Origin of the sequence: Actinoplanes sp. GCM10030250, from assembly GCF_042666575.1 — a bacterium.
Taxonomy (GTDB): Bacteria; Actinomycetota; Actinomycetes; order Mycobacteriales; family Micromonosporaceae; genus Actinoplanes.
In genome coordinates, this window is sequence record NZ_JBHTDO010000018.1 from 115,344 (window position 1) to 171,246 (window position 55,903).

55 protein-coding genes and 1 pseudogene (2 of these 56 only partly in view) are annotated in these 55,903 nt (G+C 71.5%); 18 read left to right on the top strand and 38 right to left on the bottom strand.

Annotated elements, in window-relative coordinates; all coding sequences use genetic code 11:
• From ACFQV6_RS23090 to ACFQV6_RS23100, 3 genes are all read right to left on the bottom strand, one after another.
• Positions 1–844 carry the 5' portion of a serine protease gene (locus tag ACFQV6_RS23090; RefSeq protein WP_378029628.1) on the bottom strand. The gene continues 422 nt to the left of window position 1, outside the view, so 844 of the gene's 1,266 nt are visible here — the first part of the coding sequence; it begins with the start codon at positions 842–844; its stop codon lies off the left edge, out of view.
• Between the two features lie 255 nt (positions 845–1,099).
• On the bottom strand, positions 1,100–1,528 hold the full coding sequence (locus ACFQV6_RS23095) for a hypothetical protein (protein WP_378029629.1): 429 nt from the start codon (positions 1,526–1,528) through the stop codon (positions 1,100–1,102).
• Positions 1,529–1,604: 76 nt separating this feature from the next.
• Complete coding sequence (locus ACFQV6_RS23100) at positions 1,605–2,183, bottom strand: AAA family ATPase (RefSeq protein ID WP_378029630.1); 579 nt, start codon at positions 2,181–2,183, stop codon at positions 1,605–1,607.
• A gap of 176 nt (positions 2,184–2,359) precedes the next feature.
• Between ACFQV6_RS23100 and ACFQV6_RS23105 the strand changes: the two genes are divergently transcribed.
• Entirely contained in the window at positions 2,360–4,003 is a 1,644-nt protein-coding gene (locus ACFQV6_RS23105; RefSeq protein ID WP_378029631.1) for a serine/threonine-protein kinase, read from the top strand.
• Between the two features lie 86 nt (positions 4,004–4,089).
• On the opposite strand, the gene ACFQV6_RS23110 is transcribed toward ACFQV6_RS23105, so the two are convergent.
• Both ACFQV6_RS23110 and ACFQV6_RS23115 read right to left on the bottom strand, forming a co-directional pair.
• The gene (locus tag ACFQV6_RS23110; protein ID WP_378029632.1) at positions 4,090–4,368 is read right to left on the bottom strand and encodes a hypothetical protein; all 279 of its coding nucleotides are present in this window, start codon (positions 4,366–4,368) and stop codon (positions 4,090–4,092) included.
• Between the two features lie 209 nt (positions 4,369–4,577).
• The gene (locus tag ACFQV6_RS23115; protein ID WP_378029633.1) at positions 4,578–5,954 is read right to left on the bottom strand and encodes a PLP-dependent aminotransferase family protein; all 1,377 of its coding nucleotides are present in this window, start codon (positions 5,952–5,954) and stop codon (positions 4,578–4,580) included.
• Between the two features lie 66 nt (positions 5,955–6,020).
• On the opposite strand from ACFQV6_RS23115, the gene ACFQV6_RS23120 reads away from it, so the two are divergent.
• The 4 genes from ACFQV6_RS23120 to ACFQV6_RS23135 all read left to right on the top strand — a co-directional run bounded on the left by ACFQV6_RS23120 (position 6,021) and on the right by ACFQV6_RS23135 (position 9,582).
• Positions 6,021–7,343 (top strand): MFS transporter, encoded by a 1,323-nt coding sequence (locus ACFQV6_RS23120; protein ID WP_378029634.1) that lies wholly within the window; start codon positions 6,021–6,023, stop codon positions 7,341–7,343.
• Between the two features lie 72 nt (positions 7,344–7,415).
• Positions 7,416–7,961, top strand: a complete 546-nt coding sequence (locus ACFQV6_RS23125; RefSeq protein ID WP_378029635.1) for an RNA polymerase sigma factor — start codon at positions 7,416–7,418, stop codon at positions 7,959–7,961.
• A complete protein-coding gene (locus ACFQV6_RS23130) occupies positions 7,949–8,713 on the top strand; it encodes a hypothetical protein (protein ID WP_378029636.1) in 765 nt (254 codons plus the stop codon). Before ACFQV6_RS23125 ends, ACFQV6_RS23130 begins: the two co-directional genes overlap by 13 nt.
• A 236-nt stretch (positions 8,714–8,949) precedes the next feature.
• Positions 8,950–9,582, top strand: a complete 633-nt coding sequence (locus ACFQV6_RS23135; protein WP_378029637.1) for a LamG-like jellyroll fold domain-containing protein — start codon at positions 8,950–8,952, stop codon at positions 9,580–9,582.
• Here ACFQV6_RS23135 and ACFQV6_RS23140 read toward each other — a convergent pair.
• Positions 9,575–10,792 (bottom strand): MFS transporter, encoded by a 1,218-nt coding sequence (locus ACFQV6_RS23140; protein WP_378029638.1) that lies wholly within the window; start codon positions 10,790–10,792, stop codon positions 9,575–9,577. The genes ACFQV6_RS23135 and ACFQV6_RS23140 overlap by 8 nt on opposite strands.
• A 90-nt stretch (positions 10,793–10,882) precedes the next feature.
• Here ACFQV6_RS23140 and ACFQV6_RS23145 point away from each other — a divergent pair, with 90 nt between their 5' ends.
• On the top strand, positions 10,883–11,455 hold the full coding sequence (locus ACFQV6_RS23145) for a TetR/AcrR family transcriptional regulator (RefSeq protein WP_378029639.1): 573 nt from the start codon (positions 10,883–10,885) through the stop codon (positions 11,453–11,455).
• A gap of 9 nt (positions 11,456–11,464) precedes the next feature.
• Here the strand turns inward: ACFQV6_RS23145 and ACFQV6_RS23150 are convergent, their stop codons facing one another.
• Positions 11,465–12,907: a diguanylate cyclase domain-containing protein gene (locus tag ACFQV6_RS23150; protein ID WP_378029640.1), complete on the bottom strand. Its 1,443-nt coding sequence runs from the start codon at positions 12,905–12,907 to the stop codon at positions 11,465–11,467.
• A 118-nt stretch (positions 12,908–13,025) separates the two neighbouring features.
• Positions 13,026–14,297 (bottom strand): MFS transporter, encoded by a 1,272-nt coding sequence (locus ACFQV6_RS23155; RefSeq protein ID WP_378029641.1) that lies wholly within the window; start codon positions 14,295–14,297, stop codon positions 13,026–13,028.
• 214 nt (positions 14,298–14,511) lie between these two features.
• Here ACFQV6_RS23155 and ACFQV6_RS23160 point away from each other — a divergent pair, with 214 nt between their 5' ends.
• A complete protein-coding gene (locus tag ACFQV6_RS23160; RefSeq protein WP_378029642.1) occupies positions 14,512–15,129 on the top strand; it encodes a class I SAM-dependent DNA methyltransferase in 618 nt (205 codons plus the stop codon).
• Positions 15,130–15,407: 278 nt separating this feature from the next.
• Here ACFQV6_RS23160 and ACFQV6_RS23165 read toward each other — a convergent pair whose 3' ends face one another.
• From ACFQV6_RS23165 to ACFQV6_RS23185, 5 genes are all read right to left on the bottom strand, one after another.
• Positions 15,408–17,015: a sodium:solute symporter gene (locus ACFQV6_RS23165; RefSeq protein WP_378029643.1), complete on the bottom strand. Its 1,608-nt coding sequence runs from the start codon at positions 17,013–17,015 to the stop codon at positions 15,408–15,410.
• Entirely contained in the window at positions 17,008–17,205 is a 198-nt protein-coding gene (locus ACFQV6_RS23170; RefSeq protein ID WP_378029644.1) for a DUF3311 domain-containing protein, read from the bottom strand. The genes ACFQV6_RS23165 and ACFQV6_RS23170 overlap by 8 nt, the downstream gene beginning before the upstream one ends.
• Positions 17,202–18,542, bottom strand: a complete 1,341-nt coding sequence (locus ACFQV6_RS23175) for an alpha/beta hydrolase domain-containing protein (protein ID WP_378029645.1) — start codon at positions 18,540–18,542, stop codon at positions 17,202–17,204. The genes ACFQV6_RS23170 and ACFQV6_RS23175 overlap by 4 nt, the downstream gene beginning before the upstream one ends.
• 64 nt (positions 18,543–18,606) lie before the next feature.
• Positions 18,607–19,155 (bottom strand): QsdR family transcriptional regulator, encoded by a 549-nt coding sequence (locus ACFQV6_RS23180; protein ID WP_378029646.1) that lies wholly within the window; start codon positions 19,153–19,155, stop codon positions 18,607–18,609.
• 262 nt (positions 19,156–19,417) lie between these two features.
• Entirely contained in the window at positions 19,418–20,059 is a 642-nt protein-coding gene (locus ACFQV6_RS23185) for a TetR/AcrR family transcriptional regulator (RefSeq protein WP_378029647.1), read from the bottom strand.
• Between the two features lie 95 nt (positions 20,060–20,154).
• On the opposite strand from ACFQV6_RS23185, the gene ACFQV6_RS23190 reads away from it, so the two are divergent.
• The 4 genes from ACFQV6_RS23190 to ACFQV6_RS23205 all read left to right on the top strand — a co-directional run bounded on the left by ACFQV6_RS23190 (position 20,155) and on the right by ACFQV6_RS23205 (position 23,307).
• Positions 20,155–20,553, top strand: a complete 399-nt coding sequence (locus tag ACFQV6_RS23190; protein WP_378029648.1) for a nuclear transport factor 2 family protein — start codon at positions 20,155–20,157, stop codon at positions 20,551–20,553.
• Between the two features lie 124 nt (positions 20,554–20,677).
• Positions 20,678–21,688, top strand: a complete 1,011-nt coding sequence (locus ACFQV6_RS23195) for a LacI family DNA-binding transcriptional regulator (protein WP_378029649.1) — start codon at positions 20,678–20,680, stop codon at positions 21,686–21,688.
• A 69-nt stretch (positions 21,689–21,757) separates the two neighbouring features.
• Positions 21,758–22,327: an RNA polymerase sigma factor gene (locus tag ACFQV6_RS23200; RefSeq protein WP_378029650.1), complete on the top strand. Its 570-nt coding sequence runs from the start codon at positions 21,758–21,760 to the stop codon at positions 22,325–22,327.
• Positions 22,324–23,307 (top strand): CU044_5270 family protein, encoded by a 984-nt coding sequence (locus ACFQV6_RS23205; protein ID WP_378029651.1) that lies wholly within the window; start codon positions 22,324–22,326, stop codon positions 23,305–23,307. The genes ACFQV6_RS23200 and ACFQV6_RS23205 overlap by 4 nt, the downstream gene beginning before the upstream one ends.
• Positions 23,308–23,370: 63 nt before the next feature.
• Here ACFQV6_RS23205 and ACFQV6_RS23210 read toward each other — a convergent pair whose 3' ends face one another.
• Genes ACFQV6_RS23210 through ACFQV6_RS23230 form a run of 5 tightly spaced genes read right to left on the bottom strand, consistent with a single transcriptional unit; the run spans position 23,371 to position 27,661 of the window.
• Positions 23,371–24,030: a nucleoside/nucleotide kinase family protein gene (locus tag ACFQV6_RS23210; RefSeq protein ID WP_378029652.1), complete on the bottom strand. Its 660-nt coding sequence runs from the start codon at positions 24,028–24,030 to the stop codon at positions 23,371–23,373.
• Positions 24,027–24,896, bottom strand: a complete 870-nt coding sequence (locus tag ACFQV6_RS23215) for a sugar phosphate isomerase/epimerase family protein (RefSeq protein WP_378029653.1) — start codon at positions 24,894–24,896, stop codon at positions 24,027–24,029. The genes ACFQV6_RS23210 and ACFQV6_RS23215 overlap by 4 nt, the downstream gene beginning before the upstream one ends.
• 19 nt (positions 24,897–24,915) lie before the next feature.
• Positions 24,916–25,662, bottom strand: coding sequence for an ATP-binding cassette domain-containing protein (locus ACFQV6_RS23220; RefSeq protein ID WP_378029654.1), 747 nt, complete (start codon positions 25,660–25,662; stop codon positions 24,916–24,918).
• Entirely contained in the window at positions 25,659–26,633 is a 975-nt protein-coding gene (locus ACFQV6_RS23225) for an ABC transporter permease (RefSeq protein ID WP_378029655.1), read from the bottom strand. Before ACFQV6_RS23225 ends, ACFQV6_RS23220 begins: the two co-directional genes overlap by 4 nt.
• A 2-nt stretch (positions 26,634–26,635) precedes the next feature.
• Entirely contained in the window at positions 26,636–27,661 is a 1,026-nt protein-coding gene (locus ACFQV6_RS23230; protein ID WP_378029656.1) for a substrate-binding domain-containing protein, read from the bottom strand.
• A gap of 129 nt (positions 27,662–27,790) precedes the next feature.
• Here ACFQV6_RS23230 and ACFQV6_RS23235 point away from each other — a divergent pair, with 129 nt between their 5' ends.
• On the top strand, positions 27,791–28,987 hold the full coding sequence (locus ACFQV6_RS23235) for an ROK family protein (protein ID WP_378029657.1): 1,197 nt from the start codon (positions 27,791–27,793) through the stop codon (positions 28,985–28,987).
• 38 nt (positions 28,988–29,025) lie between these two features.
• Here ACFQV6_RS23235 and ACFQV6_RS23240 read toward each other — a convergent pair whose 3' ends face one another.
• Entirely contained in the window at positions 29,026–29,379 is a 354-nt protein-coding gene (locus ACFQV6_RS23240) for a hypothetical protein (protein ID WP_378029658.1), read from the bottom strand.
• A gap of 275 nt (positions 29,380–29,654) precedes the next feature.
• Positions 29,655–30,404, bottom strand: a complete 750-nt coding sequence (locus ACFQV6_RS23245) for a GNAT family N-acetyltransferase (protein WP_378029659.1) — start codon at positions 30,402–30,404, stop codon at positions 29,655–29,657.
• 498 nt (positions 30,405–30,902) lie between these two features.
• Here ACFQV6_RS23245 and ACFQV6_RS23250 point away from each other — a divergent pair, with 498 nt between their 5' ends.
• Positions 30,903–31,094: a hypothetical protein gene (locus ACFQV6_RS23250; RefSeq protein WP_378029660.1), complete on the top strand. Its 192-nt coding sequence runs from the start codon at positions 30,903–30,905 to the stop codon at positions 31,092–31,094.
• A 17-nt stretch (positions 31,095–31,111) separates the two neighbouring features.
• Here ACFQV6_RS23250 and ACFQV6_RS23255 read toward each other — a convergent pair whose 3' ends face one another.
• The 6 genes and pseudogenes from ACFQV6_RS23255 to ACFQV6_RS23280 all read right to left on the bottom strand — a co-directional run.
• Positions 31,112–31,450 carry a hypothetical protein gene (locus ACFQV6_RS23255; RefSeq protein WP_378029661.1) on the bottom strand — a complete coding sequence of 113 codons (339 nt, stop codon included), beginning with the start codon at positions 31,448–31,450 and terminating at the stop codon, positions 31,112–31,114.
• An 80-nt stretch (positions 31,451–31,530) separates the two neighbouring features.
• Positions 31,531–32,226: an HAD family hydrolase gene (locus ACFQV6_RS23260; RefSeq protein ID WP_378029662.1), complete on the bottom strand. Its 696-nt coding sequence runs from the start codon at positions 32,224–32,226 to the stop codon at positions 31,531–31,533.
• The gene (locus ACFQV6_RS23265) at positions 32,226–33,506 is read right to left on the bottom strand and encodes a multidrug effflux MFS transporter (protein ID WP_378029693.1); all 1,281 of its coding nucleotides are present in this window, start codon (positions 33,504–33,506) and stop codon (positions 32,226–32,228) included. Before ACFQV6_RS23265 ends, ACFQV6_RS23260 begins: the two co-directional genes overlap by 1 nt.
• 101 nt (positions 33,507–33,607) lie before the next feature.
• The gene (locus ACFQV6_RS23270) at positions 33,608–34,552 is read right to left on the bottom strand and encodes an SDR family NAD(P)-dependent oxidoreductase (RefSeq protein WP_378029663.1); all 945 of its coding nucleotides are present in this window, start codon (positions 34,550–34,552) and stop codon (positions 33,608–33,610) included.
• A 30-nt stretch (positions 34,553–34,582) separates the two neighbouring features.
• Positions 34,583–35,308, bottom strand: a complete 726-nt coding sequence (locus ACFQV6_RS23275) for an ABC transporter permease (protein WP_378029694.1) — start codon at positions 35,306–35,308, stop codon at positions 34,583–34,585.
• A gap of 62 nt (positions 35,309–35,370) precedes the next feature.
• Positions 35,371–36,024: pseudogene (locus ACFQV6_RS23280) on the bottom strand (ABC transporter ATP-binding protein); the annotation flags it as partial.
• Between the two features lie 130 nt (positions 36,025–36,154).
• On the opposite strand from ACFQV6_RS23280, the gene ACFQV6_RS23285 reads away from it, so the two are divergent.
• A complete protein-coding gene (locus tag ACFQV6_RS23285; protein ID WP_378029664.1) occupies positions 36,155–38,008 on the top strand; it encodes a sensor histidine kinase in 1,854 nt (617 codons plus the stop codon).
• Entirely contained in the window at positions 37,972–38,619 is a 648-nt protein-coding gene (locus ACFQV6_RS23290) for a LuxR C-terminal-related transcriptional regulator (protein ID WP_378029665.1), read from the top strand. Before ACFQV6_RS23285 ends, ACFQV6_RS23290 begins: the two co-directional genes overlap by 37 nt.
• 46 nt (positions 38,620–38,665) lie before the next feature.
• Here the strand turns inward: ACFQV6_RS23290 and ACFQV6_RS23295 are convergent, their stop codons facing one another.
• A complete protein-coding gene (locus ACFQV6_RS23295) occupies positions 38,666–41,164 on the bottom strand; it encodes an RICIN domain-containing protein (RefSeq protein ID WP_378029666.1) in 2,499 nt (832 codons plus the stop codon).
• A gap of 127 nt (positions 41,165–41,291) precedes the next feature.
• Positions 41,292–42,029: a hypothetical protein gene (locus tag ACFQV6_RS23300; protein ID WP_378029667.1), complete on the bottom strand. Its 738-nt coding sequence runs from the start codon at positions 42,027–42,029 to the stop codon at positions 41,292–41,294.
• Between the two features lie 171 nt (positions 42,030–42,200).
• On the opposite strand from ACFQV6_RS23300, the gene ACFQV6_RS23305 reads away from it, so the two are divergent.
• The gene (locus ACFQV6_RS23305) at positions 42,201–42,896 is read left to right on the top strand and encodes a VOC family protein (protein ID WP_378029668.1); all 696 of its coding nucleotides are present in this window, start codon (positions 42,201–42,203) and stop codon (positions 42,894–42,896) included.
• 100 nt (positions 42,897–42,996) lie between these two features.
• Here ACFQV6_RS23305 and ACFQV6_RS23310 read toward each other — a convergent pair whose 3' ends face one another.
• Positions 42,997–43,452: a DoxX family protein gene (locus tag ACFQV6_RS23310; RefSeq protein WP_378029669.1), complete on the bottom strand. Its 456-nt coding sequence runs from the start codon at positions 43,450–43,452 to the stop codon at positions 42,997–42,999.
• A 253-nt stretch (positions 43,453–43,705) separates the two neighbouring features.
• On the opposite strand from ACFQV6_RS23310, the gene ACFQV6_RS23315 reads away from it, so the two are divergent.
• Complete coding sequence (locus ACFQV6_RS23315; protein WP_378029695.1) at positions 43,706–44,542, top strand: metallophosphoesterase family protein; 837 nt, start codon at positions 43,706–43,708, stop codon at positions 44,540–44,542.
• A complete protein-coding gene (locus tag ACFQV6_RS23320) occupies positions 44,539–45,246 on the top strand; it encodes a 4'-phosphopantetheinyl transferase (protein WP_378029670.1) in 708 nt (235 codons plus the stop codon). Before ACFQV6_RS23315 ends, ACFQV6_RS23320 begins: the two co-directional genes overlap by 4 nt.
• Here the strand turns inward: ACFQV6_RS23320 and ACFQV6_RS23325 are convergent.
• The 9 genes from ACFQV6_RS23325 to ACFQV6_RS23365 all read right to left on the bottom strand — a co-directional run.
• On the bottom strand, positions 45,210–45,434 hold the full coding sequence (locus ACFQV6_RS23325) for a DUF5988 family protein (protein WP_378029671.1): 225 nt from the start codon (positions 45,432–45,434) through the stop codon (positions 45,210–45,212). The genes ACFQV6_RS23320 and ACFQV6_RS23325 overlap by 37 nt on opposite strands.
• Before the next feature lie 105 nt (positions 45,435–45,539).
• Positions 45,540–46,322 (bottom strand): ABC transporter permease, encoded by a 783-nt coding sequence (locus ACFQV6_RS23330; RefSeq protein WP_378029672.1) that lies wholly within the window; start codon positions 46,320–46,322, stop codon positions 45,540–45,542.
• Positions 46,319–47,224: an ABC transporter ATP-binding protein gene (locus ACFQV6_RS23335; protein ID WP_378029673.1), complete on the bottom strand. Its 906-nt coding sequence runs from the start codon at positions 47,222–47,224 to the stop codon at positions 46,319–46,321. Before ACFQV6_RS23335 ends, ACFQV6_RS23330 begins: the two co-directional genes overlap by 4 nt.
• Positions 47,225–47,258: 34 nt before the next feature.
• Positions 47,259–48,728 (bottom strand): ATP-binding protein, encoded by a 1,470-nt coding sequence (locus ACFQV6_RS23340; protein WP_378029674.1) that lies wholly within the window; start codon positions 48,726–48,728, stop codon positions 47,259–47,261.
• The gene (locus ACFQV6_RS23345) at positions 48,725–49,441 is read right to left on the bottom strand and encodes a response regulator transcription factor (protein WP_378029675.1); all 717 of its coding nucleotides are present in this window, start codon (positions 49,439–49,441) and stop codon (positions 48,725–48,727) included. Before ACFQV6_RS23345 ends, ACFQV6_RS23340 begins: the two co-directional genes overlap by 4 nt.
• Before the next feature lie 4 nt (positions 49,442–49,445).
• On the bottom strand, positions 49,446–50,645 hold the full coding sequence (locus ACFQV6_RS23350; RefSeq protein WP_378029676.1) for a hypothetical protein: 1,200 nt from the start codon (positions 50,643–50,645) through the stop codon (positions 49,446–49,448).
• Positions 50,646–50,726: 81 nt separating this feature from the next.
• On the bottom strand, positions 50,727–53,549 hold the full coding sequence (locus ACFQV6_RS23355) for an AAA family ATPase (RefSeq protein ID WP_378029677.1): 2,823 nt from the start codon (positions 53,547–53,549) through the stop codon (positions 50,727–50,729).
• Positions 53,550–53,626: 77 nt separating this feature from the next.
• A complete protein-coding gene (locus tag ACFQV6_RS23360; protein WP_378029678.1) occupies positions 53,627–54,763 on the bottom strand; it encodes an acyl-CoA dehydrogenase family protein in 1,137 nt (378 codons plus the stop codon).
• A gap of 69 nt (positions 54,764–54,832) precedes the next feature.
• A protein-coding gene (locus tag ACFQV6_RS23365) for a type I polyketide synthase (protein WP_378029679.1) crosses the window boundary here: on the bottom strand, positions 54,833–55,903 show its end. Its footprint extends 3,756 nt past the window's final position; 1,071 of the gene's 4,827 nt are visible here — the last part of the coding sequence; the start codon falls outside the window, past its right edge — the gene reads right to left on this strand; the stop codon is at positions 54,833–54,835.

The window sequence follows — 55,903 nt, forward strand, 5'->3', positions numbered from 1 at the left end:
GTTCGGCCAGGTAGCGGGTCACATACCGCTCCAGGGTCGGCAGCGCCGCGATCTCGGGGCGCAGGCCGAGCTGGCTCTTCTGCGCCACCTCGCCGATGTAGGTCGGAAGCCACGCGCAGAGGTTCATCACGACCTTCATGTCAACGCCGGCCAGGCCGAACGCGAAGGACCGGTCGTCGCCGCCGAAGAGCGTGGCGAGGATCGCCGTCTTGAGCGGGTCCATGTCGAAGTGCGCGGTGTGCATCAGGTGCTGAGCTGTCGATTCCTGCCGCTGCCCCACCTTTATCCGGAGCTTGAAACGACCGACGACCTTGGTTATCGGTACGGCGTACAGAACGTTCGTGGCCCGCGGCCGCTGGTCGCGCGGGGCAGCCCGTTCATGGAGCTGTTCGACAAGGATCCCGACAACGAGCGAGTTCGCTATCACCGCACTGCCGGAGTAGCCCCCGAAGTCCTTCAGCCCTTCCTCGACCTTCAACTGCAGGACGGTCATCTCATGGCCGTCGGCGTTGGTCATCAGGTGCTCGACGGCCGACACCGTGCCGGTGAGCTGGGCCGCGTTCGGGTCGGGACGTGATGTCACCCGCCACTCGGCCTGCTGGCAGGCGATGCCGAGCGGAGCTTCGAACGCCAGGGATCGCCGCACCCACAGCAACGCCGTGTCGATCTCCTCATCGACCTCGACCCTGTCCACCTCGACGAGGGTTCCGGAGGACGTGACGAAGGAGAGTTCCGGTGCCTCGCGCTTCTCGAGGACATGTGCCGCGGTGGCCACGATCCGATCCGTGAGGCAGAAGCCACTGCCCAGATCGTGATCACCCGCCATGACGCGCCCGTCGATCATCCGCGGCTCGGTCCAGGCACGAGCGGTTCGGACACCGAGGCTGCTCCTTCAAGGACCCGCAATGCAACGATCCGCGGATGCAGGACCCGCGAATGCAACGATCCGCGGATCCACCGATCCGCGGACGGAGCCACACCCTATCGCCGGAACCACAGTCGACGGCAGGGTGAAAACGGGCGGGAAGACGACACACGCGGGCAGCCCGCGCCCACCGGTCAGCACCGATGAGCGCGGGCGCGTCTCTGTCGCAGTGTTTCAGCGGACCATCAGGTCGTTGCCGGCGACGCCGATCCGGCAGGTGAAGCTCAGCCACACCTTCCCCGCGACGCCCCGATTGCCCACATCGGTGCATTCGTTGCCGGGCGGGGCGGTGTAGACCAGGATCGGGGCCGGCCGGAGGGTGGTGCGCTGCTGGTGTGTGACGAGCAGGTCGTAGCCGGCGAACCCGCCGCGTAACCGGAAGCTGGTCCACAGGCCGCTGGTCACGCCGCTGGAACCGATCTGGTTGAGTGCGGCCGTCCCCCCGGACGGGCGGGTCAGCAGGTAGGTCTCGGCGACGGCGGCCGCACCGGCTCCGGTCGAGCCCGGTGCGGCGGGCGCGGCCTGCGCCGGGGCGGCCGCGATGAGCCCCGCGACAGCCAGGCCGCCGACGGTGAGCCAGCGGGCGGCGGTGGTGGTAGCCATGTGATTCTCCTCTGCGGAGGCGCCGGCCCGGCGTGTTGACGCGGAGGAACCGGCTCCGGAAACGATGGGGTTTGCCTCACTGGTTCGCGGCGGCGCCGGGTTCTGGATGACTGGAGTCGCCGACGGACTTCAGTTCCCCCGCGAGGGAGGGCCAGCGGTCCGCGGCCCACGCCGCCCAGCCGGGCCACGCCGGTGGTGGGTCGCCGCTGAGTTCGGCCTCGTCAGGCACCTCGAACTGCCCGCGCCAGGCGTCGAGGTCGGCTTCGGTCATCGGGAACGTGGTGTGCGGTGCGGTGGCCTGCCGGTGTGCGATCCGGGCGCGCTGGACGTCGCTGTCGACGGGCAGGTAGATCACCTGGCAGGAGGCTCCGGCCGTGGTCGCCAGCCGGCGCAGAGCCGACCGTTCGTCACGGCTCCATAGCCCGAAGTCGAGGACGACGTTCGTCCCCAGCCGAAGGGCCTGCAGGGCGACGAGGATGAGCCGGCCCTCCAGGATGTCGCGTTTGCGACCGGCCGTCGACTCGCCGAACAGCGGGATCATCCACTCGTCCGGTGTCAGCCGCAGCGCGCGGTGCGCGGCGGCGAGTTTCGCGGCGTGAGTGGTCTTTCCGGCTCCGGGGAGCCCGACCATCAGGAACAAGAACGCATGGGACATCTGCTCTCCGGATCACGCGGGACGATCCGGCAGCGCGCAGACTCGGGCTGCCGGCATGACACTGATCCGGCGGTGGTGAACCGCCGCTATGCGGCGGCGCGAATGTTCATCGCGGCAAAACAGCCCATGGCGAAGCAACCCATATCGTGACCATAGCCGATCACCAGAATTGACCGTTGTGGGTTTCCGGCCGCGGATCGGTGGGCATCGGTGGCGTGGTGAACACCGGTGACCTCCTCGATGACCGTTTCCGGCTGCGTGAACGGCTGGGCGTGGGCGGCATGTCGGTGGTGTGGCGCGCCCAGGACGAGGTGCTCGGCCGGGATGTCGCCGTCAAGGTGCTCTCGCCGCACCTGGCGCAGGATCAGGACCTTCTGGCGCGCATCCGGGCCGAGGCGCGGGCGGTCGCCCGCCTGCGTCATCCCAACATCGTTGACGTGTACGACTACGGCGAGGCGCCGGGCCCGCTGCCGTACGTCGTGATGGAGGTCGTCGAGGGCCGCTCGCTGTCGCAGTTGCTCTCCGGCGGGGCGCTCACCTGGCGGCTGGCCGTCCTCGTCGGTGCTCAGGTGGCGGCGGCGCTGGCCGCGGCCCACGAGCGCAGCGTGGTCCACCGGGACGTGAAGCCGGGCAACGTGGTGGTCTCGGGTGCCCGGGTGAAGCTTGTCGACTTCGGCATCTCGGCGCTCTCCGGTGATGAGGACCGGGCGGCCGGCCAACTGCTGGGCACGCCGGCGTACCTGGCCCCGGAGCGCCTGGAGAACGGGGTGGTCCGCCCCGCGACCGACGTGTACGCGCTGGGCCTGCTGCTGCACCGGGCACTGGCCGGTCAGCTGCCGTGGCAGGCGTCGACGGCCACCCAGATGCTCATCGCACACCGCTATCAGGAGCCGACCGCCCTCCCCCGCATCGCCGGGCTGCCCGCCGAGGTGGCGGCCCTGTGCCGGCGGTGCCTGGCGAAGGACCCCGGAGCCCGCCCGACCGCTGCCGAGGCGGCGAAGGTGCTGGCCATCGCCGCCGGTCTCAACCCGGCCGTTCTCGAGCTCCCCGGCGCCACCACCGGCACGAACTTCCCGGGGATGCCGGCCGGCAGTGGTGACCCGACGGTACGCGTCCGGGCTCTCGGCACGCGGCTGACCGCCGGGCTGCGCCACCGCAGGCGGGCGGTCGCCGTGACGGGGGCCGCGGGACTCCTGCTGGCCGGGGTGGTCGCCGCGGTGACCCTGCCGGGCGATCCGACCGCCCCAGCGGCGACGGCGCAGGCCGCACCGGTGTCCGTACCCACGACCGAGGCGGTGCCGCAGTGCACCGTCGGATACGTCGTATCGGCGGGTGCGGGCCGGTTCACCGCCCGGTTCAGCGTCGCCAACACCGGCGCGGTGGCGATTCCCGCCGCGCCGCTGACCTTCACGCTGCCGGGCCGGCAGACGCTGAGCAGCGGCGCTCCCGGCAGCTGGCGGCAGAATGGCAGTACGGTCACTGCCAAGCTCGCCGACCTCGCGCCCGGGACTAGTCACGCCGCGACGATCCGCGGCACCTATCAGGGCTCCAACGAGCTGCCGGACCGGTTCCGGCTCAACGGCACGGCCTGCCAGGTGGTCCTGTCCGTGGCGGAGGCGGCGGCAGACCGGGCGGCCGGGGACCAGGCGCCTGCCGGGCAAGCGCCGGTGGGGCCGGCGCCCGCGGGGCCGGCGGCTGCTCCGGAGCCGGTCAAGGCGACGAAGACGGTAGATCCCGCCAAAGCAGCCAAGAAGGCCGAGAAAGCGGAGAAGAAGAAGGAAAAGGACGACGAAGACGAGGACGACGATGACGAGGAGTGATTACGCGGGCACCACCAGTGGGCCCCCGGAGCCTTACGGCACCCGGAGACCCCCGGCGGTATTGCTCAACCTCTGACCGGCACCGGTCAGAACGGTGCGGGACCGCGCCCCGCCAGCGACATCAGGATCTGCGTTGCGAGCAGCTTCCGGACGCCGGTGACAGCCACCTCCCCCACCTGGTCGTATGGGAGTTCGAGAGACAGCCCGTCTCCCGCATCCCGGACGTTCTCGTTGTTCTCGTCGGGCCGGAACGTGCCGCCCCAGCCGTCGACGCCGCCGCGCTGGTTGGTGCTTAGCGAAGCCATGCCGGACACGCGTGTGCCGTCGGCGAGAGTCAGCCTCGCCGGACCGGAGTAGTTCGTCATAGTTCTCAACCGTATCCGGCCACGCCGGTAGCCCGAGCGGGCCACCTCGGGAAAACATGATGAGGGTGGCAATGCTAGGGCGCCGCGGCGAGCGCGGAGCGCCGCCCGTCGATCGGCTCCACGGACGCTCCGGCGCGGCTCCGGCGGGCGCCGGCCCGGCCCGCATTCGCCCGATCCGGTGAACCAGGCGAACGCCGCGACGGCTCTGATCAGCGGGAACGGACGACGGCCGCCAGCTCGCGCACACCGGACCACAGCCGATCCTCGGTCATCTGTGAGTAACCGAGGATCAGCGCCGGTGGCCGGCCACCCTCGCTCCAGTAGTCAGCCATGGTGGCCAGCGAGATCCCCCGCTCCCGGGCGGCGGCCGCGATCGCCGCCTCGTCCGCCGTGCCCGGCAGCTCCACCGTCACGTGCAGACCGGCCGCGATTCCGCGCACGGTCGCCTCCGGCAGCGACGAGGCGAGGGCCGCGATGATCGTGTCGCGGCGCCGCCGGTAGCGCAGCCGCATCCGCCGCAGATGCCGGTCCAGGTCGCCGCGCTGCAGGAAGTGCGCGAAAGCCAGCTGCTCGATGCGGGCGGTGCCCTGATCGAGCAGCAGTTTCTCCGTTCGCACGGCGTCCACCAGCGCGGACGGCAGCACCATCCACCCGAGCCGCAGGGCGGGAGCCAGGACTTTGCTGACAGTTCCGGCGTACACCACATGATCTTGATCTAGGCCCTGCAGCGCGCCCACCGCCGGCCGGTCGTAGCGGAACTCCGCGTCGTAGTCGTCCTCGACGGCGATCGCACCCCGGGTGCGGAGCCAGGTGATCAGCGCGGTGCGGCGTTCCGGCGCCAGCACCACCCCGGTGGGATGCTGATGCGCGGGCGTGAGGACCACCGCGTCCACCTGCCGCGCCGCCAGCACGTCGACCCTCAGGCCGAGACCGTCGACGGGTACGGCAACCGCCTCCAACCCCGCACCGGATGCGATCCGCGCCTCCTCCCCGCTGCTCGGGTCCTCGAAGGCGATGCGCCGCGCACCCCGCCCGGCGAGCGCCCGGCAGATCAGGCCGAGACCCTGTAGGTAACCGTTGGTGACCACGATCCGTTCACGCTCCGCCACCACGCCGCGAACCCGGCCGAGATGGCCGGCCAGGCCGTTCCGGAGCGCGTCGGTGCCGAAGGGGTCGCCGTAGCCGAGATCGGCCACGCTGATCTCGGTGACCGCGTCCCGCAGACAGCGCGCCCAGGCAGCCCGGGGGAACGAGGACACGTCGGGGCGGGCGGGCCGGAAGTCGTAGCGGACGGGCCGGCCGTCAGCGGGCCGGGACACCGCGCCGGCGGCACCGGGGAACGGGCCGGCCGCGATCCGGGGCATGGCACCCTGCCGCAGGGCGAGGAATCCCTCGGCCGCCAGCTGGGCGTACGCGTCGACGGCGACCTTGCGGGAGACACCGAGCTGGGCGGCCAGCTCCCGGGTGGACGGCACCGGCGTACCGGCGCGCAGGCTCCCGTCCCGCACCGCCTGGCGAACCTGGCTCTGGATCTGAGCGCTCAGCGTGCCGGGCCGCTCCCTCGAAACGGTCAGCAGGAAGTCCACTGGTCCCCTATTCCACGGCAGCACTGGACCTGTTCTTCGTACCAGTTCCCCACCACCGTGAAAGACATGCTCTTCTCCACGTCGGTCGTCGCCCGCCTGCCCCTCGCCACCTTCAGCATCGGACTGCTCGTCCACGTGGAGCACCTCACCGGCTCCTACACCGCGGCGGGTGCGGCCGCGGGAGCCCTCGCCGTCGCACAGGGCTGCGGCGGACCGCTGCTCGGCCGGCTCGTCGACCGGCGCGGTCAGACCATCGTCCTGCTGGGCTCCGCCATCGTCGCCGGTCTCACGCTCGCCGCCCTGGCCGCTGTGCCGGCCGGTGCACCGCTGCCGCTGATCCTGGCGCTCGCCGGCCTGCTCGGCGCCGCTACTCCACCGATCGGCGCGTGCATGCGCACGCTGATCCCCGCGCTGCGGCCGGGCGTCGAGGATCAACGGCGGGCGTACGCGGTTGATGCCGCCGCCACCGAACTGACCTGGGTGTCCGGCCCGCCGCTCGCGCTGGGACTGGGCAGCCTGGCCGGCACCGGTACGGCACTCACCGCCGCCGGAGCGGTCCTGATCGCCGCGACCGCCCTGTTCGCCCTCTCCCCCGCCTCCCGGCGCTGGCGGCCCGCCTCCACCCGGCGGCCGGGTGCCGGCGTCCTGACCTCGCCGGCCATGCGCACGCTGGTGACCGTGCTGGCCGGAGTGGGTGTCGTGTTCGGCGCCACCGAGGTCTCGGTGACCGCCTCCGCCGGCCCCACCGCCGGCCTGCTGCTCGGCCTCTGGGGCGCCGGTTCCCTGGCCGGCGGGATCGTCGCCGCCCGGCTGGGCGGCGGCGCCACCGGCGGCCGCTCCTTCGCCGCGCTGCTCGCCGTCCTCGGCGTGAGCCACCTGGTCCTGGTCGCCACGCCCACCGGCCTCGCGGCCGGCCCGTTCATCGCCGTGGCGGGCCCGCTCATCGCCGTGGCGGGCTCGCTGATCGCCCCGGTTCTGGCAAGCTCCTATGCCATGGTCGACCGTGCCGCACCGGCCGGCACGGCCACCGAGGCGTTCGCCTGGCTGGCCACCGCCACCGCGATCGGCACCGCGGGTGGTGCGGCGGCGGCCGGCGCCCTCGCCGACGTGACTACACCCGCGGCTGGCTTCGTCCTCGCCGGTGCCGCCGCCCTGGCCGCCGCGCTCCTCGCCCTGATCCGCATCCCGTCCGCGCGGAGGAGCACGGCCCGCCCGGCGGCGAACCGGACCTCCTCAGCTGACGCGCACGCCGGTCACGGTGGCGGCGGTGCCTCATCCGAGCCGCGCGCGGACCGATCACCAACCAGTGAACCTTTTTCCAACCTGGCGTCGAGCCCGGTGGCGCCGGGCCGTTACCAGCGCCATCAAGGTGCGGCCTCGCCACGTTGAAAAAAGTTCAGTGTGTGACAACTCGCCGGGGCCCGGACAGGTACCGGGCATGAACAACGAGAGATACGCCGCATGAGCGGAACCGAACCCGGGGAGCGGGCCGACCGGTTCCGCCGGCTGCACCTCGAGACGTACGCGGACCTGCTGCGGTTCGTCGAGCGGCGGGTGCCCGCCAGTGAGGCCGAGGACATCGTGTCCGCGGTCTTCCTGACGGCCTGGCGGCGCTTCGACGACATCACGGACGACGCCCGGCCGTGGCTGTTCGCCGTGGCCCGCAAGACCATGGCCAACGGCAACCGCGGCTGGCTGCGCCGGCAGGCCCTCGACGTCCGGCTCGTCACCCTCGAACCGCGGGAGCCCGGTGACGACGGCACGGGCACTGCCGTACGCATCGATCTTGAACGTGCCTTGCGCGGTCTGCGCCCCGCGGACCGTGAGGTCCTCGCCCTGATCGCCTTCGACGGGCTGACCACCGAGCAGGCCGCCACCGTGCTCGGCGTCCGGCGGACGGCGTTCGCCATGCGCCTGACCCGCGCACGGGAACGGCTCCGTGCCGCCCTGGAACCGGCACCGGCGTCAGCCCCGCACACCCTCAAGGAGCAGGCATGGACCGCATGAACGACGTCGACCAGCTGGCTGTTCTCGACCCGGCGCGCGGGCGGGAACCGAGCGAGATGGAGTGGGCGCGCTCGCGGGCGTCCGTCGACCGGATCATCGAGGGCGGGCCGGCCCACCGCACCGCACCGGCCTGGCGGCGGGCGGGGCTCACCGCGGCCGCCGCGGTTGCCGCCGGTGCCGTCGCCGCCGTGGCGGTGCCCGCGCTGATGCCCGGCGCTGCCGAGCAGGCCATCGCCTCCTGGACGCCCGAGCCCGGATCCCTCACCGGCGAGCAGGTGCTGCCGCAGGCGAAGCAGTGCGCCGGCAACGAGGTGGGCGGCCCGCCCGAGGCGGTCGACCCGGCCGACGTGCTGCTCGCCGAGCAGCGCGGGCTCGCCACCCTGCTGATCATGCGCAAGGACAACGGCGTCGTCATCGAGTGCCTGAGCACCGGCGACGACGTGGGGATGGCCTCGATGGGGCTGGTCGACGGGACCGTGCCGGCCCAGCCGGCGGGCCGGATCAACCTGGAGACGATGAGCTCGCTGGGTGAGGGCGACAGCCAGTGGTCCAACATCGTCGGGCTGGTCGGTCCCGGCGTGACCCGGGTCGACGTACGCCTGGACAGCGGCAAGCAGTTCCAGGCGAGCGTGCGCTCCGGCTGGTGGGCGGCGTGGTGGCCGGGCCCCGAGGGCGGCGAGGTGGACAGCCTCACGGTGACCGTGCACACCGGCGAGGGCGACACCTCGTACCGGCCGTCCGAGCTGCCGTGACCGCTGGGGCCGGGCGAATCTCCGCCCGGCCCTCAGCATCTTTTCGGAGAACCGCCTCGTTCACCTGCCGTGGAGGCGTGGTGATGCTCGGGACACGGCGGATGTTGATCGCTTCGGTGATCGGGGCGCTGGCGCTGGCGGGATCCGTGACGGTCACCCCGCCGGCCAGCCACCCGACCGGTCTACCGGAATCAGCGTCGGTCCGGTCGCCGGCCCCCTCGGCAGTCTCGGCTCCCATGACGGCCGCGTACACGTTCGACGCTGTCGGGCCGGCCGCGACGTTCAGCGACGCGAGCGGCCGGGGGCACCACCTCCAGGCGCTGACCCGTAACGGCGCCGCCCTGCACACGATCACCCACGGCGCCGGGAAGGCGGTCAAGTTCCCGCCGGGCTGCACCGGCCGCCGCTGCCCCCGGCTCGCCCTGCACGCCGCGAGCACCCCGGCGCTGAACCCGGCGGCGCGCCCGATCCGGTACGGCGCCACCGTGAAGCTCGCACCGGGACAGACCAGCGACGGCCAGAACGTCCTGCAGAAGGGCTACTCCACCACCGGTGGCCAGTACAAGCTCCAGGTCGACAAGCTCCCCGGCCATCCCAGCTGCGCCATGACCAGCGAGGACAGTCCGACGATCCACCTGGCGACGAGCCGGGCGACCGTCGCGGACGGCGCCTGGCACGTCCTGGAGTGCCGCCGCTCCGGGACCACCCTGACGATCCTGGTCGACGGCCGGGTTCGCGCCGCCACCAGCGTCCCGGCCGGGCTGACGGTGGACAACACGGCCCCGCTGGTGCTGGGCGGCAAGGGCCTGAGCCTCGACAGCGATCCGTTTCAGGGCGCCCTCGACGACGCCTGGATCAGCATCAGCTGAGGGCGACGCGACGGCTGCGGACGCCCTGCGCGACCAGGGCCAGGGCACCCAGGGCGGCCACCGCACCGCCGTACAGGAGGGCGGTCGGGTGCAGGCCGATCCGCCCGGCCAGCACACCGGCGGCGACGGCCGGCAGGCTGAACGCGAGGTACGACACGACGAGCGCCACCGCCTGCAACTCCCCCCGCTCGTGCGGCGCCGCGATCCGCGCCAGGGTGCCGAACGAGGCGAGCGCCGCCGCGCCGAACCCGGCGCCGGAGACGACCGTGCCCACGGCGGCCGGCAGCAGGCTCTCGGCCAGCATCCCGCCGACGGTGATCAGCCCGCCGACCGTCATGCCGGCACCGGCGATCGCCAGCACCCGCGGCGTGGGCACCCCGCGCAGCGAGAACGACGTCAGCGCTCCGGTGCCGCAGATCAGCGTCACCACCAGCCCGCCGACCAGGTGGTCGTGCAGCCCGAACGAGTCGGCGGCGACGGACGGGCCGAGCGACAGGTAGAGCCCGCCCAGCGCCCAGCTCGCCACGATGATCGGCAGCAGCGCGAGCACGTCGGCGCGGAGCCGGGCCGGCACGCCGAGCCGCGGCACCAGCGAGGCCACTCCCCCGGGCCGCCGGGCCGCGGTCTCCGGGAGGTAGGCCACCGCGACGGCGGCGGCGATCAGGCCGAGCAGGAGCACCGCGTAGACCAGGTGGGTGGGGAACGGCGCGTACTCGACCAGGATGCCGCAGCCGAGCGCGCCGAGGCCCAGCCCGGCGACCGGTGCGATGCCGCTGATCAGCCCGGCCCGCCCGGGGGCGTGCGCCGGGTTGAGGTCGATCAGCGTGGCGCCGAGGGTGCTCAGCGCGGCGCCGGTGGCCACGCCCTGCACGATCCGCGCCAGCATCAGCGTGCTGACATCACCGGCCACCAGGAAGAGGATCATGGCGATCACCTCCAGGCCGATGGCACCGGCCAGGACCGGCCGGCGTCCGACGTGGTCGGAGAGGGCGCCGAGGACGAGCAGCGTGCCGATCAGGGCCGCGACGTAGACCGCGAAGATCACCGTCAGCGTCGCCGCGGAGAAACCCCAGAGGCGCTGGTAGACGACGTAGAGCGGGGACGGCACCGCGGCGGCCGCGGCGAAGGTGAGCAGGATGGCCGCGACGGCGGCGAACGCTTGCGGCCGATTCAACTGCCTTTCTCGTACGGTCAGCAGCGTTTCTGTCATGCCGGATCCTCCCACTGTTCCCAGGTCGGACAGACAGGTCTGTCTGCTTCCGTCCTGACACTAGACAGACCTGTCTGTTACCGTCAAGGCATGTCCGTGGCATCACCCCGCAAGTCGGCCCGTGAGCGGCTCCTCGCCGCCGCGGACGAGCTGTTCTACGCCGAAGGCGTGCACACCGTCGGCATCGACCGGGTCATCGAGCGCGCCGGGGTCGCCAAGGCGTCGCTCTACAGCACCTTCGGCAGCAAGGACGAGCTGGTCCGCGCCTATCTGCGGGGGCGGCACGAGAGCCGGCGCACCCGGATTCTGGCCGGGATCGAGCGCTTCGCCACCCCGCGGGAGCGCCTGCTCGGCGTCTTCGACCTGCTCGCCGAGTCGGCCGCGAAGCCGGGGTTCCGGGGATGCGCCTTCTACAACGCGGGGGCGGAGCGGGATCCCTCCGGCGCCGTGCGGGACGAGGCGGACAACAACCGTGCCTGGACCCGGGGGCTGTTCGCGGACCTTGCGAGCGCGATTGGCGTACCCGATCCGGAAGCCCTTGCTGACCAGTTGGTCGTGCTTTACGACGGTGCCCTCGTCGGCGCCCGGCTGAAGCCGGGCCCGCAGGCGCCAGCAGCCGCTCGCGCCGTCGCCGCCACCCTGCTGGACTCCCTCACCCGCTGACGGGCCGCCTCAGCGGGTGGTGGAGACGAACACGCGGTCCCGGCCGGCGCGTTTCGCGGCATAGAGTGCCGCGTCGGCGCGGGCCAGCAGCTCATCGGGCGTCTCGTTGCCGTCCCACTGCGCGGCGCCCGCCGAGAACGTCTGCCCGAGCGGGGTCACCGACTGGAGCCGCTCCATGATGTGGTCGGCGTCGGCCAGCTTCGAGTGGTCGAAGATCGCACCGAACTCCTCGCCGCCGTAACGGGCCAGCAGGTCCTCCGGGCGCAACTCGGCCTTCCAGACGAGCGCGGCGCTGGTGAGCAGCTCGTCGCCGCCCTGGTGGCCGTGCTCGTCGTTGTACCGCTTGAAGTTGTCCAGGTCGACGATCGCGACGACGACGGGCGTGCCGTGCCGGCGGGCGGCGGCGATCCGGCGGTCCAGCTCCACGTCCCACGCCCGCCGGTTCGGCAGGGCGGTGAGCGCGTCGATGTGCGCGACCGCGTCGAGCTGGCTGGCCTTGTCCTGCACCTCGCCGACCAGGTCGACCATGCGGACCGTGACCAGGGCGAACAGGATGATGCACCCGATGCCCGCCGCGATCCAGTCGACCTCGCCGTTCTGCAGGGCACCCTGGGCGAGGAGCAGCACCGGAGCCGCCATGCAGGCCAGGTTGGTCAGCACGACCCGGCGCGGCGACATCTCCGTCACCGGGCTCGGCGGCCGGCCGGTGAGGATGCGCATCGACGGGTGGAGGGCGGCGCCGGCCATCAGGAACGCCGCCAGCGACGTGAACGCGCGAAGGTCAGGGGCATCAAAACCGAGGATCACCGGTACGAGCGCCGCCATGTGCGACACGGCCTGGACCAGCACCGAGACGCTGATCTGCCAGAACGTCGCGTTGCGCGGGCCACGGGAGGTGAAGTAGCGGAACAGTACGCCCAGCAGCATCACGTCGCCGAACGGGAACAGCATGGCGAACGCGCCGCCCGGAAGCGCCGCGTACACGGGCATGAGCGGGCTGACCACCAGCAGCCAGCACGCGAGCGCCAGACCGACACTGATCATCGCGGTGTCGAGCAGACCGGCACGGTCCTGCCGCCAGGAGGCTCCGCGCACGATGAACAGCAGCGCCGCGGCCTCGAGCGGGTAGACGGTCATCACCACCGCCAGCGAGACCGTCGGAAAGCCGGCCCACCAGATGCCGGCACCGGCGACGGCGGTCAGGCCCGATCCCGCCAGCATCAGCCACGGCCAGCGCGGCCGCGGGCGGTTCAGCCGCACACCGGCGACGATCCCGGCCACGAACAGCACGGGCATGACGAGCGTCATGATGCTGTCGGCCGGGCCGCCCACGGTGGTGAACGGCTGCGCCCCGCAGAACAGCGCGCCACCGGCGAGCCACATCAGCCACAGCCGGGTGCGCCGGGTGCGCCGGCCGGCGTCACACTCGTCATCCCGCAGAAGGTGCGTCATGACGCCCCCTTGTCGTCGTCGCGTCGCCCCCTCCATCGGCAGCCGGCGCCAGGTCCTCAAGCCGTCCCGGATTCCGCAACCGCCTCGCCACCCGGACCCGGACCCGGACGATCCTCGCTCACGCTGGGTCAGGAAGCACCCGGCCCAGGCGGGCGAGCGGCGACAGCGCCATCAGGGCCGGGGACAGCATCATGACGCCGGCGGCGAGCAGCAGGGCGGTACGCGTACCCGCATGCTGAGCCAGCAGGCCACCGAGCAGCGAGCCGACCGGTGTCAGCCCCATGCCCGCGAAGGTGATCGTGGCGGCGACACGGCCCTGCATCTCGTACGGCGTGACAGCCTGCCGGATCGCCATGACGGTGACGTTGACCAGCTGACCGAACGCGCCGAACACCAGGTTGATCAGGATCAGCGCGACGACGGTCGCCGTCGACCCGCCGTGCAGCGCGGGCACGGCCAGCAACACGCCGTTGCCGAGCACGGCACCACCGACGAGCACGACCCCGTGACCGAAACGGGCCGGTAGCCGGGCGGCGAGCAGCGACCCGGCCAGAGCGCCGGGTCCGATTGCCGCGAGGGCGAGCCCGACGGTCGTACCCGAAAGGTTCAGATCTCTCGGCAGGAAGATCAGGTAGGCGGTCATCACGGCGGCGAGGGAGATCTGGAAGGCGGCCGAGGCGAGGCACACCGTACGCAAGAGGGGGTTGCCCGCCACGAAGCGCAACCCTTCCCTGATCTGCCGCCAGATTCGCCGCCGTTTCGGGCTCGGCTCGCGGTTACCGATCGTCCGCCGCTCCTCTGGGATTGGCTCGCGGTGACCGATTCTGGCTATCGACACGACGGACGCGACGAAGAACAGCGCGCTGGACGCCGCGGCGATCGGTGCCGGCAGCAGCGACGTCATCGCCCCGCCGAGGGCCGGACCGCCGATCTGCGCCGCCGACCGGCTCCCCTCGATCGCGCTGTTGCCGCGCAGCAACTGATCACGTCGCACCAGGCGCGTCAGCGAGGCCTGGTAGGCCACGTCGAAGAACACCGACATCGCCCCGACCACGAACGCGACCACCAGCAACGCGGGCAGGGTGAGGCCGCCCAGGACGGCGGCCACGGCAGCTCCGACCAAAGCCAGGGTACGGCCGACGTCCGACAAAACCATGACGGTACGGGTACGCCACCTGTCCACCCACACCCCGGCGAACAGCGTGATCAGCAGAAGAGGCGCCTGCCCCACCGCACGCAGCGCACCGAGCTGGTCGGCTCCGACACCGAGCGTCAGCACAGCGACCAGCGGGAGAATGATCAGGGCGGTGTGCTCGCCCAGTTGAGAGGCCGTCTGACCGGCCCAGAGACGGCGAAAATCGGAGTTGCGCCACAAGGTTGGCGTCGACACGGGAACCCCAGGGTTTGCTGCGGGCAAGGAACATCGGCCGCCGTGATTCGGGCGGGTTTCCCGCCGTCGTTCAGGCGGGGGTTCGCTGTGCCGCGCAGTTTCGGGGCAGCACGCGATGACAGGCTTCAGATGTCAGCGCGCGCTCGTGTGACCGGGCATCTCTCAGCTCCTCGCGGGGTCGATCGAGGACGACCCTAGCCCATAGGGTGGCGCGGTGGATTTCGAGCAGGTGCGACAGGCGTACACGTCCAACGCAGACCTCTACATCTCCCTCATGGGTACGAGCGACCAGGTCGACCCCGCCGATCTCGACTTCATCAGCCGCCACCTCGCCCACCGCCCCGGCCCGGTCCTCGACCTCGGCTGCGGACCCGGCCATCTCACCGCCTACCTGCGCGCACTCGGCACCGACGCGTCCGGCCTCGACATGGTCCCGGAGTTCATCGCCCACGCCCGGTCCGCCCACCCCACCGTCGACTACCGCCTCGGATCCCTCGCGAACCTAGACGTCCCGGACCACTCAGTCGCCGGCATCCTCGCCTGGTTCTCCCTGATCCACCTTCCACCGGACGACCTCCCCGCCGTCCTGGCCGGCTTCCACCGAGCGATGGCCCCCGGCGCACCCCTGGTCGCAGGCTTCTTCCACGGCGACTTCTCCCCCTTCGACCACAGGGTGGTGACGGCCTACCGCTGGCCCGTCGACGCCTTCTCCGACCAGCTCAAACTCGCCGGCTTCACCGAACTCGAACGCACCGAACGCCCCGCCGACGGCACCCACCGCCCGGTGGCCGCCATAGCCGCCTCCGCCTCCGCCTCCGCCTCCGCCTCATGAGCCTGCATTACGAGTGGACGCTGTCGTCGCAGCTGCGGGCCCCAAAAGCACCACTCACGCCCAGCCCACCCAGCCGGCTGGCCCGCAGAGGGGTCCGGCGGCCCCAAAAGCACCCCTCACGCCCAGCCCACCAACCCAGCTGGCCCCCAGAGGGGTCCGACGGCCCCAAAAGCACCGCTCACGACCAGCCGCGGAGATCCAGCGGCGGCTACATCAACCCTCTGCCGTTGATCAAATCCGGTGAGGGCAGTGCGAGCGGGAACGCCGTACCGGGAAGCTCAGCGCGCACGCACCGGCAGCCCGTCGATGAGATCGTCGAGGCGCTGAAAGCGCTTGTCCCCCGCATCCGCCCGATAGTCCTCCGGCCAGGTCACATCGTTGCCACCAGGCACTCCCGCCGCCCGCAGCATCACCGTCGCCAGCACGCAGACCGCCAGGTTGATCAGCAGGGCGACAACGCCGGCATACACGCTGGTGCCGTCACCGATCGACCAGCTCGACCCACCGAAATGCTCCGCGACCACGCGGCCGGTCCCATCCAGTTTCGGGATGTCGTAGAGCATCAGCAGACCGGATCCCAGCCCCGCCAGCAGGCCCGCGATGAGCCCCGCGCGATGGAACCACCCGGTCAGCAGCCCGAGGAAAGCCGCCGGAATGGTCTGCAGGATGATCACGCCGCCGATCAGCTGGAGGTCGACCGAGAAGGCGGGATCGACGGCCAGGATGAGGCCGGCCGCGCCGAACTTGACGATCAGCGACACCCATCGGCTGACTCGGGCCTCGGTGGCCGGGGAGGCGTCCGGCCGCAGGTAGGGGCGGTAGAGGCTGCGGGTGAAGGCGTTGGCCGCGGCGATCGACATCACCGCCGCGGGGATCAGGGCGGCGACGCTGAGTGCGGCGTACGCGATGCCCGCCGACCAGCTCGGGAAGAACTCCTGGATCAGCCGCGGCACCACCGTGTTGAGATCACCGTCGGCGGGCGTCACCCCGCGGGCGATCGCGAAGAAACCCAGCATGGCCATCAGCGCCAGCGCCAGGCAGTAGACGGGCAGGGCGGCTGCGTTGCGCCGCACGGTCGCGCGATCCTTGGCCGCCAGCATTCCGACAAGGGCGTGGGGGTACGCGAAAACGGCGAGCGCCGATCCGATGACCAGGGTGAGGAACCCGAGGTGGCCACTGTCCGGCAGGAGCAGGCCGTCAGCGGGTGACGGGGTCGCGGCGAAGTGCTCGCCGGCCATCCGGAAGGTGCGGCCCCACCCTCCGTACATGGCCACCACGAGCAGCGCGGTCAGCAGCATCCACGCCATCAGCGCGTCCTTGACGATCGAGAGCAGAGCGGGCGCCCGCAACCCGGACCGGAACGTGCAGATCGACACCACGGTGACGGCCGCCAGCAGGGGCCATTCGCCGCTGAACCCGACCGTACGCAAAACCGCCTGCAACGACACCAACTGCACCGCGACGTACGGCATGGTCGCAAGGATTCCGGTGACCGCGACCAGCGCACCCAGCCCGGGCGAACCGAACCTGGCGCTCGCGAACTCGCTGTGCGTGAGGAAGCCGTGCCGCCGCATCACCGACCAGGCCCGGGTGGTGAAGACGAAGGTCAGGGGCGTCGTGACGATCGCAAACGGTACGGCGAAGAAGCCGACCGCCCCGACACCGTAGGTGAGCGCCGGTACGGCGATGAACGTGTACGCGCTGTACATGCTGCCGCCGATGAGGAACCAGATCGTCCAGTTGCCGAACGCCCGGCCGCCGACTCCCCACTCCTCCAGCGTGTGCGGGTTCTGCGGTGCGCGCCATCGGGCGGCCCCGAAACCGAGCACCAGCACACCGATCATGAGGACGCTGAAGACGCCGACCTCGATGGTGCGGTCACTCATGGACGTCCTCACGCGTGAGGACGTGTACAACGGCGATGGTCAGGATGGCGAACAGCGCGCAGGCGAACTGGTACCAGAAGAAGAACGGCACTCCCGCCAGCATGGGTTCGATCCGGTTGGTGAGCGGGGTGAGCAGGGGCGCGACCGTCGGCAGAACCAGCAGCCACTGCCAGTGGCGGGACCGCCTCATGGGTGGGTTGCCGCTTCGCGCAGGTTCTCCGCGGCGTCTGCGGGCAGCAGGTATCCGGCCCGGATGTTGCCCAGGTCAGCGCGGACGACCCGCGCGACGTAGGCGGCGGGGCCGCGGTACAGCCGGTCCAGCACGGCCGCGTCGAACGGGACGTGGGTGCCGAACAGCCGGCAGAACGATTCGCCGGTGTTGTCACCGCTGTTCAGCGCGGTGGGCGCGGCGACCTGCGACAGCCGGACACCGCCCCGGGCCAGGCCGAGCTCGTCGCGCTGCTTGGTGCCGTCAGCCTCGACGACCAGGGGCTTCGCGGACGGTGGCGGTGTGCCGTGGCGTACCCAGCGTTCGAGATGCGCGAACGACGCGGCGACAACGTGGTGCAGCGGGACCCGGCTGAACGGCGGTTGCGCACAGTCGTAGACCGGGGCGGCGCCGAGATCACGGACCGAGATGGGCTGCCGGTAGACCTGACCGGCGTACCCGGAGTGGGCACTGCCGGCCACCTCCCACCGGCGGAACGTGCCGGTGTCCGGCGGCCGCACCGCGCTGCGCACGTCAGTTTCGGACAGCACCTGGAACACCGGCTCCGGACCACGCCGCGCCGGTGCGGTTCCGACGATCAGCCCGTAGCCGTCGAAGACCGCCTGCACCTGCGGCAACACCCGGTCGTAGTAGACCGTCATCCGGGCCGCCGACTGCGACGCGCCGATGGCGAGAACGGTCCGGGCCTTCAGCCCGCCGAGCAGACGGCCGCTTGCGGTCAGTGCCTTGCCGGCCTGGGCGAAGATTTCGTACGAGAGTTCGTCCGCGACAAGCGTGCCGGAGCCGGTGACATCGAGGGTGCCGTAACGGGCCGGACTCCAGCCGCGCAGTTGATCCACACCCACGCGCTGGGCGGAGACGCCGACCCACGCGTACCCGGCCCTGGTGACGGTGTCCACGTCCCACAGCGCGTCGAGGTCGTACCCGGCGGTGACGTTCTGCCACTCGACCAGGGCGGTGCCGTTGAACCGGTGCGCCTTCGCCGGACGGCGCACGATGACCCTGGTGGTGTACGCGACGTCCTCGGCCACCCGCAGCCCCGACGTGTCCCAGCCGTCGGCGCGGCCGGAGAGCAGGAACTCCTGCTCCACGTAACCGCGGGCGGCCAGGTTGTCGGGAGTGGCGAAGAACGGGTAGGTCTCCGCGATGTCCGGTGACCTCGGATCGCCGGGAAGGCTGGCGGGGAGCGGCCCGGTGACGTGCGCTCCCCGGTCCGTTTCGTGACCGGCGGCGGCCGGTGCGCTCAGCAGGGTCGAGGCCGCAACGGCGATCGCGACGGCGATGGATCGCTTGGTCATGCCGCACCATAAGCAGTCGTCTATATGTTGGGCCACGGTCGCGGGAAAAGCTGCGACACGTGTCTCAGCCGGCCGCCAGCAGAAGTGTCCTGGCGGCACGCTGGGCCACCCCGAGATCGGCGGGCCGGCCGGCCACCAACTCCGCGTAGAGCGCCGACTCGATGATCCGCACGTACAGGTAGGCGAGGTCGGCACCCGCACCCGCCAGCCCGAGCTCCTCGAAGATCTCCTGCTGGGCGACGACCACCCGCCCCGTCAGCCCTCCGGCGCTGGTCAGCAGGACCCGCGCCGCGGCCTCCGGCTCCGCCGCGATGAACCGCAGGAACGGCTCGGACGCCAGCAACCCCCGGGTGAACCGATGCGTGATCTCCAGGGCACCGTCAACCCCGGATCGCGTACGCCGGCGCCGCGCATCGCTCAGCATCCGCTCCGCGAGCCGCCACAGCACCTCACCGAGCAGCCGATCCCGCCCGTGCGACACCCGGTAGAGGGTGGCCCGGCTGATACACATCACGGCCGCCAGCCGATCCATGTCCACGGTGCCGTACCGCAGAAAGAACCGGCACCCCGCCCGCGTCACCTCGTCGTCGCTCACCACCCGGCGGCCGTTCACCCCAGCACCGTACGACATGATCGGCCCAGCGGTACGCCTCGGCACTCGACTCCCCGGCGGCCCCGAAAGCACCCAGCCCACCAACCCAGCTGGCCCTCAGAGGGCCCTGGCGGGCTGAAAGGCACCGCTCACGCCCAGCCCGCCGAGCCGGCTGGCTCTCAGGGGGCCTGGCGGGCTAAAAAGCACCGCTCACGCCCAGCCCGCCGAGCCGGCTGGCTCCCAGGGGGCTGGCTCGGCGCAGCGGGGCAGCACGCGGGGCGTCCTATGTGCCGGACGGGGATTTGCTCTCCGTGGCTGAGGATCCTCCGCTCGGCGCCTCAGCGGCCAGGGACTGGAAGCAGGGGCGGAGGAGCTGGATGATCTCGTCGGGTGTGGCGTCGGAGAGGCGGCCGAGCCGGAGGAGGTAGCGCTCGATGATCACGCCGTGGACGATGGCACTCAGCAGGCTTGCGCGCAGCTCGGCGTCGGCCGTGGGGATGCCGGCGGTGATCTGGTTGAGCTCGGGTTCTGCCGCGGTCCGGTAACGGTCGGCGGCGTCGGTGTTGGTCAGCATGGAGCGCAGGACGGCGAGGGACGCCAGCGGTTCGCTGTCGAGGCGGCTGGCCAGCGAGGCCAGCAGAGCCTCGCTCACCTCACCGGTGCCGGCGGCCCCGGCCTCAGCGGGGAACCCGTGGGTGGGCAGCTCGCTCCGGGGGACTTCGGCCGCGCGGGAGAAGAGCTCGTCCTTGCTGCCGAAATAGTGCATGACCAGGCCGGCGTCGACGCCGGCTGAAGTCGCCACCGCGCGGATGGTGGTCCGGTCGTAGCCGAGGTCGGCGAACTTCTCGCGGGCCGCGGTGAGGATGCGTTCCTCGGTCTGCCGGCGCTGCTGCGCCCGGGTCGGTCGGGCGCTCGGCTCAGTCACCCGCTCATTCTACGGCCGTTGACCGAACTGCGACTTCGTTCTACGTTTGTTCAACCAAAGAGGCCCACAGAGCTCAACCGCGAACGGGGTGAACGATGACCGCCACATCACGAGAGATCGTCGAACGACTACTGCATGCAGGACTCGCCCGGGACGCCGACAAGTTCGTGGAGTTGATGGCGCCCGACGGCTACATCGAGTGGCCCTATCGCCCGCCCGGCGTACCCGCGCGAATCCAGGGCCGCACCGCCATCCGCACTCATCTGACGGCGGCCGCCGAAGGTCTCATCAGGCTCGACGAGCACCGCGACGTGCTGATCCACGAGACCACCGACCCAGAAGTGATCATCGTGGAGTACGAAGCCTCCGGCTCAGTGGTCCCGACCGGCGCGCCGTTCGAGCAGACGGTCATCGCCGTCTTCCGGGTCCGGAACGAACAGGTCGTGTCCTACCGCGACTACATCAACCCCCTGCCGCTGATGGAAATCCTGTGACGATCACCGAGCCAGGGCGGAACACCGGATTCGCTGATGTCTCACCGCGTGGATTCTGCCGTACCGGTGGCGGCTGGTGCGTTAATGCCAGCGGGCGAGGGGCCGATCTTCCTATAGTTGGCCGATGTCACGGAGAAAGCCGACGCTGGCCGATGTCGCCGCCGCGGCGGGGGTGTCGAAGGCGGCGGTCTCCCGCGTGATCAACGACGCGCCCGGTGCTTCGGCGCAGACCCGTGAGCATGTGCAGGCCGTGATCGCCCGGCTCGGCTATCGGCCGGACTCCGTCGCGAGGGCTCTGGCGTCCGGGCACGGTGACGTGGTGGAGCTGATCGTCGTGGATGATCCGTCGATCTTCGGTACGAGTCCGTACTACGGCCGGGTCACCGCCGGGATTCTCCAGGAGCTGGCCGGAAGCAACGCACAGCTACGCGTACACGTGATTGAGGAAGCCGGTGCACCCGCCCTGCTGGCGAAGGTCGCGGAGACCGCGAGTCTCGGTGTTGTGCTCAGCAATGTGGCGCCTGCGCTGGCGGCGGATTTCTACGCACGATGCGACCGGGTGGTGACGATGGGGCGTGCGGTGGCGCCGGTCCCGTTCGTCGACGTGGAGAACGCGGACGGCGCCCAGGCTGCGGTCATGCATCTGTACGAGACCGGCCGGCGCCGCATCGCCGCGGTTCACGGCCAGGAGGGCAATCCGTGCGCCGACGCCCGCCGCGAGGGGTATCAGCGGGCGGTGCGTGAGCTGGGCCTGCCGGAGATCTCCGCGGTGGGCAAGTTCTGCCGCGAATCGGGGTACGAGCTGACGCTCAGCCTGCTCGCCGAGCACCCGGACCTCGACGGCTTCTTCGTCGGCTGCGACCTGATGGCGACCGGCTCGATGCAGGCCCTCGCGGACGCGGGCCGCAGCGTGCCGCGGGACGCGGCGGTGGTCGGCTTCGACGACAGCGTGATCGCCTCCTGCACCACGCCGCCGATGTCGTCGGTGCACCAGCCGGTCGAGCAGATGGCGGCCGCGGCCACGCGTGCGCTGGTCAACCGGCAGCTGGCCCCGCACTGGCGCTGCGTCTTCCCGGCCACCCTTCAGGTGCGCCAGAGCTCGGTGGACACCCGAGGCGGGCACCGGCCCGGCTGACCTCCGATCCGGGGAGCGAACACTTCCGGGCTCTGCGGCGAAGTGCTGTCGAGAGGATGGTGACAGCCGATGGAGACGGACGTGGATGCGGTGATCCGCACCGACGCCGAGCTGATCGTCGAGGCCCGCCGATTACCGGAGCAGTTCGCGGCGGTGTTCGACCGGCACTACGGGCGGATCTTCGCCTACGCGGCCCGGCGGCTCGGCCGTGACCTGGCCGAGGACGTGGCGTCGGAGACGTTCCTTGTCGCGTTCAGCCGGATCGGTGGTTACGACACCGGGCGCCCCGACGCTGCGCCGTGGTTGTACGGCATCGCGTCGAACCTGATCGCGCGGCACGGCCGGGCCGAGTCGCGGCGGTACCGGGCGCTGGCCCGGATGGCGCCGGACGAGACAGTCGGCGCGCACGACGACGCCGTGGCGGTACGGCTGGACGCCGTCACCGAGCGGGGGCGGCTGGCGGCGGCGCTGGCCAAGCTGTCCGGGGGTGAGCGGGACGCGCTGCTGCTGGTGGCGTGGGCCGGCCTGAGTCAGCTCGAGGTGGCGGCGGCCCTGGACGTCGCCGCCGGAACCGTCCGGTCGCGGCTGCACCGGGCACGGCAGGAAATGCGTACGGCTCTGGGAGAGGGGACGCTGTGAGGAACGAGATCGACGTGTTGCAGGACGTTTTCGGGCCGGACGAGGTCCCGTCGGCGGCGGCTCACGACCGGGCCCGCGCGGCACTGCTGAACCGGATCAACGAGCCGGCACCGGCGCGCCGACGGCCCCGCTGGGCGGTCCGGATCACCGCGGTCGTCGCGACGGCTGCGGCTGCCGCGGTGGGCGTTGTCGCGCTGGAGAACGTCGGCACGGTCAGTGAGCGGACCGAGCCGGGCCGGAGCACGCCGGTGGTCGCCGCGCTGCCGTTCGCCAAGCCGGCGAAGGCCGCCGAGCTGCTGGAGAACGCGGCCTGGGCGGCGTCCCGCAAGCCGTGGGTCACTCCGCGTGACAACCAGTTCATGTACGTGGAGACGACCGCCACGCTCAACCGCAAGAAGATCCTCGACGCCTCGCCGAACGGCGCGCTGGTCCCGGGCAAGACCGAGACGGTACGCAGCGAGGATTGGGCGCGGGTCGACGGCGACGTGATGGCTTCCCGGAAGAAGGGCGGGAAGCTCGAGGTGACCGAGCGCACCAAGAAGGCGACGTGGTTCACCATCCCGTACGCCGACCTCGCCGCGATGACCACTCCGGAGAAGGTCCAGCAGTGGATCGACGCGCCGAAGATGGTGGGCGCCGACCCGGACGCGCTGCTGATGCAGCAGGTGCTCCCGCCGGACGTCGAGGCGGCCATCTACCGGTGGCTGGCCCGCCGGCCCGGTGTGCGGGTGAACCTGGACTCGGTGAACCTGGACGGGCGGCCGGCCATCGCGCTGACCTGGACCGTCGAGGGCTATCTGAAGAAGGATCTGCTGTTCGACCCGGAGACCTATGCGCTGATCGGGGACCGGCTCGTGGCGGTCAAGGACCACGTCAGCAAGGGCGACGACGGGACCAGGCGGATCAAGGCCGGTGATGTGTTCCGGCTGGTCGTCCGCAACCGGGCGGGCATCGTCGACAGGCCCGGAGACACGCCCTGATTCGGATTCTCCCGGCTCACCCGGACGTGCGAGGCGTCCGGGTGGGCGGGCCGGCCGCCGGTGTCATGAGAGGCCGGCGGGCTGCCCGATACCGCGGATGACCTCGGCGGGGACGATCAGGTCGGCCCGCTCGCGGGTGGCCCGGATGAGCGTGGCGTTGCGCTCGTCCGTACCGGTGGCCCAGGCGACCGCGGCCCGCTCCGGTTTGCCGAACCGGATGTGCCTGTCGATCAGGCGGCGCAGGCGCTCGTCGGGGTCGAGGTCCGCGTACCAGATCTCGGTGAGCAGGGGCCGCACCCGCGCCCAGTGCGGATCGTCGAGCAGCAGGTAGTTGCCCTCGGTGATGATCAGCCGGGCCTGCCGGAACACCGGGATGGCGGCGGCGATCGGCTGCTCCAGGGTCCGCTCGAAACCGGGCGCGTAGACGATGTCGTCCTCGTCCTCGTGCAGGCGGCGCAGCAGGGCGGCGTACCCCAGGGCGTCGAACGTGTCCGGTGCGCCCTTGCGGTCGCGGCGGCCGAGACGGTCCAGCTCGGCGTCGGCCAGGTGGTAACCGTCCATCGGGACGTGCGCCACCCAGTCGGCGTTGATGGCCCGGACCAGCTCCTCGGCCAGCGTGGTCTTGCCGGCCGCCGGCGCGCCGGTGATGCCGAGGACCGCCCGGCGGCCGCCCTCGACCAGCCCCCGGGCGCGATCCACGAGACCGCCGAACGTGATCGTCATGCCGCGTGTGCGGTGAGGTGGTTGATCATGAACTGGTGGGCGTGGCGGGCCAGGTCGTCCCCGTCCGACCACAGGTTGCGCCAGATGGACAGGTCGGCGGAGAGGCCAGGTGCGACGACCGCGGACGAGAACGACTCGAAGGTGATCGGTCCGGTGTAGTCGATGCTGCCGAGGGCGTGGAAGAACGACGTGAAGTCGAGGTGCCCGGAGCCGAGATAGCCGCGGTGGTTCTCGCCGATGTGTACATATCCGAGGCGGTCGCCGGCGTCGAGCACCGGCCGCACCATGTCGTTCTCCTCGATGTTCATGTGGTAAGTGTCGAGGTGGATGACGACGTTGTCAGCCCCGATGTCGTCGGCGAGCCGCAGCGCGTCGCGGCAGGTGTTGACGACGTTCGTCTCGTACCGGTTGCAGATCTCCAGGCCGAGCGTCACGCCCACGGACGCCGCCTCGGCGGCCAGGCCGCGCAGCACGGTGACGACGTTGGCCCGGCCGGCTTCGCTGAGCGGCTTGGTGTGGTGGCCGAAGGCGCTGTAGAGGGCGCCGGTGAGGTGGCTGCCGCCGATGCCGGAGGTGATCGCGAGGGACTCGTGCAGCAGCTTCTCCCCCTGCGCCACGATCGCCGGGTCCTCGCTGGAGATGTCGGCGTCGAAGGCCAGGCCGCGGGAGCAGGCGACGCGCAGGCCCGCATCCTTCAGCTGGTTGCGGGTACGGGTGACGTCCAGGTTGAGCGAGTCGTGCAGGGAGAACTCGAGCAGGTCGTACCCGGCGGCGGCGGTCTTGGTGATCGCGGTCTCGACGGAGGCGGGCGAGGTGTCGCCGACCCAGACGAGAGCGTGGACGCCGAGGGGGTTACGCAGTTCCATGGTCAGATCCTTCAGGGTTTCAGGCGCTCTTGGCGCCGGTGATCAGGGCGACGATCTCTTCGCCGGTCGTGTCGGCGGTGCGGCGGCCACCGACGCAGCGACCGGCCCGCATCACCCAGACCTGGTCGGAGAGCCGCATGACCTGGTCGAAGTTGTGGCTGATGAGCAGGACGGCGTGGCCGTCGTCGCGAAGCTTGGTGATCAGCTGCTCGACGCGGGCGGTCTCCTGGACGCCGAGAGCCGCGGTCGGCTCGTCCATGATCACGAGCTTGGAGCTGAATCCGGCAGCCCGGCAGATCGCGACGGCCTGGCGCTGGCCACCGGAGAGCCGGCGGACCCGGCTGCCGACGGCGGGCACGTTGACCGCAAGGGTGGAGACCATCCGCTGAGCCTCGCGCCGCATGCCCCGCCGGTCTAGCACGGCGATCGGGCCGAGGCGGTGCACCATCTCCCGGTTGAGGAAGAGGTTCTGCCAGACGGTGAGGTCCTCGACCAGCGCCAGGTTCTGGTGCACGGTCTCGATGCCGTGCTCGCGTGCGTCCTCCGGCGACTTGAAGTGCAGGGTCTCGTCGTCCATCGTGATGGTGCCGGCGTCGGCGCGGTGGATGCCGGAGATGCAGCGCACCAGCGTCGACTTGCCGGCGCCGTTGTCGCCGACCAGGGCGGTGATCTCGCCGTGCCGCAGGGTCAGGGAGACGTCGACCAGCGCGCGCACGCTTCCGAACGAGAGCGAGACGTTGTCGACGCCGAGCAGGGTCTCGGTCATTTCTGGAACCTTGTCAGGAAGGCGGCGAGGACGACGACGATGCCGACGGCCAGGGGCTGGTAGAACTGCGAGACGCCGAGCAGGGTGAGCCCGTTGGTGAGGGCGGTGAGCAGCAGCGCGCCGATGACCGGGCCGACGATGGTGGCACGGCCGCCGAGCAGGCTGACCCCGCCGAGCACGACCGCGGCCACCGAGTTCAGCAGGAAGGAGGTGTTGGACGCGGGCTCCGCAGCGCCGACGCGGGCGACGAGCAGGATCGCGCCGAGCCCGGCGAGCAGGCCGGCGATCGTGTAGACGGCGATCTTGATGCGGGCGGTGCTGATGCCGGTGGCGGTGGCCGCCTCACTGGAGCCGCCGGTGGCGAGCACGTGCGTACCGAAGCGGGTCCAGAAGAGCGCGCCGTGGGCGATCAGCGCGACCACCGCGGCGATGATGACGGTCCAGCCGAAGACGCCGATCCCGCCGGTGGACAGCCGCAGCAGGGTCGTGTCGATCACGGTGACCGGCTTGCCGTCGGCGAAGATGAGCGCGGCGCCGGAGGCGGCGGAGAGCATGCCCAGCGTGACGATGAAGTCGGTGATCCTGCCGCGGGCGATGATGATGCCGTTGATGGCGCCGGCGGCGGTGCCGGCGACGACCGCGACGCCGCAGGACAGGGCGAGTCCCCAGCCCGCCGCGTAGGCCTGACCGAAAGCGACCGCTCCGAAGGTCATCACGGAGGCGACCGAGAGGTCGATGCCGCCGGTGGCGATGACGAACGTCTGCCCGACCGCCAGGATGACCAGGATCGCCGCGGCGACCAGCATCGAGGCGATGTTGCCGCTGCTCAGGAACGTCGAGTTGAGGCTCTGGAAGATGATGATGAGGAGCACGAGGCCGATGGCGGCGGCCCACTCGGCCCAGAAGCCGGCGTCGCGGAGCCGCCCGGCCCAGGCCTGGGTGCCGCTTCCCGCGGCGGTGGCGGTTGTCATGATCAGTTCCCCAGGAGGGTCTTGAACGGGTCGTCGTAGGCGCCGAACGGCTTCGGCGTGGCGGCCAGGGCCTGGTCGGCGTTCTCCTTCGTGACGACCTCGACCGGAGCCTCGACGTTGGCGGGCAGGGTGGCGCCCTTGGCCGCGGCCTGGCAGGCCCGCATACCCATCAGACCGATCGCGTACGGGTACTGCGCCACGACCGCGTCGACCTCACCGTTCTTCACGGCGGTCAGCGCGTCCTTGATCCCGTCGACGCTGATGATTTTGATCTGACCGGACTTGCCCGCCGTGGCGACTGCGCGCGCCACACCCAGGCCCATGTCGTCGTTGGCGACGAAGAAGCCCTTCAGGTCGGGCTGCGCGCGCATCAGGTTGGTGGCCTGGGTGAGCGCTTCCTGCCGCTCCCAGTTGGCGGCGACGGTCTGCACGAGCTCCAGCTTGCCGGTGATCGCCTGGCTGAACCCGTCGACCCGGGCACCGCTGGTGACGTCACCGGCGATACCGCCGATCGCCGCGACCTTGCCGCCGCCCGGGAGCAGGGTCAGCATCTGCTCGCCGGCCTTCTGCCCCGCCGAGGTGTTGTTGGTGCCGATGTAGGTGGCCGGTGTGGCGTTCGTGGCCTTCGCGGCGGCGGCGTCCACCGGGCTGTCGATGTTGACGATGGTCTTCTTCTTGGCCGCCAGCTGCGCGATGCCCTGGATCAGGTTGGTGCCGGAGATCGGGTTGACGATGTAGCAGGAGAAGTCCTGCCCGGCGAGCCCGGTGAGCTTGTCGGCCTGCCCGGTGGTGTCGGTGATCGAGTTGGCGGCCTGCACGGTGACCTCGGTGCCGGAGGTCTGCGCCTGCTCCTTGATGCCCTGCTCCATCGACTGGAAGAAGGGGTTGTCCAGGCCCTTGATGACGGCGGCGACCTTGGTTTCGCCACCGGCGGCGGTGGTGCCGCCGGAATCACCGGATCCGCAGGCGGCCAGCAGGGAGAGGGCGGCGACCGCTGCCGCGCCCCGGTAGAGCGGCTTCCCGTACATGGGGGTCCTTCCGAAGTGTCCATCGCTGTATATCGGGGGTGTTTCGCTGATTACAGTCGCCCTTATGACGACTGTCAAGCAAAAGACGGCGGCCTTTCGTATAGCCGCAATCCGTAATACGATGCGGCGGTGTCTACGAGCGCCTCTCCCGTCACCGCCGGGTCCGGTCTCGGCGAAGTGCTCCAGCTCTTCCGGGGCCGGCCGAGCCTGACCCGGGCCGACGTCATGCAGCTGACCGGCCTGTCCCGCTCCACCGTCAACCAGCGTCTCGACGCGCTCCAGGCCGCCGCCCTGGTCGTGCCCAGCGGCGAGGAGTCACCCACCGGCGGCCGCCCGGCCAGCCGGTTCACCTTCCACCGCGACCGCGGCGTGCTGCTCGTCGCCGACATCGGCGCCACCGGCATGCGCACCGCGCTGTGCGACCTCAAGGGCGAGGTCCGTGCCGAGCGTGAGCTCAGCATCGACGTCGCCAAGGGACCCGACGCGGTGCTGTCGGCGGCCGAGGAGATGTTCACCGGCCTGCTCGCCGACGCCGGCCGTGAACCCGCCGACGTGCACGGGATCGGCATCGACGTGCCCGGCCCGGTCGACTTCGACACCGGCCAGGTGGTGAGCCCGCCGATAATGAGCGGCTGGGACCGCTACGACATCCCCGGGCGGCTCTCCCTCGCGTACGACTGCCCGGTCCTGGTCGATAAGGACGTCAACGCGATGGCGTTCGGCGAGCACCGCAGCCACTACCCCGAGGCCCGCCAGCTGCTCATGCTGAAGGTCGGCACCGGCGTCGGCGCGGGCATGATCATCGGCGGCGAGGTCTACCGCGGGGCGGACGGCGCGGCCGGGGACATCGGGCACATCCAGCTGACCGTCGAGGACACCGAGAACGAACCGGTCTGCCGGTGCGGGAACACCGGGTGCGTCGAGGCGTACGCCGGAGGCTGGGCCCTGGTCAGAGACCTGCAGGCGGCGGGCAAGCAGGTGGGGAGCGTGGACGAGGCGGTCGCCCTCATTCGTACGGGAGACGTGACGGCGGTCCGGCTCGCCCGCCGAGCGGGACGCATCCTGGGGCACGCCATCGCCGACTCGGTGAGCCTGTTCAACCCGGCGGTGGTGGTGATCGGCGGGCAGCTGGCAGCGATCGAGGAGCAGCTGTTCGCGGGGATCCGGGAGATGGTCTACCGGCGGTCACTGCCGCTGGCCACCCGCAACCTCCAGATCGTGGCGACCCGGCTCGGGCGGCGGTCAGGCTTGATCGGGCTGGCCCTGCTGCTCGCCGACGGGATCTTCGCACCGGAGCGGATCGAGGCCCTGATCGCGCGGTCCTGATCGCGCGGTCCTGATCGGTTCCAGTCGTTCCGGTCGGTTCAGGGGCCGGGGCGGCTGCGGCGCCAGGGCCACACGGAGGGGCGGCGGTAGGCCTCGGTGAGGTTGTCGTCGACCACAGTGCGCACGCCGGCGAGGGCGATCGTCAGCAACTCGCGCATGCCGGCGCAGGTGCGGCAGCCCTCCCGGTCGCACTCACGGCGGTGCTCGATCGCGGTCATGACCAGGCGCTGGGCCATCATCGCCGAAACGTGTGCGCGCTGCGCCCACGCCGGGCGGTCCGCGATGCCCACGCGCCACTGCTGCACGTCCTCCTCGGTCACGCCGTAGGACTCGGCGGCCTCGCTGACCTGCTTCAATGAATTCTGGACGTCACCATCTCGGCCATCTCGCACCAGCGACTCCCCGCAACCCGTGCCGACAGCCGAATCCTACGTCGCGTCTCGTCGATACCCGATCACGTGAAGGCCTCCCGCGGGCTCAGGGCGCGGCCTTCTGCGTACCGCTGCCTGACGTACGGGAGAAAGTCCTCCCACCCGTTGCCGAACACCCGCCGCCTGCGCCCGCTCGATCTCGGCCCGGCTCATCCGCACGACGGTCTCGTTCTCGCCCCGCCGGAACGCCGAGCGGACCTGGTCGCTGAAACTCATCGCTGCTGCCGTGTCCCCGGTCATCGGAGCGGCTCGGCGGTGAAGAGGGTCCAGGTTTCGAGGAGGCGGAAGTTCATCGACTCGTAGAGCGGGCGGCCCATACTGCTGGCGTGCAGATATGCCCGGTCCGCACCGGCCTCGAAGCCGTCCAGCATCACCCGCTCGGTGATCGCCCGGCCCAGGCCGCGTCCCCGGGCGGCCGGTGCGACGCCGATGTTGAACACGCCCACCACCCCGGACGTCCGCATACCCAGCCCGGTGGCGACCACCCGCCCGGCCTCCTCGGCGACATAACCGGTGATCTCCGGAGCCGCCAGCACGGCACCGCGCATCAGCGAGCCGAACACGCCCTCCGCCGCACCGAAACACTCGGTCAGCCCGGCGGTGTAGAGATCACTTTCGGTCCCGCCGACCTGGCGAAGCGAGGCCGCCCGAGCCGGTACGGGCCGGTAGCGGACCTCGTCCGGGCCACAGTCCATCAACGGCATGTCGAGACGGCGGACCCGCCCGTGCCGTACCGCGAGCGCCGTCGTCTCGTCACCGGCCTCCCCGCGAACCATGATCGACCAGGGCACGCCCAGGCGGCCGACCTCTGAGGCCATCTCGTCCAGGACGCCCAGGTCAGGATCGAGCGTGGTGGTGCAGGCACAGTTGAGCGAAGCCACGGCGCAACCGGTCACGGTGGCGCAGGCGGTGCCCCGCTCGGCGTACCAGCCCTTCGGCGTGATCCGGCACAACAGCGCGATGGCCTCGTAGTAGGCAGCCGCCATCCGGTCGGCCTCGGTGCGCGCGTCGATGTTCAGGGTCGTTCCTCTCGTACCGGCGGCCGGGTGGCCCCACTCACGAACTCCCCGCCAGCAAAGTCCATCCGCGCAACCCGGGGTCCTCCAGCCGCCTCCCAGCCTGCCTGATACCCGCCAAGACCCCTCTGACCCCCAGCCGACCCGCCCAGCTGGCAGTGAGCGGGGCCTCTCACGACCAAAAGCCCCCCTGACCCCCAGCCGACCCGCCCAGCTGGCAGTGAGCGGGGCCTCTCACGACCGAAAAGCCCTCCCACGCCCAGCCGACCCGCCCAGCTGGTGGTGAGCGGGGCCTCTCGCCGGCGAAAGCCCCCCTGACGCCCAGCCGACCCGCCCAGCTGGTGGTGAGCGGGGCCTTTCGCGGGCGAAAGCCCCTCTGACGCCCAGCCGAGGGTGGGGGACGCGCTAACAATGCGGCGGAGCGGGTATCAGTGTGGGATCCAGCACGACGTCAAGGAAGGGTGTCTCGTGTCCAGTACACCGGACGACCGCAGTGGAACCGTCGAGGGCAGCAGCACCGACCAGCACGTCAGCGACCTGGAGGAGACTGGCACATTCATCACCGACGAGGAGCCGAGCGGTACGGTGCCGGCGCACGGCAGCAGCAACGCCGGGATCAACCGAACCGGTGCCAACAAACAGGACCGGGACGACACCTGAACCGCGCGTAGCTGGATTCAGGGGACGCAGGCCGCCGCCCGGTCCAGCAGCAGCGTTCGCTCACGCTCGTTGCGGGTCAGCGACGCCGCCCGCTCAAACTCCGCCCGCGCCTCGGCGTGCCGGCCCAGCCTGGCCAGGAAGTCGCCGCGCGCGCTCGGCAGCAGGTGGTAGTTCCGCAGGGCCGGGAAGGCCATCAGCTGGTCGAGCAACGCCAGCCCGGCCTCCGGCCCGAACGCCATACCAGCCGCAGCAGGTCGTCGCCGATGCCGTCGCCCTCGGCGACCGAAGTCCTCGGTGCCGGGCAGCACGCCGGCTTCACTGTCCGCGGTGGCCTTGGTGATCACCATGAACCGCATCGCTGTCTCCCTCTGTCAGGTGCCGTCTCACCTACGCGTCGAACGGCGATCGGCCCGATCGACACCCTGCCAGAAGTTTTTCAGACCATGCGCAGGACCGTGCTCAGGCCGTGCACCCGGCCCCGTGTGCGCGGCAGGATCAGCGTCCGGATGCCCAGGGCCGCCCCGCCGACGTCGTCTCTCGCGCTGTCCCCGACCATCAGTGTCCGCTCAGCGGGCACCTCCAGCAGTTCCAGTGCCCGGGCGAAGATCGCCGGGTCCGGCTTGACCACGCCCGCCTCGTACGACAGGAGCAGCCCGTCGATCAGCCCGGTCAGGCCGGCCCGGTCGAGGCAGCCCCGGATGTCGATGCCGATGTTGGACAGCACAGCGATCCGGACGCCGCGCTCCTTGAGTTCGCGCAGGACCGGAAGGGTGTCGTCATAAGCGGTCCACTGGTCCGTCATCACGGCGTACAGCGCGGCGATCAGGTCCGGCTTGAGGCCGGGAAACAGCGCGGCGGCCCCGCGGAAGACCTCCCGATGGCGGGCCGGGCTGAGGTCGCGTTCGCTGCGCGGGTCGATCGTGTGGGCGTGGTGCCAGATCTGATCCAGGTGACCGGCGAGGCTCTCGGTCTCCGCCTCGCTCAGCTCGGGCGCCGCCTGCCCGGTCGCGGCCAGATGGCGCACGGCGGCGCCGATCCAGCCCCGGGCGTCACCTCCGTCGACCAGGGTGGCGTGGAAGTCGAAGATGACCCCCGCGATCGGTGCGGGCGCCAGATCGATGAGCCCGGCCATCAGTGGGCGACAGCCACGGCCGGCTGCCCCTCGGTGACCGGGAGGCGGTGCGGGCGGACCACCAGGAAGCACACCAGGGTGGCGGACAGCATGCCGCCGAAGACCACGACGGCCATGGCGACCGCGCCGACGCCGAGGACGCCGACCAGCGGTGCGGCCAGGGCACCGACGCCGAACTGGACCGCGCCGAGCAGCGCGGCAGCCGTACCCGCCGCCTCGCCGTGACGGGAGAGCGCCAGCGCCGGGGCGTTGGGCATGGCGAAACCGACCATGGCCAGCACCAGCCAGAGCGGGATCAGGATGCCGACCAGCCCGCCGATGCCGGTGGCGGCGAGGATCAACAGGACCAGGCCGAAGGCGAGGCCGGCCAGCAGGGCGGCGGACATGATCTGCTGCGGCGTCCAGCGGCGGAGCAGGCGCACGTTGAGCTGGGTGGCGCCGATCAGGCCGATCGCGCCACCGGCGAAGACCAGCGCGAACTGTTGCTCGCTCATGCCGTACCCGTCCTGGAAGACGTACGACGACCCGCTCACGTAGGCGAACAGCGCCGCCATCGCCAGCCCGGCCACCAGCGTGAGGCCCACGTAGACCCGGTCGGTGAGCAGCCGCCCGTAGTCGCGGACCGTGCCGAGCACTCCACCGTTGCGGCGCTTGGCGACCGGCAGGGTCTCGGGCAGCACCACGGCGGCGGCCGTCATGATGCCGATGCCGATGAGGGTCAGCACGACGAACACGCCGCGCCAGGACGTCCAGCTCAGCACCAGGCCGCCGATGGTGGGCGCGAGGATCGGGGCGACGCCGACGACCAGCATCAGGCGGGAGAAGAGGCGGGCCGCTGCGAACCCGTCGAAGAGGTCACGCACGATCGCCATCGCCACCACGGCGGCAGCGGCGGCGCCCAGCCCCTGGAGCACCCGCAGCGTGCCGAGCAGCGCCAGGTTGGGCGCGATCACGCAGAGGACCGAGGCGAGCACGTGCACCGCGATGCCGGCGAGCAGCGGAACGCGCCTGCCGACCGCGTCGGAGAGCGGGCCGACGAGCAACTGGCCGAACGCCAGGCCGACGAGGGTGCCGGTCAGCGTGAGCTGCACGGCAGCGGCGGTCGTGTGCAGGTCACCGGTGATCGTCGGCAGCGACGGCAGATACATGTCGATGGTGAGCGGTCCCAGGGCGGTGAGCAGACCCAGCACCAGGACGATCCGGAATCGGCGCCCCATCGGGAGCAGTTCTCCCGGAGAGAGGTCGGCGTCGGGCGGGGTCAGAGTGCGAGTTTCAGCCACCCCTTCGACAAGTTGCACCCCGCCCGGATCCTTCCATTTGCGGCCGATTGGTAACCACGGTCACAGCTGCCGCATTCGGCCTCCCACCTGCTGGTATTCCGCTAGCGGCGGCGCAGCGATCCGAGGCCCGCGGCGAGGGCCGATCCGGTCGCCAGGAGCGCCACCGCCGCCAGTCCCGTCTGTCCCCGCCCCCAGCGGGCCGGGCCACCCTCGACCCGGGGCGCCGGCGTGAAGACGTTGCCCTCGTTGTCCTCGCTGCGCTCGCGGGAGAGTACGAGCCCGCGGACCATCGGCGTCACGAGGACGTCGTAGAGCCGCGGCAGCGCCACGAACCCGGCCCGGATGAACCAGTTGGCCGCGCCGACCGAGACGTCCGCGCGGGGCCGGTCCGCCAGCCGGATGATCTGCCGGGCGACCCGCTCGGGCCTGTCGACCGGGGGCGGTGGCCGGCCGACGAAACCCGCGTAATTGGCCGCACTCGTGAAGATCGGCGTGTCGACGCTGCCCGGGGAGACCGCGCAGATGTGCACGTCACGCAGGTCGCGGTTCTCCTGCCGGAGCGAGCGGATGAGACCGCGCAGACCCCACTTCGACGCGATGTAGGACGACATCTGGGGTACCGCGATGCGCGCCAGCAGCGACTCGCAGACGATGAGCGTCCCGTGTCCCTGAGCGCGGAAGCGGCTGAGCGCGGTGCGGGCGACGTTCGCCGGGCCGATCAGGCCGGTCACGACCACCCGATCGAAGACCTCCGGCGGGACGTCCTCGAATTTGCCGTACGCCATTACCGCCGCCGTGTTCACCCACACGTCGATGCGCCCGAACGCGGAGGTGGCCACCGCGGCGAGTTGGGCGACCTGCTGCGAGGACGTCACATCGACGGGTACGACGAGCGGGTTCCCACCGCACTCGACAGCCACCTTCTCGAGGTCGGCCATCCGGCGGGAACCCAGCACCAACTGATCACCTCGCGCCGCGAACGCCAGCGCCGCCGCGCGCCCGATACCGCTGGACGCACCCGTTATCACCACGACCCGCGGATTCATGCCGCTCTACTACCCGGGGCCGGGCGAAACTCACTCCCAGCGCAGATACCGCGCGGCGACCGCTCCGAGCCCCACGGTGAACGCCGCCATCACGGCCAGATGCCCCCACTGCGGCCAGTCTCCGGCCCACGCGTCCTGCAGCGCCGCGGAGGCGGCTCCCAGCGGTGTGAAGTCGGCGATCCGCTGCACCGCGCCGGGCATCAGCGGCCCGGGCGTCCACACGCCGGCGAAGAACATCATCGGGAAGTAGATCAGCGAGCCGACCGAGGAGGAGGCCCGCGCGTTCGGGGTGAGCCCCGCGACCGCCAGGGCCAGCGCGCACATCGCGCTGGAGCCGAGCGTGAACGCCAGCACGAAACCGGCGATGTTCCCGGGCGGGCCGACGTCGAAGACGATTGCCGCGGCGAGCCAGGCCAGCAGGCAGCTGACCAGCAGCGCACCGACGTTGACCACCACCTGGGCGCCGAGCAGGACCCGCGGCGAGACCGGAGTGGCCGACAGCCGCCGCAGCACACCCTTCTCCCGGTAGCCGGACAGCACGCCCAACAGGGTCACCATCGCCACGGTGGCGATCGCCATGGTCAGCGTGATCGGCAGGTAGCCCTCGATCGCCCGGCGGCCACCGAGTTCGGCCACCGGATCCTGGAAACCGGGGATCGCCGAACCGAGCACGACCAGGAGCAGGGCCGGGAAGGCGATGCCGAAGAACGCGTTGACCGGCTCCCGTACGAAAAGCTTGGTCTCCAGCCAGATCATCTTCACGAGTGACTCCCGGTGAGCGCGAGGACGGCGTCCTCGAGGGTGGGCATCTGCGACGCGGCGACCAGCTCGGCGGGGGTGTCCACGGCCAGGACCCGGCCGGCGGCGATGACCGCCAGGCGGTCGCAGAGCCGTTCGGCCTCGTCCATGAAATGGGTGACCAGCACGATGGTGACGCCGCGGTCGCGGACCTGGCGGATCAGCTGCCAGGTGTCGCGGCGCGCCTGCGGGTCGAGCCCGGTGGTGAGCTCGTCGAGGATCGCCACCGCCGGGTTGCCGACCAGGGCGAGCGCGATGGACAGCCGCTGCTTCTGGCCGCCGGAGAGCTTGCCGAAGGCGGTGTTGCGCTTGCCGGACAGGCCCAGCTCGTCGAGCAGGACCCGCCAGTCGGCCGGATCCGGATAGAACGAGCTGTAGAGATCGAGGGCCTCCCACACCCTCATCCGGTCGGGCAGCTGGCTCTCCTGGAGCTGGATGCCGAGCTTGCGGCGCACGGCCGCGCGGTCACGCCGCGGGTCGAGGCCCAGCACGCGTACGGTCCCCGCGTCGGGTTCGCGCATGCCCTCGACACACTCGACGGTGGTGGTCTTCCCGGCGCCGTTCGGCCCGACGATCCCGAAGATCTCGCCGGCTTGCACCTCGAACGACACGTCGGCGACCGCGAGCTGGCCGCCGTAGCGCTTCTGCAGGTTGCGCACCTCGATGACTGACATGCCATCGACGCTAGGAATTCCGGCGTTCGCGCAGAATGGGCCAGGCCACCCGGTAGGAGTGCACCTAGCACCACCCCGCTCGGTACCCTGCCCCCATGTGGTGGCGGCCGGCCGGACGAAGACTGGAACCGTGATCCGTTACGCGCTCGCCCTGCCCCGCTGTGCCGTTCTGGCCGTGTTCACGGCTGCCGGCTTCGCGTACGGTGTGCTGCTCGTCGCCGCCGCCACCCTGGTCGTTCCTTACCCGGCCGTCCTGCTCGGCCAGTTCCGGATCGCCACACTCGGCCGCCGGCTCACCCGCGCCTGGACCGGCGCCGACCTGCCCGACGTCGAGCGGACCCCGCCGCCGGAGCCGCGGCGCCGCCCCGACGGGTGGTACGTCCACGACAAGTCCCTGTTCAGGTCCCCGAGGATCGTGCGCTGGCTGATCAAGGGGGAGCACTACGGCAACGATCCCGAGGTCGCCCGGGAATGGCGGTGGCTGATGCTGGCCCCGTTCAGCAGCGCCCTGCCCGTGCTGGTCCCGGTCGCCCTGATCGTCGCGGCCGTCCTGCTGCGAAACCCGCTCCCCCTCGCCGCCGCGCTGTTGCTCGCACCGTTCGCCCTGCGCCTGTACGGCAGCTGGACCCGATCCCTGCTGCGGCACAGATCAACGACCGGCTGGTTCGACCGGGCCTCCGTGGCCACCTGGCGCGCCGCGGGCCTGGTCGGGCTCTCCCTCGCCGCGTTCGCCGGCACCCTGCTGAACCTCGTTGTCGTCGCGCTCTCCCTCGGCGGGCTGGCACCGCAGGTCATCAAGATCACCCGGCCCCTGGTCGAGCGCTACCGAAGCCACGCCGATCTGCCCGCCCCCTACCGGCCCTACCCGCCACCCCCGCTCCCCGACGAGGACGGCAACTACCGGATCGGCCGCACCCTCTACCCGGAGCTGCGCCAGGCGATCAGCGTCCAGCGGTACGGCTGGCTGGGCGGTGACCCGGCCACCTGGCGCGACCAGCTGTGGTCGCTGGGCGCCCTGCTGCTCGCGCCGTTGTCGCTGGTCCCGGCGCTGCTGGTCAGCTTCGGCTTCTACGGCCTGGTCTGGCAGCCGCTGACCTGGATCTTCTGGGCGGTGCCGGTCGGCGTGTTCACCGGTTACTGGGTGACCCCGTTCTGGCTCTGGTACGCCTTCGACTACGCCGGCTGGCTCCCCGCGCAGATTCCCGGCTGGACGAGCATCCCCCTCGGTCTCCTGCTCGCCCTGCTCGGCCTGCTGCTGGCCGCCCCGCTGATGCGGCTCCGCAAGTCCTGGGACCGCCTGCTGCTCGGCCCGACCAGCGCCACCGTGCTCGCCACCCGGGTCGCCGAGCTGAGCACCAGCCGCGCCGACACCGTCGACGTCCAGGCGGCCGAGCTGCGCCGCATCGAACGCGACCTGCACGACGGCGCCCAGGCCCGGCTGATCGCGGTCGGCCTCGGCCTGAACGCCGTCGCCCACCTGATGGAGACCGATCCGGTACGCGCGCGGCAGCTGCTCGCCCAGGCACAGGAGACGTCGGCAGCCGCCCTGACCGAGCTGCGCAACCTGGTCCGCGGCATCCACCCACCGGTCCTGGCCGAGCGCGGTCTCGGCGACGCCGTACGAGCCATCGCGCTGGACACCCCCCTCCCGGTGACGGTCGACGTCGACCTGCCCGGCCGCCCCGAGCCGCCGGTGGAGTCGGCGGTCTACTTCGCGGCCTGCGAGGCCCTGGCGAACGCGGCCCGCGTCGCCGCGCACGTGTCGATCACGCTGTCGCACCGCGACGGCCGGCTGCGGATGGTCGTGTCCGACGACGGCCCCGGCGGCGCCGACCCGGCGAGGGGTACCGGGCTGCGCGGCATCACCCGCCGCCTCGGTACCTTCGACGGGACCCTGACCCTGGACAGTCCGGCCGGCGGTCCGACCGTCGTCACCATGGAGGTTCCGTGCGCGTTGTCCTCGCCGAGGACCTCCACCTGCTGAGGGACGGTCTGGTCCTGCTCCTGGAGAGTCACGGTTTCACCATCGCCGAGGCCGTCGGTGACGGCCCGTCGCTGCGGGACGCCCTGTCGCGGCACCGGCCGGACGTGGCGATCGTCGACGTACGCCTACCGCCCACCTTCACCGACGAAGGCCTCCAGGTCGCCCTGGCCGCCCGCCGGGAGATCCCGGGCCTGCCCGTCCTGGTCCTCTCCCAGCACGTCGAGCAGCTCTACGCCCGCGAGCTGCTGGCCGACGGCGCCGGCTCGGTCGGTTACCTGCTCAAGGACCGTGTCCTCAACGGCGATCAGTTCGTCGACGCGGTCCGCCGGGTCGCCGCCGGCGGCACCGCCATGGATCCGGAGGTCATCGCCAAGCTGCTGAACTCGGGCGGCTCCGCGTCGCCGCTGGCACGGCTCACCCCGCGCGAGCGCGACGTGCTGGAGCTGATGGCGGAGGGCCGCTCGAACGCCGCCATCGCCCAGCGCCTGTTCCTGAGCGAGAGCGCCGTCGGCAAACACATCGCGAGCATCTTCGGCAAGCTCGGCCTGGCACCGAGCGACGACGACAATCGCCGGGTCAGAGCAGTTCTCGCGTACCTCAAAGACTCTTGACGCGGCGCCGGCCGCGACCGAGACAGACCAGCCCGCCGGCCCGCTGTCATCTGCCGACGCTGGGCCGCAACTGCCACTGCTGGTCGTCCGAGTTGTTGTCCCGGTACTGCTGGACGTTCGCGCTGTCGGCCGTCGACATCCCGTCGACCGCCAGCAGCTTGCCGCTGTGCCTGTTGACCAGCTTGAAGTTGCCGTTCCCCGCGTCGACCGGCAGCCACAGGTGATCGGCCGTGCCGTTGTCGTCGTACTGAACGACCTGAGCGCTGTCGGCAGTCGACATGCCCGCCACCCCGAGGACCTTGTTGCTGTTCAGGTTCTTGATCCGGAACCACCCGTCGCCGTTGCCGACCAGCTCCCACCGGTGGTCCATCGTCCCGGTGTCGCCGTACTGCTGCACCGCCGCGCTGTTGGCCGTGGAGGCACCGGCGACGGCGAGCAACTTGCCGCTGTGCCGGTTGGAGATCTTGAAGGTCGGCTTGCTCCACACCTGGAGCTCACTGAGTCCCCAGCCCACGCCGCTACCCCGGTTAGGCGCGACAACCCGCAGCTGATCGGTATTGATCGGCGGGAAGGTGACCCGGGTCAGCCCGTTCGGGACCGGCGCCGCCACCGGCAGGTCGAGCCACTGCGCGCCCGACAGATACTGCAGCTGGTAGCTCGCCGGTACCCGCACTCCCCCGCCGTCGTCGTAGAAATACAGCCGCACATCGTCGACGGTCACCGGCCGGCCGAAGTTCACACCGACGTGATCGGTGGCGTTCGGCGAGCTGTACGACGTCCAGCGGGTGTTCTGCGGGACGTTGTTCTCGAAGATGTTGCCGTCGACAACCCGCCAGGCGTTGTCCACCGTGAACGTGTACGAGGCGAACGGCTGGGTCGCGCCCCCGCCGTGCCGCTGGGTGTTGGCGGCGATGTTGACCCGCCCGTCGGTCACCGGCGCGACCTTCGGGCCGCCGACGTCGACGGTCAGCGCGGTCAGCCCGGCCTGAGCGGCGACCTGGTTGCCGTCGACGAAGACCTTCAGCCCGGCGCCACGGCCGTACCTGCCGCCGGTGCGGTCCCACAGCACGGTGAGGTTGTGCCCGTGGTACGGCGCGTTCTCCAGCAGGAAATAGTCCCAGCTCGCCGGGGCCAGCGGCTTGATCGTGACCGCGTCGTCGGAGCGCCCGTCCACGCCGATCAGCCCGGAGATGACGTTGTCGACGTAGGTGGAGTGGTTGTAGTCCTCGCTGTGCCCACCGCCGTCGTAGACCCAGCGGTTCTCGTCCGGGTGGTGGCCCTCCGCCACGTAGGGCACGCCGTTGCGGTACTGGGTCAGCGCGTACTTGCGAAGCAGGTCGACGAAGTCGGCGCTGTCGGCGTAGGGCTGCGCGGGGTAGTCCTGCAACAGGTTGGCCAGGCCGGCCAGGACCTGCGAGGTCGCGTAGGGCCAGGACGGGCCGTTCCAGCGGCAGCATCCGCTCAGCGCGTCACGCATGAACTGCGGGCTGCGCCGCTCCGCCGTCGTCGGCCCGTAAGCCGCATAGAAGCCCTGCGGGTCGGTCACCTGCGACCAGGCCACCGACCGTGCGGGGTCCGGCATGTTGAACATCCACGGTACGAAGCCGATGTGCTCGCGAGTGTCGAGCTTGGCGAGGCCGGGGTTCTGGTCGCGCATCACGTGGTAGTAGAAGTTGCGTTGCGGGTCCCACAGCCGGTTGTCCATCGCCGTCTTCAGCGCCGCGGCCCGCCCGTTGTAGGTGTTCGCCGTCGCGGTGTCACCGTTGAGGCCGGCGATGCCCGCGATCGCCTTCGCGTCCCCGTACTGGTAGGCGTTGATGCTCGGCCGGTAACCGGCACCACCGTGATAGGGATCCGGCGACTGGTAGGACGCCGCCGACAGTTCGCTGGCGTCCCAGACCGGCACCTGCCAGTACAGGCCGAGCGACGCGTTGTACTGCACGTTCCACCTGTCGTAGAACCTCTGCAGGGCCGGCTGCTGCGCGGCGGCGAAGGCCCGGTCCCCGTTGACCAGGTACCGGTTCCACACCGCACTCGCCGCCCAGAAGCTGTACTCGTGACCCCAGTCGGTGGTGTTCGGGTTCACCGCCTCCTCGGCCGGCTTCGGCCCCGCGCCCGGCCCGGTCAGCCAGTAGTTGATGTAGTCGTCGAGGTACCGGTTGCTGCGCACCCAGCGGCCCTCGGTTATGTGGTGCCCGGCCGCCGCGGAGATCCCGCCGTAGGGCGCGCCGTAGGACACCGGGTTGAGGAACTCACTGGAGATCCAGCCGTACTGCGGGCCGGTGTAGACCAGGTGCTCCTTCCAGGTCTTCCACCGGTAGTAGTAGACGTCCTGGATCTGGCGGTCCGGCACTTCGAGGAACGGGATGTTCGCCCGGTACCAGGCGGGGTCGTTGAACCCGCCGACGAAGGTGTCCTTGTTCAGGAACGTCGTCCCGGCGCCGACCGCCGGCAGCGGTTCACGAGGATCGATGGCCGCTGCCGGGGTGCCGATGCTCATCAGCGCGATGGTTGTGGCGAGGGCCAGGGGAATGCGCACGGGCATGGCGGCAGCTCCTCGGTTGCTGTTCCGGGGACGCGGAACTGTAAGGAATCCAACCTGTTCGATATCAACGGTGTCAATATCTGATCGAACGTGGTGGGAAATGTTCCGCGGCACCGTGCCCCGCGCGTCAGCCGACGGCCTTCGCCCGCTCCGCCGCCTTACCGATCAGGTCACGCACCAGCTTCTCCGAGCCGCCCAGGTTCTCCCAGCCCATGTCGGTCACCACGACGATCGCGTCGTCCACCCGGGCCAGTGCCGCGTACCGGCTCACCGTGGCCGGCTCCTCGTCGGCGTAGCTCTCCTTGGAATCGATCCGCACGAGAACCGACTCGTCCCCGCCCACGCCGTTGCCCACGACCGACCACTTGAGCTGGCCCTCACCCAGCCCACCGGGGCACTTCTTCAACGCCGCACCGATCTCGTCGAACTGCTTCGCCGCACCACCGGCCTCGTGCCGCCCGACGAACTCGGCCACCACGGTCGGCACGCTGCCCTCCCCCTCGGCCGACTCCACCACGTACTTCACGGCCACCGCGTCACTGCGCGTTTCGTCGCTGGGATAGGGCTTGTCACCGCACGGGCGCAGCGGCCGCACATGCGGGAAGTCACCCTGCTCCAGCGGCTCCGCCTTGGCCTCCCGCACATCCGCCGGCTGCAACAGCGCACTCGCGGGGATCCCGTCCGCCGCCGCACTCGCGCTGGGTGCCGCATCCTCAGCCGTTCCCTCCGACGTGACAGCAACCGGCGCCTGCCCCGATCCCGCCGGTTGCGGCGCCGCTTCGGTCCCGGTGCCGCACCCCGCCAGCAGCGCGAAACCCGCAGCGGCGGCGGCGAGGCGGATCTTCTTGAGCGGTACGGCGGACATGCTGCTCCTCAACTGTCGGCGACGTCACCATTCCACTGCCCACCGAGCCCCCGGATAACACCATTTCGTGCCATGTCACGATGAGCCGCCGGGTAGCCTGCGTGGCCGCCAGCCGGGGGTGCGAGGCGAAACTGGGGTGCGGCGCGGGTGGGAGCGCCGTAGAACACGGGGATGACTTCTCAACTTTTTGCGGTCTGCTTCGCGGCTGGGCAACCGGAGCGGCTGGCGCGGTTCTGGTCCGGGCTTCTCGGCTGGGAGCAGGCTGAGGACGGCACACTGCTGCCCGACGAGGATGCCGGGTTTCGGATCCGGTTCGTGGCGACCGGGGAGCCGAAGAGTTCGCAGAACCGGGCGCACTTCGACCTGACCAGCAGCTCCCTGGCGGAGCAGGAGCGGACGGTGGCGCGGGCGCTGGAACTCGGCGGGCGGCACTGTGACGTGGGTCAGCTGCCGGAGGAGGAGCACGTGGTGCTGGCGGATCCGGAGGGTAACGAGTTCTGCGTCATCGAACCGGGGAACAAGTTCCTCGCGGGGTGCGGGTTCGTCGGTGCGCTGGCCGGCGAGGGCCTGCCGGAGGCCGGCTATTTCTGGAGCGCCGCGCTGGGGTGGCCGCTGGTCTGGGACCAGGACGAGGAGACAGCCATCCAGGCACCGCGGGGCGGCCCGAAGTTCACCTGGGGCGGCCCGCCGCTGATGCCCAAGATCGGCACTGACCGGGTGCGCCTGGAACTCACCGCTACCGCCGGCGAGGTTGACCGGCTGATTTCCCTCGGAGCGACACCTATCGGCGCCGAGCCGGGTCACGTGCGCCTGGCCGATCCCAGCGGCGTCGACTTCAGCGTGCGCCTGGACCCCGGCCACGGGTGAGCGCAGCCGGCAATACCGGGAGTTGACGTGCGGGTGAGCGCCGCCCGGGCGCTGCAGAGGTGCGGTCGGCCACGGGTGAGCGTGGCCGGGACGCTCAGGGTCAGGCGCGTTCGGCTACCGGCTCGGCGACCCTTGGTGCGGGCTCGGGTGCTTTCGCGCGGCGGCTGCTGATCAGCTCGTCCACCGACCAGGGCCCGGCACCGAACGCCGCGATGATCAGGAAGGTCCAGGCGTACAGGGCCGGGGTGACCCCGCCGTTCTGGATCGGCATCAGGCCTTCGGGCTGGTGGACGACGAAGTAGGCGTAGGCCATCGATCCGGAGGCCAGGATCGCGGCGGGGCGGGTGAACAGGCCGATCATGACGAGGAGGCCGCAGCAGAGCTGGATCAGCGCGGCGTACCAGTTGGGCCAGACGCCGACGGGGATCGGCTCACCCGTGCCGCGACTGCCACCGAGCAGGCCGAACAGGCTGGCCAGACCGTGACAGGCGAACAGGAGACCGATGACGACGCGGAACAGCGGCCAGGTGATCTGGGCGAAGCGAGGGGAAGACAATAGACGCTCCTCAGCCTGAAAGTGGGCTAACCTGGCAATCCACATTAGGCGCGCGCCGTTCCCGTAACAGATTGATGATCGTAAATTTCTTCTAAGAAAACGCCCCCCCAGCTTCGCGGAACTGGGGTATGCGGCGGTCGTCCCGGCTGGGAGGATCGGCGCGATGCCGGCCTCAATGAGCAATTTTCAACCTGACGGCGGGCCCGAAGCTGCCGAGCCGTTGTCCAGCGTCGGCAGCCGAAGCCCTCGCCACATTGGAAAAGGCTCACTGTTCGCGGTCAGCGACCTCCATGTGGCGTATGCGGAGAACCGCGCCGTCGTCGACCGCCTCGTCCCCGAGTCCGACCAGGATTGGCTGATCGTCGCCGGTGACGTCGCCGAGGTCTTCGGTGACGTCGAGCGGACCCTGCGGCAGCTCCGCAGCCGTTTCAGCCGGGTCATCTGGGCACCGGGCAACCACGAACTCTGGACCCACGCCAAGGATCCGGTACGCCTGCGCGGCGAGCAGCGTTACCGGGAGCTGGTCCGGATGTGCCGGGACAGCGGCGTGCTCACCCCCGAGGACGACTACGCGGTCTGGCACGGTACGGGTGGCCCGGTCACAGTCGCGCCGCTGTTCCTGCTCTACGACTACACCTTCCGGCCGCCCGGCACAGCCACGAAGGAGGAGGCGCTGCGCCAGGCGTACGAGAAAGGGGTTGTCTGCGCCGATGAGATGATGCTGCACCCGGACCCCTACCCGGACCGGGAGTCCTGGTGCCGGGCTCGCGTCAGCGAGACCGAGCGGCGGCTCGCCGCGACCGACCCGGCGCTGCGCACCGTGCTGATCAACCACTGGCCGCTGGTGCGCCGGCCGACCGACGTGCTGTGGTTCCCGGAGTTCGCGCAGTGGTGCGGGACCGTGCACACCGCCGACTGGCACCGGCGGTTCCGTGCCGAGGTTGTCGTTTACGGTCACCTGCACATCCCGCGCACGACCCACTACGACGGTGTCCGGTTCGAGGAGGTCTCGCTCGGCTACCCGCGGGAGTGGGTACGCCGGGGCTCGGCACCGGCACCGCTGCGCCGCGTTCTCGGGGAGCGTCCGTGATCGAGTTGCTGCTGCCGGAGCCGGTCGCCGCCGTGGAGACCTTCGACGATGTCGCGGACGAGGCCTGCTTCCCGGGCGAGGAGGACCTGATCGCCGCGGCCGTGGAGAGCCGGCGGCGGGAGTTCGTCACCGCCCGCCGGTGCGCCCGGGAGGCCCTTCAGCGCCTCGGCTTCGCGCCGCGGCCGATCCGGCCGGGCCCCCGCCGGGAACCACTCTGGCCACCGGGTGTGGTCGGCAGCATCACCCACTGCGCCGGTTATCGCGCCGCCGCGGTGACCACCGGCACCGTCCTGGCCGGTCTCGGAATCGACGCGGAGCCGCACGGGCCGCTGCCGGACGGGGTGGCCGAGGCGGTGACCGTGCCGGAGGAGCGGACGACGGTGGCGGACCTGTCCCGCTCGATGCCGGCCGTCCATTGGGACCGGTTGCTGTTCAGCGCCAAGGAGTCGGTCTACAAGGCGTGGTACCCGCTGACCGGGCGCTGGCTGGGCTTCGAGGAGGCGCGCCTGGAGTTCGACCCGGCAGCCGGGACCTTCGTGGCCCGGCTGCGGGCCGACGGGACCCGTCTGGACGGCGGACCACCTTTGCGTACGCTGCACGGCCGCTACCTGGTGGCCCGCGGCCTGGTGTTGACCGCGGCGCTGGTCGATCCCGGACAGCCGAGCGGTTACTCGGCTATCCGGGTCCGCAGCGTCCAGCGGTAGACGACCCGCCGCTCCTCGTCGCCGGCGTGCCAATCCTCGGTGCGCTCGAAGTGCTCGTAGCCGCCGAGGTGCTCCACCTTGATTTTCTCCTGAGCGCCGTCGATCCGCACCGACCGGGACGCCACGGGAAGGTCAGCAGGGCCGCCCTCCAGTGCGACGGCGATGGTCAGGTCCTGGGTCTCAGCCATCGGGTACCCCCATGTCGAGAGGACTGCTGTGCTGCTCAGCATCGGTGACACCGGCCACATTGGGTACCCGTACCCGACCCCTAATCGGACCGGCCGACCCCAGCGTCAGACGTCGCGGCGCCGGAAGACGACAAAGGCGGCCGCGAGCACCACCGCCGCGAAACCGGCCAGCACGCCCAGGCCCTGCCAGGGTGTGAGCCCGTCGGGGTCCTGCACCACCGCGAGGATTTGCATCCCGGCCAGCGACGGCCACCACTTCGTCACCCACTCGGCGGCCGCCTGGGGCAGCAGCGACGAGAAGACCGGCACGGTCAGCATCACCACGATCACGATGGTCAGCGCGCCCGCCGTGGACCGGATCAGCGCACCCAGCGCCAGGCCGAGCAGCGCCGTCGCCCCGAGGTAGAGCCCGGTGCCGAGGACGGCGCGCAGCACACCCGCGTCGCCGAGCCCCGCCGAGGGTGCGTTCTGCCCGCTGATGATCGGCTGACCCAACAGGAAGGCGGCCAGCCCGGCCACCGCGCCCACGGTGAACGCCACCGAGGTCAGCATGACGGCCTTCGCGCCGAGCAGCCGGGAGCGCCACGGCACCCCGACCAGGCTGGGCCGGATCGTGCCGCTGGCGAACTCGCTGGTGATCACCAGGACGCCCAGTACGGCGACCGCGATCTGCGCCAGCAGGATCCCGGAGAGGCTGGTCAGCGTCGGGTCGAAGCCGGCCTGGTCCGCCGGTGCGGCGGTGCCGACCTCACGGCCGCGGCCGAAGCTGAACAGCGCGCCGAGGCCCACCATCAGCAGCACCAGCGACAGGGTCGTCCAGGCCAGCGAGCGCAGCGACCGGAACTTGACCCACTCGGAACGGACCGCGCCGGGGTACGTCGCCGTCATCGCACACCACCTTCGAACTCGAGGCTCTGCTCGGTCATCGCCATGAAAACCTGTTCCAGGGAGCTGCGCTGCGGCGTCAGCTCGGTCAGGATCACCTGCTGGGCGAGCGCCAGCCGGCCCACACCGTGCCCGTCGAGGCCGGACACCACGAGGCTGCCGTCGGGCTGCTCGGTCACGGTCGCACCCTCGGCGCGAAGCTTCGCCGCGAAGTGCGGATCGTCGGCCCGGACCACCAGGTCGCGGGGCACCGAGCCGGCCACGAACTCCTCCAGGGAGGTGTCCGCGATGAGCTTGCCGCGCCCGATCACCACCAGATGGTCGGCGGTCAGCTCCATCTCGCTCATCAGGTGGCTGGAGACGACCACGGTCCGGCCCTCCGCGGCGAGGCCGCGCATCAGGTTGCGGACCCAGGCGATGCCGCTCGGGTCGAGGCCGTTGATCGGCTCGTCGAGGACCAGGATCGCCGGGTCGCCGAGCAGCGCACCGGCGATGCCGAGCCGCTGGCTCATGCCCAGGGAGTAGGTGCCGGTGCGCTTGCCGGCCACCGAGGAGAGCCCGACCCGTTCCAGCACCTCGCCGGCCCGGCGGCGGGGCAGTCCGTTGCTCAGCGCCAGCGCCAGCAGATGGTCGTGACCGGTGCGGGCCGGGTGGGTGGCCCGTGCGTCGAGAAGGGCGCCGACCTCGCGCATCGGCGCCGGGAGGTCGGTGTAGCGCTTGCCGGCCACGAGTGCCGTACCGCTGGTGGGCCGCTGCAGGCCGAGGGTCATGAGCATGGTGGTGGTCTTCCCCGCGCCGTTCGGCCCCAGGAAACCGGTCACCAGCCCGGGCCGGAACGCACAGGTCAGATCATCCACCGCGGTGGTCGCACCGAAGCGCTTGGTGAGTCCGCGCAGTTCAATCATGCGGGCATCGTTTCGCGGCGACCTGCGGGCCTCCTCAGAGATTCTGTGAGTGCTCTGTGGGTTTCCCGGCGTCCGCCGACCACGGCAGGCAGAGCCGGAACGTGGCGCCGCCACCCGGCGTCGGTACCACCTCGACGCGGCCGCCGTGCGCTGTCACCAGCGACCGGACGATCGCCAGGCCCAGGCCGGCACCCGGCCCCGACCCGCGGGCCCGCGAGCCGTCGGCCCGATAGAAGCGCTCGAAGACCCGCTCGGCCGCCTCGCCGGACAGGCCCGGCCCGCTGTCGGCGATCTCGAGCACCGCCTCGTCACCCGCGCGGCCGACCCCGATCCGCACCGGCGCGGTGGCCGGGGTATGTGCGTGCACGTTACCCACCAGATTCACCACAACCTGACGGAGCCGCGCCTCGTCGCCGAGCACGAGCGCCTCACCGGGTGCCGCCGTCCCGGACAGGCCGGTGAGGCGAATCGGGCGGTCCCGGTCCAGCGAGAGCAGGTCGTGGCGGGCGTCGGCGGCCAGGGTCCGCAGGTCCATCGGTGCCATGTCGAGCACCGGGCCGGCGGCCGGCTCGTCCAGGCGGGCCAGCAGCAGCAGGTCCTCGACCAGAGCGGTGAGGCGGTCCGCCTCGGTGTCGATGCGCCGCATCGTGCGCCGCACGTCGTCCTGCGAGGGTGCGCCACCCATCAGGTGCAGCTCGGCGGAGCCCTTGATCCCGGACAGCGGTGTGCGCAACTCGTGGCTGACGTCGGCGACGAAGCGCCGCATCCGCTCCTCCGACGCGGCGCGGGCCGCGAACGACCGCTCGATCTGCGCCAGCATGCCGTTGAGGACCGCGGTCAGCCGCGCCACCTCGGTGTTCGGCGGCCCCGCGTGCGCGATGCGGTGGGCCAGGTCGCCGCCGGCGATCGCCGTCGCGGTCTCCTCGATCGCGCGCAACGGCCGCAGGCCCGCCCGGATCGCCACCCAGCCGACCGCGGCCAGCAGCGCCACCACGACCAGGCCGGTGACCGCGCAGAGCAGCCGCAACCGGCTGATCGTGGCGTCGATGGCGTCCAGCGAGGCGGCCACCACCACCACGCCGTCCCCGCCGCTGCGCGGCACCACCACGGCGCGCCACTGCGACCCGCCGGTGCCCTCGACCAGCAGGGCGGTGCCCGGCTCGGCACGCACCAGCTCCGCGGCGAACCGAGGCTCGGCACCGGCCACGCCGCTGTGCGCGGTCCGCACGACGGTGCCGCCGTCGTCGAGATAGGCGACCGCGATGGCGCTGATCAGGTCGAGGGCGCTGGTCAGGCTCTGGCCCGAGGCCGCTGTCGCCCGGTCCAGCACCGACGGATCGATGCGGGCCATCACCTGGGAGATCGGCTGGAGCTGGCGGTCCACCCGGTCGATCAGGTGGCGGCGCAGCGCGGCGGTGACCACCGCGTCGCTGACCGCGATCCCGGCGATCAGGAGCACCACGGTGATGGCCAGCAGCCGGGCCCGCAGCGAGTGCGGGATCACCGGCGGGGCCCGCGCAGCACGTAGCCGACGCCGTGCACGGTGTGTATCAGTTTCGGCTCGGCGGCGTCGATCTTGCGGCGCAGATAGCTGACATACGTGTCGACGATGCTGGTGTCGCCGGCGAAGTCGTAGCGCCACACCTCCTCGAGAATCTGCGGCCGGGCCACCACGTGCCCGGCGCGCGTCATCAGGTAGTGCAGCAGCTTGAACTCGGTCGGTGAGAGCCGGATCGCCCGGCCGGCCCGTTTCACCTCGCGGGCCGCGGGGTCCAGGGTCAGATCGGCGACCGCGAGGACCCCGTCGTTCGGCGCGCCGCTGGCCCGGCGCAGCACGGCCTGGATCCGGGCGATCAGCTCGGGGAGGTGGAACGGCTTGGTGATGTAGTCGTCGCCGCCCAGGGTCAGCCCGTTCACCTTGTCCTCGGGGGCGTCGCGAGCGCTGAGGAACAGCACCGGGACCGGCCGCGTGCCTCCGGAGGCGGCCCGCAGCTCGCGGATGACCTCGAAGCCGTCCATGCCGGGCAGCATCACGTCGAGCACGATGAGGTCGGGCGGGTCGTCCAGCGCCGCGGTGACCGCCTCCGCGCCGGTGGGCACCGCGGTGACGGCGAATCCGGCGAACCGCAGCGCGTCGGCGAGCAGGCCGCGCACAGTGTCCTCGTCGTCGACCACCAGCAGCCGGGGCGGCGTGTCCCAGACCGGGGTGGGCTGCACCGCGTCACCCCCGCTCGCTTGTGCTCTGCCCCGCGCCGGGCACCGTCTGCGGCACCGCGACCGGCACCGGCGCCGCGGTGACCGCCGGCAGCGGCGCCCGCGCGTCGGCCACCAGGCTACCGAGGACACCCGCGAGGCCACCACCGGCCGCACCGGCGAGCAGCGCCCACCAGACGCCGGCCGCCACGCGCAGATCCAGCACCGGCACGTCGAACACCAGCACCGCGACGCCCAGCCGCAGCGAGCCGGCACCGGCGACGGCCATCCCGGCGAACACCAGCGCCAGCGTCGTGCCGGCGATCAGGCCCCGCAGACCGGCGCGCTGCCATCGGCCGCTGCCGGGTCCGGGTGCCACCGCCAGCAGGACGGCACCGAGCAGGACAAAAGCGGTCAGGACCGCGAGACGTACGGCCACCGGCCCGGCCGCACCGCCGAGCAGCCACTCGTGCCCACCGGCGCCGGTGCGCAGCGGTTCCGACAGCGGTCCGCCGAGGACCGCGGGCGGCGGCGCGCCGAATGCCGCGAGGACGGCCGCCAGCACCGCGTTGACGCCGAACAGCACGGCCACACCAGCGACGGCCGGCCGCTGCGCCGCGACGAACGACGCCACCGCCAGCGCCACCGCGATCGGCACGAGCGGGCCGAGCAGCGCCACCCGCGCCACGACACGCCGCGCCGGCAGGAGTGTCAGCAGCACGCAGAACCCGATCAGGACGATCAGCGCCACCGAGCCGCCGAGCACCGTGGCGCCCGCGTCCGGGCGCAGCACCAGCACGGTCTCCCGCATCGTGCCGGTGTTGCCGACGGGCACGCTCACCCGTACCGTCGCCGCGCCCGCCGCCAGCACCGCGATCAGGGCCGCGCCCATCGCGCCGGCGGCACCGGCGGCGCGGAGAGCTAGGGAACGCATGGGGACCCGCACCGCGCCGGCGAACAGCACGCAGAACACCACCGCACCCGGCAGCGCCACACCGAGCGGCACGATCCCGACCGTACCGTGCACGACGGCCGGCACCTGGCCGGTGTCGAGCTGCCCGGCCATCGACGCCGGCCCGCCGACCGCCGCCGCCAGCACCGCGGCAACGAACGGCCAGGTCACCGGCGTACTCATCAGGCTCAGCGCGCAGGCCGCGAGCACGCCCATGACAGCAAAGGCCGTGAGCGGGGCCGCCGCTCCTCGAAGAATCTCCCGCACATTGTCCATCCGCAGACGGTCACCCGCCCGGCTGAGAGCACCGGAAGAGTTTCTGGGAGAACTCTCATGACAGCGGCGGATCCTTCGTTGTCAGCAGCTCGGGACGCGGTGGACGTCGGCGGAGAGCACCAGGCGGCGCAGCGGCGACGACTTGAGGTGGGCCGGCGGCGGGTGCTCCGGCCGGTCCGGATCCTCCTCCGGTGGCCTCGGACGAGGTGACGGCCCCACGTCGGCCAGCCACCGCGGCAGGTCACGGCGCCGGGTGATGCTGAGCTTGCGATAAACCCGGGTCAGGTGCTGCTCGACGGTGCTGACCGTAACGAAGAGGGTGCGCGCCACCTGCCGGTTGGTGAAGCCCCGGGCGGCCAGCACGGCCACCCGCCACTCGGCGTCGGTGAGGGCGTCCAGCCCGACCAGCGTCCGGGTGTCACCGGCCCGGTCGGTGTCCTCGGGTTCGGCGGACAGGCGGGCCCGCAAGATCGCGGCGCCGCAGCGCTCGATCAGCTCCGCGGCACGCTGCGCGGCGTCCGCGGCGGCGTCCACCTCACCGATCGCACCGAGTGCCCGCGCCAGTTCGATGGTCACCCCGGCGAGCTCCACCTGGTCGCCGCCGGCCGCGGCCAGCGCCGCCGCCTCGCTGAGCATCCCGGCCCGGCGCTCCGGTGCCTGCAGCCCGGCCCGCAACCGGCGGATCGCGGCAGCGGTGCGCCCGGAGCCCGCACCGGGCCGGCGTTCCTGCTCGTCGAGCAGGTCGACGGCCGCGTCCCGCTTGCCGAGTTCCAGATAGGCCCGGGCCGCGTCGATGCGCCAGGGCGCCAGCGTCGGCAGGTCGACCCCCCAGCGCAGCATCAGCGAACCGCACGTGAGGAACTCGCGCAGGGCCGCCTGGTGCCGGCCGGTGAGCAGGTAGTGCAGGCCCCGGGCGTGCCGGTAGTGCAGGCCGAAGCGGGTCTGGAACAGTCCGTCGGGCACCGGGTGGTGCAGCACCGCCTGCGCCGTCTCCTCGTCACCCATCAGCGCGGCCGCCTGCAACAGACAGGCCAGGGGTACGCCGATGCCCACCCCCCAGTTCTGCGCGGGCATCTGAGCGAACGCCCGCCGGACGTAGCGCACCGTCGCGGGCAGGTCACCGCGGCGCAGGGCGATCTGCGCCATCACCGCGTACAGCACGCCCTGCAGGTTCTGCACGGTGTCGTCCGAGGTCTCGGCGAGGAACCGCTCGCAGAGCTTCTCCGCCGTGTCGATGTGGTCGGCGTAGACGAGCGCGGCGATCACCGTCGCGGCCGGCTCGGCGATGCCCTCGTGCACGTGGTGCGTCGTCCAGATCTCCTCGGCGACCCGGATGCTCTCCTCGCCGGTCTCCGAGCGCAGCACACCGGCGAGCAGGTCGACGGCCTGCACCATCGGGTCGGCGGTGCTGCTGACGCCGGCCGGTACCGGCTCCACCGGCAGCACCACGCGCCGGTGCAGCTCCGGGTAGGAGGCGGCCAGCCACTGGCGGAAGATGTAGAGGTCGGTCTCCGCCTCGGCGCCGGCCGGCGGCTCCAGGGTGCCCAGGGCGGCCTCGGCCTCGGATATCCGGCCGCTGCGCAGCAGGTAGCGAATGACCGCGAGGGCCTGCGGCTGGTCCAGGGAGCCCTTTTTCAGGGCCGATCGCAGCGGCAGGATGTCACGCAGGGCCGCGACCGGGTCGTCGCGCCACTTGATGTCCGCGCGCTGCACCGCGAGCTCGTTGCGGACACCGTCGTCGTCGGCGCTGGCGTGCGCGAGCTCCAGGCACGCCACGGCCAGGGAGTTCTCGCCGGCGGCGATGGCGGCCTCGGCGGCCTCCTGCAGCGCCGCCGGTTCCCACTCCTCCCCGGCGCGGCCGGCGGCGAGCAGGTGCCGAGCGACCTCGAGCGGCGGCCGGCTCTCCTGATAGAGCGCGTGGGCGGCGCGCAGGTCCAGCTCGATGCGGGTGCCGTCGTCGAGCTCGCCGAGGATCGCGTCGCGGATCTGCGGGTGCCGCATGCTCAGGCCGTCGACCAGCCCGGACAGCCGCAACCGCCGCAGCGCCTGGTCGGTCGTCATGCCGTCGGCGCGCAGCATCCGGGCGAGCAGCGCGGGGTCTGGACGGTCGCCCAGCACCGCCAGGATCGCCGCCGCCTGCAGCAGGTCCGGTCCGCCGCGGTGCAGGCAGTGCAGGATCGCCTGGGCGTACGACTCACCCGGGACCGGGGTGTCACCGGGCACCGGCTCGGCGGCGAGGGCGTCGTCGATCAGCGCGTGCAGCAGCAGCGGGTTGCCGCCGCTCGCTCGGTAGTAGCCGGTCACGGCGGCGGGCGGCAGCGTACGCCCGAACCGGTCCAGCAACAGCTCGCCGACCCCCTGCTCGGAGAGGAATCCGAGCCGGATCGCGTGACAGTTCGGCTGGCGCAGCAGTTCGACGGGGAGCCGCGGCCGTTCGGAGCCGGGAGCGACGGAGCCGCCGACCAGCAGCACGATGCGCGTGTCGCGGACCCTGCGGGCGAGGTAGAGCAGGATGCCGGCGGAGGAGTCGTCGAGGTGCTGGTAGTCGTCGACGACAAGCAGCAGCGGCGTCCGTTCCGCCAGGCGGTTCAGCGCCGAGTGCACGCCCTGTGCGGTGAACCTGCCGGGTGGCGCCGGCGCGAGGCCGGCCGGCGGCACGCCGGTGCTCTCCACCAGCTGCCGCACCGCGCCGAACTCCAGCGCCTGTTCCTCTGGTGAGCACTGCGCGTGCAGCACCAGCATGCCGGCGGCACGGGCGGCGTCCGCCGCCTCCCAGAGCAGAGCGGTCTTGCCGGCGGCGACCAGGCCGCTGACCACCACCACGCTGCCGTGGCCACCGCCCGCGCCGGTCAACCGGCGCCGCACGTCCTCCAGTTCCGCGGACCTTTCTACGAGCATGTTCATCCGTTCCCCGTGTTTGTTCCACTGCGCCGCCGGACACCCCGTACCGGGTCGCCGGCCACCGGGGCCGGCGTTGTGTCCTACAGCCCGATGCCCTTGCCTATGATCTCCCGCTGTATCTCGCTGGTCCCCCCGTAGATGGTCGTGAGCAGTGACATCCGCAGATGTCGTTCCATGTCGAACTCGCCGGCGACTCCCGCGGCGCCCATCATCTGCACCCCTTCGAGGGCCACCCGCTTGGCGGTCTCGGTCACCTTCAGCTTCGCCATCGACGCCTGCCGCGGCGACAGCCGGTTGGCGTCGCGGCCGGCCTGCGAGGCGGCGTCGTAGACCAGCAGCCGGCAGCACTCCAGCTCGGTTGCCAGGTCGGCGAGACGGTGCCGCAGAGCCTGGAAGGTGCCGACCGGGCGGCCGAACTGCTCGCGCACCCGCACGTACTCGACGGTGTCGTCGAACGCCCGCCGGGCCAGCCCGAGGGCCAGCGCGGCGATGACGATGCGCTCGAAGGTCAGCCCGGCCATGATCTGCATCCACGCCTGGCCCTCGGCGCCGACCACCGCCGAGGCCGGTACGAAGCAGTCGCCGAAGTAGACGTCGTTGAGCTCGCGGCCGGCCAGCGACGGGATGCCGCTGATCCGCACACCCGGGTTGGTGGTCGCCACCTGGAACATGGTCAGCCCGGCGTGCGGCGTGGACTCCTCGCTGGTGCGGCAGAGCACCAGCAGGTGGTCGGCGAGGTGCGCGTTGGACGACCAGCTCTTCTGCCCGGTGATCAGGTAGCCGCCGGGCACCGGCCGCGCCCGGCAGACCGCCGCGCCGACGTCCGAGCCGGACCCTGGTTCGGACAGGGCGAGCGACTCGACGCGCCCGGCGGCGATCCCGGACAGGACCTCCTTCTTCTGCTCGTCGTTGCCGAACCGCAGGTACCAGGCACCGACGATCATCGAGGTGGGGAACGCACCGATCGGGGCCATGCCGTGATAGGCCGACTCCAGGAAGCAGCAGAGGTCAACCAGCCCGCCGCCGGAGCCGCCGTACTCCTCCGGTATGGCAACGCCGAGCCAGCCCAGCTCGGCCATCTTCGCGGCCACGGCCGGGTTGTGCACCTCGTCGGTGGAGCCCGCCCCGCGGTCACGCCGCATCGCGGTCTCCCGGCGGCAAAAGTCCTCGACGGCCAGCGTGAACTGCCGCTGGCCGTCGTCCAGTCCGTGAAACACAGCATCCCCCTGGGCCCGCGCGGCGGACCGGTCACCGTACCGGCGCCGGTACGCCGCGACCATGAGTCGTCACGCTTCCCGCAACGCCATCCGAACGAGGTCGTCGACGTCCATCTCGTCGAGGTCGCCCTCCGCACCGGTGGGCGGGACCTCGTCGCCCGTGGCCAGCCGGCGCAGCGGTTCCAGCAGCCCGGCCCGGTCCAGCCGGTCGAGCGGGATCGTGCTCAGCAGCCGCCGGACCTCGTCGTCCGGGTCGGCGTCGCCGAAGATCTCGGCGATCAGGTGCCGCGCCACCTCCCGTGGCGTCGGGTGGTCGAAGACCAGGGTGGTCGGCAGTGGCAGCCCGCTGGCGCGGCGCAGCCGGTTGCGCAGCTCCACCGCGGTGAGCGAGTCGAAGCCGAGGTCCTTAAAGGCCTGATCCGCGCCGATCCGGTCCGGGCCGGCGTGGCCCAGTGAGGCGGCGGCCTCGCGGAGCACGAACTCCAGGGCTCGCGTACCGCGCTCGGCCTCCGGCAGCGGCGTGAGCCTCGCCCGCAGCGCGCTCGCCTCGCCCTGCGCGCCGGCCTCAGCCGCCTGCTCCGCGTCCAGCAGGGCCCGGACCTCGGCGATGTCCTCGATCAGTGGACGGTGCCGGGCCATGGAGAAGCCCGGTACGAACGCCGACCAGTCCATGTTGCTGACGGTGACCGTCGGCTCGCCGGCCTCGACCGCCTGCCACAGTGCGGTGAGCGCCAGGTCCGGCTCCAGCGCCAGCAGCCCGCGCCGCCGGAAGTGCTGCTGGAAGTCGTCCCGGGCCGCCATGCCCGCACCGTGCCAGGCACCCCACGCGATGGCGGTCGCCGGGACACCACGGGCGCGCAGCCACTCGGCGTAGGAGTCGAGGAAGCTGTTGGCGGCGGAGTAGACGGCCTGCCGACCGCTGCCCCAGGTGGCCGAGATCGAGGAGAAGAGCACAAACGCGTCGAGGTCGTCCCCGGCCACCGCGTCGGCGAGGTGGACCGTACCGGAGACCTTGGCGTTCAGGACGTCGGTGAGGGCGAGCACGTCGGTCTCGGCGAACTCGGTCCAGTGGCCGACGCCCGCGGCGTGCACGACCGTACGGATCTGGTGCCCGGCGGCGCGGACCTTGCCGATGACCGC

What these genes read in the sequence shown, in the direction of transcription:
- ACFQV6_RS23095 (WP_378029629.1), bottom strand. Translation starts at nt 1,528, where the DNA reads ATGGCTACCACCACCGCCGCCCGCTGGCTCACCGTCGGCGGCCTGGCT.
- ACFQV6_RS23100 (WP_378029630.1), bottom strand. Translation starts at nt 2,183, where the DNA reads ATGTCCCATGCGTTCTTGTTCCTGATGGTCGGGCTCCCCGGAGCCGGA.
- ACFQV6_RS23110 (WP_378029632.1), bottom strand. Translation starts at nt 4,368, where the DNA reads ATGACGAACTACTCCGGTCCGGCGAGGCTGACTCTCGCCGACGGCACA.
- ACFQV6_RS23120 (WP_378029634.1), top strand. Translation starts at nt 6,021, where the DNA reads ATGCTCTTCTCCACGTCGGTCGTCGCCCGCCTGCCCCTCGCCACCTTC.
- ACFQV6_RS23125 (WP_378029635.1), top strand. Translation starts at nt 7,416, where the DNA reads ATGAGCGGAACCGAACCCGGGGAGCGGGCCGACCGGTTCCGCCGGCTG.
- ACFQV6_RS23130 (WP_378029636.1), top strand. Translation starts at nt 7,949, where the DNA reads ATGGACCGCATGAACGACGTCGACCAGCTGGCTGTTCTCGACCCGGCG.
- ACFQV6_RS23135 (WP_378029637.1), top strand. Translation starts at nt 8,950, where the DNA reads ATGACGGCCGCGTACACGTTCGACGCTGTCGGGCCGGCCGCGACGTTC.
- ACFQV6_RS23140 (WP_378029638.1), bottom strand. Translation starts at nt 10,792, where the DNA reads ATGACAGAAACGCTGCTGACCGTACGAGAAAGGCAGTTGAATCGGCCG.
- ACFQV6_RS23145 (WP_378029639.1), top strand. Translation starts at nt 10,883, where the DNA reads ATGTCCGTGGCATCACCCCGCAAGTCGGCCCGTGAGCGGCTCCTCGCC.
- ACFQV6_RS23150 (WP_378029640.1), bottom strand. Translation starts at nt 12,907, where the DNA reads ATGACGCACCTTCTGCGGGATGACGAGTGTGACGCCGGCCGGCGCACC.
- ACFQV6_RS23165 (WP_378029643.1), bottom strand. Translation starts at nt 17,015, where the DNA reads ATGAGTGACCGCACCATCGAGGTCGGCGTCTTCAGCGTCCTCATGATC.
- ACFQV6_RS23170 (WP_378029644.1), bottom strand. Translation starts at nt 17,205, where the DNA reads ATGAGGCGGTCCCGCCACTGGCAGTGGCTGCTGGTTCTGCCGACGGTC.
- ACFQV6_RS23175 (WP_378029645.1), bottom strand. Translation starts at nt 18,542, where the DNA reads ATGACCAAGCGATCCATCGCCGTCGCGATCGCCGTTGCGGCCTCGACC.
- ACFQV6_RS23190 (WP_378029648.1), top strand. Translation starts at nt 20,155, where the DNA reads ATGACCGCCACATCACGAGAGATCGTCGAACGACTACTGCATGCAGGA.
- ACFQV6_RS23195 (WP_378029649.1), top strand. Translation starts at nt 20,678, where the DNA reads ATGTCACGGAGAAAGCCGACGCTGGCCGATGTCGCCGCCGCGGCGGGG.
- ACFQV6_RS23200 (WP_378029650.1), top strand. Translation starts at nt 21,758, where the DNA reads ATGGAGACGGACGTGGATGCGGTGATCCGCACCGACGCCGAGCTGATC.
- ACFQV6_RS23210 (WP_378029652.1), bottom strand. Translation starts at nt 24,030, where the DNA reads ATGACGATCACGTTCGGCGGTCTCGTGGATCGCGCCCGGGGGCTGGTC.
- ACFQV6_RS23215 (WP_378029653.1), bottom strand. Translation starts at nt 24,896, where the DNA reads ATGGAACTGCGTAACCCCCTCGGCGTCCACGCTCTCGTCTGGGTCGGC.
- ACFQV6_RS23220 (WP_378029654.1), bottom strand. Translation starts at nt 25,662, where the DNA reads ATGACCGAGACCCTGCTCGGCGTCGACAACGTCTCGCTCTCGTTCGGA.
- ACFQV6_RS23225 (WP_378029655.1), bottom strand. Translation starts at nt 26,633, where the DNA reads ATGACAACCGCCACCGCCGCGGGAAGCGGCACCCAGGCCTGGGCCGGG.
- ACFQV6_RS23230 (WP_378029656.1), bottom strand. Translation starts at nt 27,661, where the DNA reads ATGTACGGGAAGCCGCTCTACCGGGGCGCGGCAGCGGTCGCCGCCCTC.
- ACFQV6_RS23245 (WP_378029659.1), bottom strand. Translation starts at nt 30,404, where the DNA reads ATGGCGGCTGCCTACTACGAGGCCATCGCGCTGTTGTGCCGGATCACG.
- ACFQV6_RS23255 (WP_378029661.1), bottom strand. Translation starts at nt 31,450, where the DNA reads ATGCGGTTCATGGTGATCACCAAGGCCACCGCGGACAGTGAAGCCGGC.
- ACFQV6_RS23260 (WP_378029662.1), bottom strand. Translation starts at nt 32,226, where the DNA reads ATGGCCGGGCTCATCGATCTGGCGCCCGCACCGATCGCGGGGGTCATC.
- ACFQV6_RS23270 (WP_378029663.1), bottom strand. Translation starts at nt 34,552, where the DNA reads ATGAATCCGCGGGTCGTGGTGATAACGGGTGCGTCCAGCGGTATCGGG.
- ACFQV6_RS23275 (WP_378029694.1), bottom strand. Translation starts at nt 35,308, where the DNA reads ATGATCTGGCTGGAGACCAAGCTTTTCGTACGGGAGCCGGTCAACGCG.
- ACFQV6_RS23295 (WP_378029666.1), bottom strand. Translation starts at nt 41,164, where the DNA reads ATGCCCGTGCGCATTCCCCTGGCCCTCGCCACAACCATCGCGCTGATG.
- ACFQV6_RS23300 (WP_378029667.1), bottom strand. Translation starts at nt 42,029, where the DNA reads ATGTCCGCCGTACCGCTCAAGAAGATCCGCCTCGCCGCCGCCGCTGCG.
- ACFQV6_RS23305 (WP_378029668.1), top strand. Translation starts at nt 42,201, where the DNA reads ATGACTTCTCAACTTTTTGCGGTCTGCTTCGCGGCTGGGCAACCGGAG.
- ACFQV6_RS23325 (WP_378029671.1), bottom strand. Translation starts at nt 45,434, where the DNA reads ATGGCTGAGACCCAGGACCTGACCATCGCCGTCGCACTGGAGGGCGGC.
- ACFQV6_RS23330 (WP_378029672.1), bottom strand. Translation starts at nt 46,322, where the DNA reads ATGACGGCGACGTACCCCGGCGCGGTCCGTTCCGAGTGGGTCAAGTTC.
- ACFQV6_RS23335 (WP_378029673.1), bottom strand. Translation starts at nt 47,224, where the DNA reads ATGATTGAACTGCGCGGACTCACCAAGCGCTTCGGTGCGACCACCGCG.
- ACFQV6_RS23350 (WP_378029676.1), bottom strand. Translation starts at nt 50,645, where the DNA reads ATGGACAATGTGCGGGAGATTCTTCGAGGAGCGGCGGCCCCGCTCACG.
- ACFQV6_RS23355 (WP_378029677.1), bottom strand. Translation starts at nt 53,549, where the DNA reads ATGAACATGCTCGTAGAAAGGTCCGCGGAACTGGAGGACGTGCGGCGC.